We start from the raw sequence: 57,671 nt of genomic DNA on the forward strand, positions 1-57,671 counted from the left end.
TGTCGGAATTTGAGTTGCCTAACTATGTTGCCGACGTTTTACTCAGTAATAAAGCGTCGTTCTAGTAAGCTTTTCTCGTTGAAAGTGACTATACAGATAAAGCAGGGAACGTTCCCTAAAAATGATGAAAAATATAACCTAAGTCACGATCTGTGATGGGGTTTGTGAGCCACTTCAACAATCGGTGAGAGGTATAAAAAAGCGGGGTGTGATCCCCCGCGTGAATAGATTAAAAACTCTAGCAAGCAAGCAGTGTAACCGGTTGCTTATAGATGCCGTTATTGCGCGATATAAGCTTGGAGAGTGGCTTGGTCAGGCAGGGCAGTCATGGCGCCTTTTTGGGTCGTGGCGAGTGCGCCGCAACCATTCGCTTTGGTAATGGCGCGAGTCAGAGCGTCGATATCACGCCAATTTTCTTCCTGAGCCAATTGTGCAAGCAGCCCGCCGACAAACGCGTCGCCTGCGCCAGTCGTATCAACCGGCTTAATGGCTTTTCCCTGAATCAGCTGCTGTTGACCTTGCGTGATCAACAGTGCACCTTTCACACCTTGAGTGATCACTACGACCGGAATATCCAGTGTTTGCAGCGCGGCAATGCCCGACGTAAGAGAATCGGTTTGCGTAAGTAGCATCAGTTCATCGTCAGAGAACTTCACCACATCCGCGAGTGCGACTGCCTGCATCACGGTAGGGATGAGCTCTGCTGGGTTGGCCCAAACTTCTTCACGTAAGTTGGGGTCAAAGCTAATAAAGCCTTGGGCTTGTTTCATTTTATTCATGGCCATGAGTGTTGCTGAGCGGCTTGGTTCATTGGCAAGCGCGATTGAGCAAACGTGTAACCATTGGTTGGCTTCAAATGCTGGGATATCTTGCTCGCAAAAGAATTGGTCGGCACTTGGCTTAACCATAAAGGTGAAACTGCGTTCGCCATGATCGTCGAGATCAACCACAACGGTCGAGGTACGATGAACCGGGTCTAACACTAAGTGCTGACAGTTAACCTGTTCATTTTCTAGTGTTGTGCGCAGAAATTTGCCAAAAGGATCATTACCGACACGACCAAAGAAAGCACTGTCACCGGCAAGACGTGCAATGGCAACGGCCACATTCGCTGGGGCTCCGCCAGGACATTTTAGATAACGCATGTCGTCATCAGGGATAAGGTCAATCACCGCATCACCAGTAACCCAAACTCTGTTCATTATTCACTCCGATAGTTGAATCTATTGGCCGCAGTGTAAACGAACGCCAAATTGGAAAAAAAGAGCAGAACCTCAATCCGCTTAGGGGAATGTCGAAAACGTGATCCTGTTAGTCGATTTAAACTCAAAATGACAAAAAACATTGCTTTTTTGGGAACGTGCCCAAAAGCGATTTTAAAAGAGGGGCTGATTGACAAAATGGCGAAAAAGAGCACACTGCGCAGCAAGGTCAGAGGCCTTGCTCAGGTAGGGAAAATCACTGACTTAATCAAGCGTTAAGCGCTTGGCGTATCAGCTAGAAAAGAAGAGAACCTTTATGTTTGGATTGCCTCCTGCCTTAGTGACTGTAGGCTTATTGTTTATCAGTAACATCTTTATGACGTTTGCATGGTATGCCCACCTGCGCGAATTGGGGCACAAGCCTTGGATTGTGGCAGCGCTGCTGAGTTGGGGTATCGCGTTATTTGAATATCTATTTCAAGTACCTGCGAACCGTATTGGTTATTCTGTGCTCAATTTAGGGCAGTTAAAAATCATCCAAGAAGTGATTACCTTAACGGTGTTTGTTCCTTTTGCCCTTATTTATATGAAAGAACCCTTTCGTTGGGATTTCGTATGGGCTGGCTTGTGTTTATTAGGGGCGGTTTTCTTTATTTTCCGACCACAAATATTGGCCTTTATGGAACAAGTTGTCTAATTACTCATCAAGGACGAATTGATGCGTTAAGAATAATAGATGAATTATTATTTATATCGCTTTTAAATCATTGTTCTTTTAATAACCAATATTTCTATTACTAATGAGAATAAATTCGATTTAAAGTTGAGCTAATGGGCTATTAGAACAACTAATATCATGAATTTATGAGTATTTGTTCAAAGTGTGCACAGAGACTAATGGTTATTTAAACATATATCTTTGTGCACATTTGCTGAGTTTTTATGCAACATTTTACCAACCCAACTTGGTTAATTTGGTCCAAGACGGTGCAGGCGGTGACTAAATTCACAAAATTCTGACTTGTTTCTCGATTAATATCACAATTCATTAGACGTACCGCACATCAAGTGATAGATTCGGTGCGAAAAATTCGACCTGGTTTGTATAAAAAACGAACCTTAATTGAGTTTTTAGCACATTGATTTCATCGATAATTTCATTGATTTATTTTACTTATCAGTAATTTGCACCTAGGGCTGGCTGTCTATATTCAGCAAATGAATAAAGTGTAGCCAAATACGCCTCAGTTTTTATGGCAAATTACACCAATGATTGATAATGTGTGCCGAAATCTTCGCATAGGAAATTGTTGAATTTCTGTAAACTCAACTTTTTCACCTGCTAGCCGTTCTAGAAACTACGCGAAGATGTCATGGATGCAGAATTAAAACTTGGAGTTTATGCATGTATAAAAACAAAATCACTCAAGCCCTTCTTTTAGGTGCTGGCCTAGCAGTGGCTACCGCTTCTTTTTCTTCTTTAGCAGCTGACGTTCCAGCTGGTACCAAATTAGCTCCTGTTCAGGAACTGGTCCGTGGTAACGGCACTGAAGTTGCGTCTATCGACCCTCAAAAAACGGAAGGTGTTCCTGAATCCAACGTGATTCGCGACCTTTTTGAAGGTCTAGTGAACTCTGATAAAGACGGTAACGTTGTTCCTGCAGTTGCTGAAAGCTGGGAAACTAAGGATAACAAAACCTTTATCTTCCATTTGCGTCACAATGCAAAATGGTCGAACGGTGATCCTGTAACTGCACACGATTTCGTGTACAGCTTCCAACGTGTTGTTGATCCAGCTACCGCGTCTCCATACTCTTGGTATCTTGAAATGACCACGATGGCAAACGCAGCTGACATCATCGCAGGGAAAAAAGACAAATCGACTCTAGGCGTAAAAGCGCTAGACGATTACACCCTAGAAGTGAACCTAGAAACAGCGGTTCCTTACTTCGTGAAAATGATGGGTCACACTACAGTGAAACCTGTTCATAAAGCGACAGTAGAAAAATGGGGTGATGAGTGGACTAAACCTGAACACTTCGTGGGCAACGGTGCATACACTCTAGACAAATGGGTAGTTAACGAACGCATGGTAATGAAGCGTAACCCTAACTACTGGGATAACAAACACACTGTTATCAGCCAAGTGACTTATCTTCCTATCGAAAACCAACAGTCGGAAATGAACCGTTTCCTATCTGGCGAGATCGATATCACGTCTTCTGTTCCACTAGAACAGTTCCGTCGCTTGAAAAAAGAACATCCGAACGAGCTGAAAATCACTGGTTCGCTATGTACTTACTACTACGGTTTCAACACCAAACGTGCACCATTTGACGATGTACGCGTACGTAAAGCACTATCTTACGCAATCGACCGCGACATCATCACTAATGCAATCCTTGGCCAAGGTCAAAAACCTGCTTACTTCCTAACACCAGAAATCACTGCTGGCTTCAACCCAGTAATGCCTGAGTACGGTACATGGACTCAAAAACAACGCGTTGCTAAAGCAAAAGAGTTGTTGAAAGAAGCTGGTTTTGATGCAAGCCATCCTCTGAAATTCACTCTGCTGTACAACACTTCAGAAAACCACAAGAAACTAGCAACTGCTGTTCAATCTATGTGGAAAAAAGAGTTGGGCGTGGATATCAGTCTTGAAAACCAAGAATGGAAAACTTTCCTAGATACACGTCGCGAAGGTAACTACGACGTGACTCGTGCTGGCTGGTGTGGCGACTACAACGAAGCTTCAACCTTCCTAACGCTAATGCAATCTAACAACGCGTCTAACGACCAACGTTACGATAGCAAAGAGTACGACGGTATCATGGCGAAAGCGCTTGAATCGACTTCTGAGAAAGAACGCAGCGATCTCTACGTAGAAGCTGAAAAAGTTCTAGCGAAAGACATGCCAATCGCTCCGGTTTATCAATATGTAAATACTCGTCTAGTGTCTCCACAAGTTGGTGGTTACCCAATGCATAACGCAGAAGACAAGATCTACACGAAAGACCTGTACGTGATTGCTAAATAAGATTTAACGTCAGTAAAACTATTATAATTTAGACACTGCATGCCATTGAGCATGCAGGTCTTTTCCATTTAAATTGTCACAGACTGAAAGAGTGAGTTTATGCTTAAATTCATGATTAAGAGGATTTTTGAAGCAATCCCAACAATGTTGGTATTGATCACAATTTCCTTCTTCTTGATGCGCTTTGCGCCGGGTAACCCATTCTCTTCTGAGCGTCCTTTACCGCCAGAAGTTATGGCTAACATCAACGCAAAATACGGTTTAGATAAACCTGTATCTGAGCAGTATTTCACTTATCTAACAAACGTGGTTATCAAAGGCGACTTTGGTCCATCGTTTAAATACAAAGACTATTCAGTAAATGAACTGATTAGTAGTGCTTTGCCTGTATCGGCAAAAGTGGGTTTTGTTGCGTTTATTTTCACGGTTATTTTCGGTGTGGGTATCGGTACGATCGCTGCACTCAAGCAAAATAGCTGGTGGGATTATACGATAATGGCGTTAGCTATGGTCGGGGTGGTGATGCCATCGTTCGTTCTCGCGCCTGTCTTGATTTACCTTTTCGCCATTTCGCTTCATTGGGCTCCCGCTGGTGGTTGGCTTGATGGATCATTTAAGTACATGGCTCTTCCTGTGTTAGCGATGTCTTTGATGTATGTTGCTACGTTCGCTCGTATTACCCGTGGTTCTATGATCGAGACACTTAACAGTAACTTTATCCGCACTGCACGCGCTAAAGGCCTTAGCTACGGTTATATCGTTATGAAGCACGCATTGAAACCGGCGTTGCTACCCGTTGTGTCTTATATGGGCCCCGCATTCGTGGGTATCATTACTGGTTCAGTAGTGGTTGAGACCATTTTCGGTCTACCTGGTATCGGTAAGCTGTTTGTGAACGCTGCCTTTAACCGCGACTACTCATTGGTAATGGGCGTGACGATTCTTATCGGTCTGCTATTCATTCTGTTTAATGCCATCGTTGATATTCTGTTGGCTTACATCGATCCGAAGATTCGCTACTAAGAGACACGAGAGCTATGTTTACGAAAAAAGAAAATATCGAAGCGATCGAAAAATTCTCTGAAAACTTAGAAATTGAAGGTCGTAGTTTATGGCAGGACGCGCGTATTCGTTTTGTGCGCAACAAAGCAGCGATGGTGTCGTTGTTTGTCCTAGTCTTAATCACGTTGGCAGTGATTTTCCTGCCGATGTTCTCTCAATACACATATGATGATACCGACTGGTATGCAATGCATGCTGCTCCATCATGGGATCACCTGTTTGGTACGGATGCTCTGGGTCGTGACTTGTTTGTCCGTACCCTCATTGGCGGCCGTATCTCACTGATGGTGGGTATCCTTGGCGCTTCTGTTGCTGTCATCATAGGTACGCTTTACGGTGCAGCGTCTGGCTTCATCGGTGGTCGTGCTGACCGCGTTATGATGCGTACTCTTGAGATTTTGAACTCAATTCCATTTATGTTCCTAGTTATCGTATTGGTAACTTTCTTTGGCCGTGAAATCTATCTGATCTTCGTTGCCATTGGTGCTATCGCTTGGCTTGATATGGCGCGTATTGTACGTGGTCAGACCCTGAGCCTACGCAGTAAGGAATTTATTGAAGCTGCCCACGTATGTGGTGTGAGCAACTGGAAAATTATCACTCGTCATATCGTGCCAAACGTATTGGGTATCGTAGCGGTTTACTCAACCCTATTGATTCCAAGCATGATCTTGACTGAATCGTTCCTTTCATTCCTTGGTCTGGGTGTTCAAGAGCCAATGACAAGTTGGGGTGCTTTGCTGCAAGAAGGCGCAAACACAATGGAAGTGGCTATTTGGCAACTTCTGTACCCAGCAGCATTCATGGTGTTGACCCTGTTCTGCTTTAACTATGTTGGTGATGGTCTTCGTGACGCACTTGACCCTAAAGACAGATAATAACTAAAAGTCTAAAAAGATTAAGGAAGCAATGATGAGCTTGTTAGACGTAAAAGACCTGCGAGTCGAATTTACCACGCAAGATGGTATCGTCACCGCAGTAAACGATTTGAACTTCTCCCTGAATCAAGGTGAGACGCTAGGTATCGTGGGTGAATCTGGTTCAGGTAAGTCACAAACGGTATTTGCTATCATGGGTCTGCTGGCGAAAAACGGCATTATCTCAGGTAGCGCAAAATTTGAAGGTCGTGAAATTCTTAACCTGCCTGAGAAAGAGCTGAACAAAGTTCGTTCTCAGCAGATTGCGATGATCTTCCAAGACCCGATGACCTCACTTAACCCATACATGAAAGTGAGCGATCAGCTGATGGAAGTGCTGATGCTCCACAAAGGTATGAGTAAAGCTGAAGCGTTTGAAGAGTCTGTACGCATGCTTGAAGCAGTGAAAATCCCTGAAGCTCGCAAGCGTATTACTATGTATCCGCACGAGTTTTCGGGCGGTATGCGTCAACGTGTTATGATTGCCATGGCACTATTATGTCGTCCTAAGTTGTTGATTGCCGATGAGCCAACTACCGCTTTGGACGTAACCGTTCAAGCGCAGATCATGGATCTGCTTAATGAACTTAAAACGGAATTTAACACCGCTATCATCATGATTACCCACGATTTGGGTGTCGTAGCTGGTTCTTGTGACAAAGTGCTAGTGATGTATGCGGGTCGTACCATGGAATACGGTAAAGTCGACGAGATCTTCTACAATCCAAGTCACCCATACGCGGAAGGGCTGCTCAAAGCCATCCCTCGTTTGGATTCTGTTGGTGAGAAATTGCCAACGATTCCAGGCAATCCGCCAAACTTACTGCGTCTGCCTGTTGGTTGCCCTTATCAAGAGCGTTGCCACCGCGTAACAGACCGTTGTAAACGTGAAGCACCTATCCTGACACCATTTGGTGATGGCCGTCAGCGTGCCTGTTTTTCTGATTGGGAGACTTGGAACAAATGAGCGACAAAAAAGTCATTCTAGACGTTAAAGATCTTAAGGTTCACTTTAGCATCGCGGCCAAGTCAGCTTGGCCATGGTCAAAACCTTCACAGCTGAAAGCGGTGGACGGTGTTAACGTTCGTTTGTTCGAAGGTGAAACACTGGGTGTGGTTGGTGAATCAGGTTGTGGTAAGTCTACCTTCGCTCGCGCCATCATCGGCTTGGTTCAAGCTACTGAAGGCGAAGTCGTATGGTTAGGACAAGACCTCACTCGCATGAAAGACGTTCAGCGTCGTAACACTCGCAAAGAAATTCAGATGATTTTCCAAGACCCATTGGCGTCTTTGAATCCTCGTATGACTGTGGGTGATATCATCGCTGAACCATTGCAGACTTTCTATCCAGAACTGAGCAAGCAGGAAGTGAAAGATCGCGTGAAGGAGATGATGGCGAAGGTGGGTCTACTACCTAACGTTATCAACCGTTATCCTCACGAATTCTCAGGTGGTCAATGTCAACGTATCGGTATCGCTCGTGCGCTGATCTTGAATCCTAAGATGATCATCTGTGACGAACCTGTTTCTGCTCTGGACGTTTCTATTCAAGCACAGGTAGTTAACCTATTGAAAGAACTGCAATCTGAACTTGGCCTAAGCCTAGTGTTCATTGCGCACGACCTTTCTGTAGTGAAACACATCTCTGACCGTGTGTTGGTGATGTATTTGGGTAATGCAGTTGAGTTGGGCACTTCTGAAGAGTTGTTCTCTAACCCATTGCACCCATATACCAAAGCGTTGATGTCTGCGGTGCCGATTCCTGACCCACGCCTAGAACGCGCAAAAACAATCCAGATGTTGGAAGGTGACTTACCTTCACCAATTAGCCCTCCATCTGGCTGTGTGTTCCGTACCCGTTGTCCACAAGCGACTGAAGCTTGTGCGAAAACTAAGCCTCAAATTAAAGGCAGCGACGCACACAGCGTCTCTTGCTTGCAAGTTGAAGCATAATTTCAGCCTGTGACGGGCATAAGCGCGACTCCCTTTTTGGGTCGCGCTTTTTTTATGTCTGCGATTTATCGAAGCGCTTGGCTTGTCCGGTAAGGCAAAATCAAACGTGTTCAAATTTTTTGAATAACTAAGCCAACTCACATGGGTTTAGCCCACTGGTCAGTTTTCTATAATGGCTTCACTAACAACGATAACGATGAAAGTGAGGTCAATGATGGGAATGCTGGTTCAAGGTAAGTGGCACGATCAGTGGTACGACACGAAAAGCAACGGTGGTCAATTTGTTCGCGAAGACGCAGGATTTCGTGATTGGATTGAAAACCGCCCAGAGGCTCGCTTTAAGCCGGAATCTGACCGTTATCATCTCTATGTTTCTCTTGCGTGCCCATGGGCGCATCGCACGCTTATCTTTCGCCAATTAAAAGGGCTAACTGAACACATCGGTGTCACCATTGTTTGCCCTGATATGATGCATGATGGCTGGAAATTCGGTATTCCAGAACCGCTGTTTGGGCACACTAAGCTGCATCAAATCTACACTCAAGCGAAAGCCGATTACACAGGTCGTGTCACGGTGCCCGTATTATGGGACAAACAGACCAACACCATAGTCAGTAACGAGTCTTCAGAAATCATCCGTATGTTCAATAGTGCCTTTGATGAGCTGACTGGTAATCACGAAGATTTTTACCCGAAAGAGTTGCGAAACGTGATCGATGAGTGGAATGCGTTCATTTATCCTAACATCAACAATGGGGTGTATCGGTGTGGCTTTGCGACCACACAAGAAGCCTATGATGAAGCTTATGACTCGCTGTTTGCTGCCCTAGACCGTGTTGAAGCGCATTTAGCTGGCAACCGTTACCTCGCAGGCACTCGCATTACTGAAGCGGATTGGCGTCTGTTTACCACCTTAGTGCGTTTTGATGCTGTGTATGTGGGTCATTTTAAATGCAATAAAAAACGCATAGCAGATTACCCTAATCTGCAAGGGTATTTGAAAGAGCTGTATCAGTATCCAGGTGTAAAAGGCACGACCGATTTTTATCATATTAAGCGCCATTACTATTTCAGCCACACCATGATCAATCCAACTCAAGTGGTGCCAAATGGACCGGATCTGGATTTGGACTCACCGCATGATCGGGCGTTAATTGCCTAGTTTTCTCTGCTTAGCCTCTTGTGTACTCTTTGAATACTGATGATAAGTGATCAAAGAGTACACAATATTTGCGATTGCTAATGATTGTACATACACTGTGTCCAGTATATGACACCTAGTGTGGTTATCAGGCGAATCTCACCCAACTGATGGCCCGGAGAAGAGAATGTTCTTTAAGCGCCAAGCTAAACCCACTGATGCAAATCAGACATCCCATTCCGACCATGTTTATCGTTCGATCACTCGTTTTGTCCCTTGGATAGAATTTACCGCGACCGGCGAAGTGGTAGACGTCAATGACCTATTTCTTAGCGTGTTAGGCTACACCCGCAATGAGGTGGTTGGTCAACATCACCGTATGTTCTGTACGCCAGAGTATGTATCCTCCTCTCAATATCAATCTTTTTGGCAGTCGCTAGCTCGCGGTGAACCGCATGAGGGTAAATTCCATCGTGTGACTAAATCTGGTGCAGTTGTGGTTTTAGAAGCCACCTATTTTCCGATCATGGATAGCCAAGGTCGCGTTACTGGTGTGGCAAAAATTGCCTCGGACATCACTGAACTTTATGAACGGGATTTAAAAAATGAAGCGCTACTTGGAGCGCTAAATAAATCCTTAGCCGTGATTGAGTTTGATACCAAAGGTACTGTGCTGCACGCCAACAAGAATTTCCTCGATCTTTTGGGGTACTCCCTTAATGAAGTGGTAGGTAAGTCGCATAGTCTGTTTTGTTTTGATGATTTTTACCGTGAATACCCTCGTTTTTGGGAAGACCTTGGTAAAGGGCGTTTTCAAGCTGGGCAGTTTTTGCGGCGCAGTAAACGTGGCGCAAATGTGTGGATTGAAGCAACCTATAACCCTGTCTTTGATGAAAAGGGGAAAGTGGTTAAAGTGGTCAAATTTGCCTCAGACACCACCACCGAAGTTGAGCGTAACTTAGCTATTGCCAAAGCGTCGGAAGTGGCTTACAGCACATCGGTTGAGACTGCCCAAATTGCGCAAGATGGCGCTAAGCTGCTCGGTCAAGCGGTGAACGTATCGCAAAATATTTCCGATCGCGTTGGCGCAACCAAAAATAAAGTGGGCGCTTTGAATGCCAGCTCAGAGAACATTGAAGAGATGGTCTCCACCATTAAAAGTATCGCCGAGCAAACCAACTTATTGGCACTGAACGCAGCGATTGAAGCAGCGCGTGCCGGTGAATATGGCCGTGGTTTTGCGGTGGTGGCGGACGAAGTGCGCAAACTTGCGTCGCGTACTGGTGAGTCGACGTTCCAGATTGAGAGTGTGGTGAATGAAAACCGCACGCAACTGCGCGAAGTGACTGACATGATGGAGCAGGTTAGCCAAATCTCATTGGAAGGCAGCGATAAGATCGCAGAAGTGTCGCAAGTGATGGATGAGATCTATCGCGGCGCTGAAAACGTCTCGAATACCGTTGCTAATCTAAATGCGTCACACAAATAACGCTGAGTGATCAGTTTATTAAGTGGTGAGCCATAAGTGACTGGCTGGTGGCATGGAAACTGGTCGTAGTCATGGATAGTAAAAAGCCCTCGCAAGAGGGCTTTTGTATTACTGAACCAACAACTGGAGAATTAAGCTTCTTGAGTTGCTTGGATTGCAGTAAGAGCGATAGTGTAAACGATATCGTCAACCAACGCGCCGCGAGACAGGTCGTTAACTGGTTTACGCATACCTTGCAGCATTGGACCGATAGAGACTAGGTCTGCAGAACGTTGTACCGCTTTGTAAGTTGTGTTACCAGTGTTTAGGTCTGGGAATACAAATACAGTTGCTTTACCTGCTACTGGAGAGTTAGGTGCTTTAGAAGCAGCTACGTTTTCCATGATTGCAGCGTCGTACTGTAGAGGACCATCGATAACAAGATCTGGACGTTTTTCTTGTGCGATGCGAGTTGCTTCGCGAACTTTATCAACGTCTGCACCCTTACCAGAAGTACCAGTAGAGTAAGAGATCATCGCTACGCGTGGGTCGATACCGAATGCTTTAGCAGAATCAGCAGATTGAATTGCGATTTCAGCAAGTTCTTCAGCAGTTGGATCTGGGTTGATCGCACAGTCACCGTAAACCAATACTTGGTCAGGTAGCAGCATGAAGAACACAGAAGACACGATAGACGCGTTAGGTGCTGTTTTGATGATTTGGAATGGAGGTACGATAGTGTTCGCAGTAGTGTGAACCGCACCTGATACTAGACCATCCACTTCGCCAGCTTCTAACATCATTGTGCCTAGGAAAACAGAGTCTTCTAGTTTTTCACGAGCAACAACTTCAGTCATGCCTTTCTTAGCACGTAGCTCAACAAGACGAGCAACGTAGTTTTCACGAACTGCATTAGAGTCGATGATTTCAACGCCAGCACCTAGCTCAACACCTTGTTGAGCCGCAACACGTTTGATCTCTTCTGGGTTACCTAGAAGTACACAAGTTGCGATACCGCGTTCAGCACATAGTGCAGCAGCTTTAACTGTACGTGGCTCATCACCTTCAGGAAGGATGATGCGTTTGCCAGCTTTACGAGCAAGTTCAGTTAGTTGGTAACGGAATGCTGGTGGGCTTAGACGACGAATGCCTTGAGTGCCTTCAGTTAGAGAGTCAATCCAAGGACCATCGATGTGGCCAGCAACATGGTCGCTAACAAGTTCGATACGTTCTTTGTCGTCTGCTGGAACTTCTAGGCTAAAGCTTTGTAGGTTTAGCGAAGTTTGCCATGTGTTACCTTGTGCTTTGATCACTGGAAGACCAGAATCGAAAGCAGGTTTACATAGGTCAACGATTTCAGCAGGGATGTCGTAACCGCCAGTCAATAGTAGTGCGCCGATTTCCACGCCGTTCATTGCAGCTAGAGAAGCAGCAACGATGACGTCTGGACGGTCAGCAGAAGTCACTAGTAGTGAACCTGGTTTGAAGTGTTCAATCATGTTAGGGATTGAACGAGCACAGAAAGTGATGCTCTTAATACGACGAGTGTTGATTTCACCAGCGTTGATGATGTCAGCATTCAAATGTTGAGCCATATCGATCGCGCGAGTTGCGATAAGATCGATATTCCAAGGCACACAACCTAGCACACGGATTGGGCTAGTGTTGAAGATTTGCATCACTTCAACGTTAGCTTGTTGTGCTGCGTCAGAACCATCGAAGATTTCAGATAGGTCTGGACGAGTACGGCCAGCTTCATCAACAGGAGCGTTAAGTTTGTTAATGATAACGCCTTTGATGTTTTTGTTTTTAGTGCCGCCAAAGTTAGAACATGCTACTTCGATACGTTCTTTTAGTTGGCTTGGGTTGTCAGTGCCAGGACTTGCAACAAACACGATTTCTGCACCAAGAGTTGCCGCGATTTCCGCGTTCATTTGGTTAGCAAATGGGTGTTTGCGAGTTGGTACTAGACCTTCAATTAGAGTCACTTCTGCGTCGTTGATTTGGTTGTAGCGTTCAACGATAGTTTCTAGAAGTACGTCAGTTTGTTCAGCACCTAGCCAGTTTTCAGCTGCAGACATTGCAACTGGTTCAGCAGTTTTGATGTCTTTACCAATGATGGTTGTTGTCAAATCTGGTTGATCACCACCGTGACGTGGTTGTGCGATAGGTTTGAAAAAAGAAACGCTTACGCCTTTACGTTCCATAGAACGTAGAACACCCATGCTCACGCTGGTTAGACCAACACCAGAGCTGATTGGGATAAGCATAATAGTACGGGACATTCGTTAAATACCTCTAACTATTGATTTCAATCTAATCACTTAGATTGGAGAGGAAACAAAGCTTAACTGCTTATTCCTCTTTGGGGAGTGGAATAGGAGTTAAGCCCCAATGAAATACTGGCTAACGTTTCCGTTAGCCAGTAGGGCAAAAATTAGATACCCGCTAGACGCGCAGTATCTTCAGCAATCACTAGCTCTTCGTTAGTAGAGATAACCATTGCTGGGATGCGGCTAGCTTCAGATGTGATTACACCTTCGCCGCCAAAACGTGCTTTAAGGTTTGCTGCGCTATCCAATTCGATACCGAAAATGGCTAGACGGTTTAGAACCATTTCACGGATAGGAGCTGAGTTTTCACCGATACCGCCAGTAAATACGATTGCGTCTAGGCGACCGTCTAGGCTTGCAGTGTAACCAGCAACATATTTAGCCAAACGGTGGCAGAATACGTCCATTGCACGAGTTGCTTCTTCTTTTTGACCGTAGTTGTCTTCAACGAAACGGCAGTCAGAAGTCACTTCAGTTAGACCTTGTAGACCAGATTCTTTTGTCAACATTTTGTTGATGTCTGCTACAGAGTAACCAAGAGTGTCGTGTAGGTGGAAAATGATCGCAGGATCGATATCACCACAACGAGTACCCATTACCAAACCTTCAAGAGGAGTTAGACCCATTGATGTATCAACAGATTGACCGTTCTTGATTGCACAAACAGAAGCACCGTTACCTAGGTGGCAGTTGATGATGTTCAGTTCGTTAGCTGGTTTACCTAGACGCTCTGCTGCTTCACGAGCGATGAATAGGTGAGAAGTACCGTGCATGCCGTAACGACGGATTGCGTGCTCTTTGTACAGGCTGTATGGTAGAGCGTATAGGTATGCTTCTTCAGGCATAGTTTGGTGGAAAGCAGTGTCAAACACAGCAACGTTTTTCAGTGCTGGGAATGCTTTTTGTGCTGCTTTAATACCAATGATGTGTGCTGGGTTGTGAAGCGGTGCTAGAGTTGCACAGTCTTCAATACCTTGCAGTACGTCGTTGTCAATCAATGCAGATTGAGTGAATTTTTCGCCGCCGTGTACCACACGGTGACCAATTGCTTTTAGCTGCTCTGCCAATTCTGGCTTAGAAGCAAGAATAGTTTCTACGATGAAAGTCAGAGCTTCATCGTGAGCTGCGCCATCACCAAGTTGAGCTTCGTGTTTACCATCAAGTTTCCACTTGATTCGAGCTTCTGGAAGGTGTAGACATTCTGCTAGACCTGTTAGATGCTCGTCGCCGTTATTAGCATCAACGATTGCGAACTTTAGCGAAGAACTACCGCAGTTTAAAACTAAAACTAGCTTAGACATGAGTAACTACCTGTAATATCAGTTAGGGTAAAAAATTTCCCAAGAGGCGTAGCAATCCTTGGGGATACGTACTAATCTTGGTCAATAAAAAAATAAATTCCATTGTTAAAGACGTGACAGAGTCAGAAAATTCGTCTTAGCGATCCGTGCTAATTTGCTCCTTAGTTGCCATACTTAGTTTGAATGGCGACGCGGAAGCGAAAAAAGTCCGCAAAGGATAGCGACAATGGACTAATATAACAAAAAAAATTTGAAACGATATTAGCTTTAGTCAAATTTTTGCGTCATTTGTTGAATCATTCAACTATTTTTTAAGAAATGGTCGCTTAGAGAGTGAGAAAATGCTTATGAGTAATCGAGTCGGCATCATTTATTGTTTAAAAGATGGCCAGAAGTACATGGACACATGGCCGGTACGCAAGGAGCTCAACCTCATTTTTCCCGAGCAGCGAATCATTAAAGCTACTAAATTTGCTGTAAAAGTGATGCCGGCAGTCGCCGCTATCGGTGTCTTAACTCAAATGGTGTTTCACAATTTGGATGCCATGCCACAGGCGATAGTGACAGCTTTATTCGCGATGAGCCTACCGCTGCAAGGTATCTGGTGGCTTGGTAATCGTGCCAATACCCAGTTACCACCAAGCTTGGCAACGTGGTATCGTGAACTGCACCAAAAGATTGTCGAGTCAGGGTGTGCCCTTGAACCGATGAAAGCAAGACCGCGTTATAAAGAGCTTGCTACTATCTTAAACCGTGCGTTTCGTCATCTAGATGAAACGGCCTTAGAACGTTGGTTCTAAAACAACCAAAACACAGTTTCTAAGACACACAAATTTAAATTGTGACGGTGCTCAAATCAGCTTTGGTTTGAGTGCCTTTAGCATTTCTTTTGCCTATCAAAAATCCCCCTATCATTTTTGCTAATTATCTGATGTTGCTGCTTCCCTTTAGCAAAATATGCTGGTAATAATGACTTCATTGCATTTATGCATTGCAACCTCTATGTCATTGATGTCTCTGGACACAGTGTGCGCATCCAACCCAAACGTTAGATGTTCGAGTGTATGGAAATGGAACCCACACTCATGAGATAGCAAAGGACACAGTGGATTATTACAACAAACACAACATCGATTAAGTATGCTTTAAATCAAGGAGTTAAGATGAAAGCAGGCAAATTTATCGCCACAGCCGTTCTTGCTGGCGCGACATTACTCTCTTCCCCAACACTTCTCGCGAAAACCGTGACGGTTGCTGTCTCTCAAATTGTTGAACACCCCGCTTTAGACGCCACTCGTCAAGGCCTGTTAGATGGCCTCAAAGCCAAAGGTTATGTTGATGGACAAAACCTGAAATTCGAATACAAAACAGCGCAAGGTAACCCTGCGATTGCGGTGCAAATTGCCCGTGAATTTGTCGGCGAAAAACCGGATGTGTTAGTCGGTATCGCAACGCCTACTGCGCAAGCTTTAGTGGCGATGACCCGTGATATTCCAGTGGTCTTTACTGCAGTCACCGATCCTGTTGGCGCTAAACTGGTCAAAACGCTAGAACACCCAGGAAAAAACGTCACTGGTTTGTCTGACCTATCACCAGTAGAACAACACGTAGAGTTGATTAAAGAGTTGATGCCAAACGTGAAGACCATCGGGGTGGTTTATAACCCAGGTGAAGCTAACGCAGTCAGTTTGATGGATCTACTTAAAGTGGCAGCAGCGAAAAATGGCGTCAAAATTATTGAATCGACCGCGCTAAAAAGTGCAGATGTTCAATCAGCGACTCAAGCGATTGCTGAAAAATCTGACATCATTTATGCGTTAATCGATAACACCGTCGCAAGTGCGATTGAAGGGATGGTGGTTGCGGCTAACCAAGCGAAAACCCCAGTCTTTGGTGCAGCAACTTCTTATGTTGACCGCGGTGCCATTGCCAGTCTTGGCTTTGACTACTACCAAATTGGTCTACAAACAGCAGATTATGTAGTCGATATTCTGAATGGTAAAAAACCTGGTGATATCGATGTGCGTGTCGCCACCGGTTCTGACCTGGTACTAAACAAAACCGCAGCAGATAAACTGGGCTTTAAGATCCCTCAAGCGATTTTGGAGCGTGCTACTAGCATTAAATAGTGTTAACGATAAATCATCTTAATGAAAAAGAGTGCGGCGTATAAGCTGCACTTGAGGCCGGTGGAGGAGTCCACCGGCGTTAAGCAGAGAAGGGAGTTGTTATGTCTGCTTTTGCGTTTTTTGGCGCACTTGAACTGGGCCTAATTTATGGCTTGGTGGCGCTAGGTGTTTACCTTACTTTCCGTGTGTTGGATTTTCCTGACTTAAGTGTGGATGGTACGTTCCCTATGGGGGCAGCAGTCGCTGCAACGGCGATTGTGGCCGGTATTAACCCATGGATTGCCACCATACTTGCTATTATCGCCAGTGCGGCATTAGGGTGGGTGACTGCCTTTTTAACGGTACGCTGCGGTATCTTGAATCTGCTGGCGTCGATACTGACCAGTATCGCCGCTTTTTCTATCAATATTCGCATCATGGGACGCCCAAACGTTGCCCTGCTTGGACAGGATACGATTCTTACGCCATTTGAAGAGCTTGGCGATGCCATGTATATCCGCCCGCTGGTGGTGGGTGTGTTAGTGCTACTTTCCGCGTGGTTTGTGGTGCGTCTGCTTAACAGTGATTTCGGTTTAGGTATGCGTGCTACTGGCGTGAATATGCGTATGGTGGCGGCACAAGGGGCAAGTGTTGGTTTTTACACTTACTTCTGTTTGGCATTGTCGAACGGCTTTGTTGGATTTGCAGGTGCGCTGTTTGCCCAAACGAACAGCTTTGCTGATGTGACTTCTGGGGTCGGGACGATTGTGGTCGGCTTGGCTGCCGTGATCCTGGGTCAAACCTTGATTCCTGGTAAAAAGATCTGGGTGGCTATTTTGGCGGTCATTATTGGCTCGGTCTTGTATCGTTTAGCTGTCGCGTTTGCGTTAAGTTCGGGCATGTTTGGTTTACAAGCTTCCGACCTTAACTTGGTGACGGCGGTATTGGTAGCACTTGCGCTGGTGATGCCAAAAATGAAAGGCAAATTAAAAGCGAAAAAAGCCTCTGGAGGTGCAGCATGATTCGTCTAGTAGATATTCAAGTCACCTTCAACCCGGGCACCATTTTGGAAAACCGTGCGCTGCGTGGTGTCAATTTGGAAGTGCCGAAAGGGCAATTCTTGACGGTTATCGGTTCTAACGGTGCGGGTAAATCCACTTTGTTAGGGGCGGTGACCGGTGAAACACCGATGGTCGGCGGTAAAGTGTTGATCGGTGACCAAGATGTGACTCGGCTGACCGTTGACCAGCGCGCAAGTCTTTGTGCGCGCGTGTTCCAAGACCCACTCGCGGGAACCTGTGGCTCATTGACCATTGAAGAGAACATGGCATTGGCTTACATGCGCGGTAAACGTCGCGGCTGGAATCTTTCACTCTCTGGCAATCGTCGTAAGCTATTTCAAGAACGCATCAGTATTTTGGGCTTAGGCTTGGAAGATCGTTTAAGTGATAGCATCGGTTTGCTTTCTGGTGGGCAACGTCAAGCGGTGAGTCTAGTTATGGCGACTCTAGCCGACAGCCAACTGCTGCTACTGGATGAGCACACTGCTGCACTCGATCCTCGTATGGCGGCGTTTATCATCGATTTAACCAAACGTATCGTTGAAGAGTTTCAGCTGACGGTGATGATGGTGACTCACTCAATGAAAGATGCTTTGGCGTGTGGCGATCGTACAGTGATGCTGCACCAAGGTAATATTGTGCTCGATGTGGCCGGTGACCAACGAGCCAATATGGATGTGCCGGATTTGTTGGAGATGTTCTCCAAAGTCCGCGGCGAAGCGCTAACCGACGACGCGTTGTTGCTCTCTTAATATCGTAGAAGTAAGTATACGATTGAAAAGCAAAAAGCTCCGTAAAGGAGCTTTTTTTATGCTTGTTGCAGGGCATCACGATAGCGTTGAATATGTTCCACGATCGGTTCCACCGTCATATGGGTGCGAATGTCGCGAAACAGCTCAGCCGCTTCAGGATAGGCTTGGCGTAAGTAAGCAAACCACTGTTTAACTCGATTAGGGTAGTATTTGCTCTTATCACCCCGCACTTCGTATTCAGAATAACGCAGCAGCAGATCCACGACTTCTGGCCAGCTCATTGGCGTTTCGTTACGTTTGACCATATTGCCTAAGTTGGGAATATTGAACGCACCGCGACATACCATGAGCGAATCAACACCTGTGGTGGCAATACAATCTTGACCATCTTGGTAGTTCCAAATCTCGCCATTGGCGATAAGTGGAATGGAGGTCTTGCGACGAATTTCGTCGATATAGTGCCACTTAATTTCACTGGCTTTGTAACCTCCGGCTTTAGTTCGCGCGTGAACCGTGAGTTCATCAGCGCCGCCTTGCACGACAGCATCAACAATCTCAAAGCAATCATCTGGGTTTTCCCAACCAAGGCGAATTTTGGCCGACACCGAAATCGCTGGATCGACGGCTTTACGACACGCTTCAACCACCTGATAGATTTTCTCTGGGTTTTGCAGCATGGCCGCGCCGCCACAGCTGTTATTCACCATTTTGGCTGGGCAGCCAAAGTTGAGGTCGATGCCGTAAGCACCAAGGTTGGCAGCGCGTACTGCGTTTTCAGCCATCCATTCAGGGTCTTGACCAAGGAGTTGCACTTTAACGGGAACGCCCGAACGGGTGCGCGAGCCAGTGAGTAGCTCAGGGCAGAGACGGTAAAAAAGATGGTCGGGTAATGGTTGACGAACCACGCGCACAAATTCGGTGACACAGAAATCATAGTCGTTGATTTCGGTCAGCATCTCGCGCATTAAGTGGTCTAAAACGCCCTCCATAGGGCCCAAAATGACTCGCATAGTAGTGATTGCCTTAATTTTCGGAGGCGAGATTGTAGAGTGCTCTTGAACAAATGTCACGAGTTGAGCAAAGCCTAACCAAGTGGAACGCAGATCGAAAGATTAACCTGCGATCCAAGGAGCATCTTGAAGCCATTTCGGTATAATGCGCCAATTGATTTAGATTAGAGACCCCTATGACATACGTACTGATTGATTTGCAAGAGTGTGACTCTCCTGTTTCACCGCTGTTTGTGGAAGGCCTAGTGCTGGCGGCTAACTTCACCACTCAACCACTTGATCCGAATCGTTGGTTAAACGAACTGTTTGAGCAAGTGGAAGGTGAATGGGTCAATCGTGTTCAAGCTCATCTGCAATGGCAATATCAGGCACTGAAAGCCAACCAATATCCGTTATTGGAGCTGATTTCTGCGCACGCTGATTCAGTTGAACAAGGTTTACAAGAGGTTGCATCAGGCTTTATGGCGTTGTGGCCAACCATCGAAGAACATTGGGCACAAGTTCATTGTACTGATGGTGCGTTACGTATGTTACAAGCGCTACTGACCACGTTTATGTTGGCGCTGGATGAGCAAGAGACGCAAAACAGCATGCGTGAAGCGGGCATCGAAAATCCACCTCAGCTGAGTGATTTTATTGATCAGCTTGATCTCATGGTGCAAGAAGTGGCGATGGCGGCAGATGAAGCCTTGTTAGGGGCCAAAGCACAAAGTGTGAACCCATTTAAAGAAGTGGGCCGTAATGATCCTTGCCCATGTGGCAGTGGCAAAAAATTCAAGCAGTGCTGTGCTCGTTAAGGTTTGCTCTTTGGCGAATCGCTAGTGAAAACGCAATTTCGACATTACACTGACACGAACCATAAGAAAAATTTTTATAAGTTGGCTAACAAACCCTGTATTGGAGTAGAAATAGAATGAATAAATGGCTTGCCTCTCTGGCATTTTGTAGCTTTTCCGTCCTGGCCGCACCGAAAGATGTGCTCAGTGAACGTTTGGCGTTGACCGATGGTTTCAGCGCGCAATTTCAACAGAAAGTGTTAAGTCCAGACGGTGAAGTCGTCGTTGATGGTAACGGCGTAGTGAACATCGCGCGTCCAAATCTATTCCGTTGGGAAACCAAAGCACCAGATGAAAATTTGTTGGTATCTGACGGCAAGACTCTATGGTACTACAGCCCATTTGTTGAGCAGGTGACGATTTACAACCCAGAACAAGCCACCGAGCAGACGCCATTTGTGCTGTTGACTCGCAATCGTAAAAGCGATTGGGATGCTTACAACGTTGAAGAAAAAGGCGATGTATTTACCCTTACGCCAACAGCGGTAGATAGCAACCAAGGTCAATTCCAGATTGATATCACCGCGAAAGGGGTGGTAAAAGGATTTAATGTGATTGAGCAAGACGGGCAAAAGAGTTTGTTCACTTTTACACAAGTGAAATTGGGTAAACCAAGTACCGATCTCTTTACCTTCAAAATCCCTAAAGGGGTTGAAGTTGATGATCAACGTCGCTGAGCTCACCCACTTACCCAAGTAAAGGGGACAGATTAGGTGAATAACTACAGTTTAGACTTTTCAGGGGACGAAGATTTTCGTCCCCTTGCTGCTCGTATGCGCCCACAAACGGTGGAGCAATACATTGGGCAGCAACACATTTTAGGCCCAGGTAAGCCTTTGCGCCGCGCACTCGAAGCGGGGCATGTTCATTCCATGATTTTGTGGGGACCACCAGGCACAGGCAAAACCACGTTAGCTGAAGTGGCCGCGAACTACGCCAAAGCCGAAGTGGAACGTGTTTCTGCAGTGACCTCAGGCGTGAAAGAGATTCGTGCTGCGATCGATAAAGCGCGGGAGAATAAGCTCAGTGGTCGACGTACCATCTTGTTTGTTGACGAAGTCCATCGCTTTAACAAATCTCAGCAAGACGCTTTTTTGCCCCATATCGAGGATGGCACGATTACCTTTATTGGGGCGACCACGGAAAACCCATCGTTTGAACTCAATAACGCATTGCTCTCTCGGGCAAGGGTGTACAAGTTAACCTCATTAAGTGCGGAAGAAATTGGTCAAGCCTTGCAACAGGCGATCAAGGACACCGCTCGAGGTTTAGGCAATACCCCTGCGCAATTTTACGATCAGGTTCTGGAACGTCTTGCCGAGCTGGTTAACGGTGATGCGCGCATGTCGCTCAATTACCTAGAGCTACTCTATGACATGGCAGAGGAAGATGCGCAGGGAACCAAACAAATTACCTTACCGTTACTGGCTGAGGTAGCGGGTGAGAAGGTGTCACGCTTTGATAATAAAGGTGATATTTGGTACGACCTGATTTCTGCAGTGCACAAATCGATTCGTGGTTCAAATCCAGATGGGGCTTTGTATTGGGCGGCACGGATGATCAATGCCGGCTGCGATCCTCTGTATATTGCCAGACGCTTGCTGGCGATTGCCTCTGAAGATGTCGGCAATGCTGACCCGCGCGCAATGCAGGTGGCGCTTTCAGCGTGGGACTGTTTTCATCGTGTCGGCGCTTACGAAGGTACGCGCGCTATCGCACAAGCGATTGTCTATCTGGCGTGTGCCCCGAAAAGTAACGCGGTTTACACCGCGTGGAAACAGGCGCTCAATGATGCGCAAAATCTTCCTGAATATGAAGTGCCCATTCATTTGCGTAATGCTCCGACTCGCTTGATGAAAGAGATGGGGTATGGAGAAGAGTATCGTTATGCGCATGATGAACCCGGTGCTTATGCGGCTGGTGAGCGCTATTTGCCACCAGAAATGACCGGAACGCGCTATTACCACCCGACAAATCGAGGCTTGGAGACCAAGATTGGTGAAAAGTTAGATTATCTGGCGGATTTAGACGCAAAAAGCCAACAAAAGCGCTATGAAAAATAGTGGCTTTTCGTTATCTTTGACAAAGTAAATTTCGACATGCATCTTGCTGGCTAAAAAGTGTGCAAGTGCATCTTTTCGTTAATCAAAAAAGGCATAGGATTAGCAATGCTGGATTCTAAATTACTTCGTGCTGAGCTGGATGAAACAGCAGCAAAATTGGCGCGTCGCGGCTTTAAGCTCGACGTTGAAACTATTCGTACACTTGAAGAAAAACGTAAGTCCATTCAAGTCGAAGTTGAAAATTTACAATCCACGCGTAACTCCATCTCCAAACAAATTGGTCAGTTGATGTCTGCCGGCGATAAAGATGGCGCTGAAGAGATCAAAAAACAGGTCGGTACGCTAGGTGCTGATCTGGATGCGAAAAAAGCGGAATTGGTTGTGGTTCAAAAAGAACTCGACGATATCGCTTCACGCATCCCTAATATCCCTGCGGATGAAGTACCGGATGGTAAAGACGAAAACGACAACGTAGAAGTATCACGTTGGGGTACACCAAAATCGTTTGATTTCGACATTAAAGATCACGTTGACCTAGGCGAAATGGGCGACGGTATCGACTTTGCGAGTGCAACTAAATTAACAGGTGCTCGTTTTGTAGTAATGAAAGGCCAATTTGCACGTCTACACCGTGCGATTGCACAGTTCATGTTGGATCTTCACACTGAACAACATGGTTACACTGAGCTATATGTTCCTTACTTAGTGAACGCAGATAGCTTGTACGGTACGGGTCAGCTACCAAAATTTGGTGCGGATCTTTACCACACTGAACCACTGACTGAAAAAGTCGATGACGAAGAGCTACGTCGCTTGTCATTGATCCCAACAGCAGAAGTTCCAGTAACTAACCTGGTTCGTGACGAGATTCTTGAAGAAGACCAACTGCCACTAAAAATGACGGCGCACACACCATGTTTCCGCTCTGAAGCGGGTTCTTACGGTCGTGATACTCGTGGTTTGATTCGTATGCACCAATTCGACAAAGTTGAACTTGTGCAAATCACCAAACCAGAAGACTCAATGAACGCCCTTGAAGAGCTTACTGGTCACGCTGAGAAAGTTCTGCAACTGCTAGGTCTTCCTTACCGTAAAGTGGTGCTATGTACTGGTGATATGGGCTTTGGCTCTTGCAAAACGTACGACTTGGAAGTGTGGGTACCAGCGCAAAACACTTACCGTGAAATCTCTTCATGTTCAAACATGTGGGATTTCCAAGCACGTCGTATGCAAGCTCGTTTCCGTCGTAAAGGCGGTAAACCTGAACTGCTTCATACATTGAACGGTTCTGGTCTAGCGGTCGGTCGTACCATGGTAGCGATTTTGGAAAACTACCAACAAGCGGATGGCCGTATCGAAGTCCCAGCTGTGCTACAAAAATACATGAACGGCATGACTCACATCGGTTAATCCGTTTCGAGTTACTGTTATAAGCCGACCTTTGGGTCGGCTTTTCTTTTGGCTGCAATATTATGTTTAACCCTTTTTAATTATGTGATGCAGCTTCCAATTTAAACTGATCCGACATCTCTGAATATTTACCTCCATTGAGGTATTTCTCTCTCTTCGCTTCCCAATCATATTTAAACCGCTCTGCATGCAGGTGGTTCTATCATCTTATACCTATACTCAATCCATCGAACTTTTTGCTGATGAGCGTTTGTTGTCTATCCATTGATTAAGCAGACCATCTCAGGGAGCTTTATTACTTCTGTTATGCCGAAAAATACGACGAAAACGACTTGCCCCTATTGTGGAGTTGGGTGCGGAATTGAAGTCAGACCCTCTGAAATAGTGGGGGACGAAAAGCATCCTGCGAATCGGGGAATGTTATGCAGCAAAGGCGCCGCTTTGTCTGAGAGCATGAAAATGCCTCAACGTCTACTCGTGCCTTCGATACAAGGTATGGAGGTCACTTGGGATCAAGTGACCGATGAGATTGCTGAACGCATTTTTTCCGCCATCGCCCAATATGGTCCTGATTCGGTGGCGATGTATTTGTCTGGGCAGCTGCTCACCGAAGATTATTATGTGGCCAATAAACTGATGAAAGGGTTTATTGGCACCTCCAATATTGAGACCAATACGCGGCTTTGCATGATGTCAGCGGTCTCTGCGCATATTCGCGCTTTCGGCGAAGACGTCGTACCCATGAGTTACGCCGATATTGAACAGACCGAATTGATTGTATTGGTGGGCGCAAACAGTGCGTGGACTCATCCGGTACTGTTTCGACGCATTGAACAAGCGCGAGAAAACAACCCTAATCTCAAGCTGGTGGTGATTGACCCAAGAACCACCGTCACGTCCAAATTGGCAGATCTTCACCTGCAGATTGAAAATGAAGGTGATACGCTGCTGTTTCACGGGCTACTGCGTTATTTGATTGATAACCGCGCGGTGGATATGAAATTCATCAAAGAGTCGACGGAAGGCTTTGGTGATGTTTGGAATTATCTGCAAGAAGTGAAATATCAACTGCATGCGATAGGTGAGCGCCTAAATGTAGATTGGCAGGATTTACGCAAGTTTTATGACTGGTTTATGACCAGTCTGTCCGCCATTACCATGTTTGGTCAAGGGGTGAACCAATCTGCTTATGGAGTTGACAAAGGAAATGCGATCATCAATTGCCATTTGGCTTCGGGCAAAATTGGTAAGCCGGGTAGCGGTCCCTTCTCGCTGACGGGCCAACCCAACGCCATGGGGGGGCGTGAAGTAGGAGCACTTTCATCGCAACTGGCGATTCACCGTGGGTTTGATCCACAGTCTACGCGCATGGTGCAAGATTATTGGCAGTCACCCGTTATCACCAATCGTCCTGGCTTAAAAGCGGTCGATATTTTTCGTGCTATTGATGCTGGGCAGATCAAAGTGCTATGGATAGTCGGAACCAACCCGATTATCTCGATGCCTGATAGCGATAAAATTCGACAGACGCTCGACCATTGTTCTTGCGTGATTGTCTCCGATATCAGTGCGCAAAGTGATGTTATTGACTATGCGGACATTATTTTGCCTGCTGCAGGATGGGGGGAAAAACGAGGTATGGTGACCAACGCAGAGCGTGTCATTTCACGACAGCGTGCGTTTGCCAATGCCCCCGGTCAAGCCAAGCCCGATTGGTGGATTCTAAGTCAAGTGGGTGAGCGTTTGTGTAATTTACTCTCTATCCCCAATGGTTTTGAATTTAAAAATGAAGCGGCAATTTTCCGTGAATACGTTGGCATGACGGCACTCAATGACAATAGTCCTTATCTCTTTTCGCTATCCAAATTAGCGGGTATTACCGATTCTCAATACTCCAATTGGCAGCCTAGACAGTGGCCATTTGATGGAAGAAGACCGTTTGCCAATGGCTATTTTTCCACGCCCGATGGGCGCGCCAATTTTGTTTGGGGCGAACCTATGGATGCCAATGCCGACCATTGGTGGATGAACTCAGGACGCATTCGTGATCAGTGGCACAGCATGACCCGCACGGGTCATATTCATCGGTTATCGGGTTATGAGGTCGAGCCAACCGTCTATATGAACAGCATTAGTTTGGCCAAGTTGTTTTTATCACCGGGACGTCTTGCAGCCATTCGGCGCGATAAATACTCCAAACCGGTCTACGCTAAGGTGGCTGTTGATGATGGGTTGCCCGGCAAACAGCTCTTTATGTCGATACATTGGTCGAAACTGTATGGTGGCGCGTCAAATGTTAACCGGATTATTGGTGCTCAGGTAGATGAGCTCTCGGGGCAACCCGCCTTTAAATCTTGGCCGGTTGAGATAGAGGCGGTCGAGATGAACACGTATGGCTTGTACATCGGTCCACGCAGGCCGCTTCCTGCGACCGATTATCGTGCTTATCAGCAAGATAAAGAGGTCGGTATTTGGCGTTTTGCTGCCTTGAGCAGTCTTACTCGTGATGACTTCCCTTTGGTCAAAGGCGAAAAGATTTTACGCTGGGAGCTGGAAGAGGGCTGGATGATGGTAATCGTTGATCGCGATTCACCGCAGAGTTTACTGCGTGTAGTGGGCTTTCTAGCGGTCGGTAATACCCCTATTGAGATTGATTATTTGCAAGTTCTCGCACTAATGGACGAACCGTTAGAGCTTGAACCGCTGCTCGCGGTCGCCAGTTCAAAGGCGCGTAGTCAACTGATTTGCAGTTGCCATCAGGTAACGGATCAGCACATTTATGATGCGATGAATGATGATGAGTCAGTCTCTTTAAACGAGTTGCAAGCCAAATTGAAATGTGGCACTCATTGTGGCTCTTGCGTGATGGACATAAAAAGCTTGCTGATGTCGGCAAGTGAAGATGAATTCTTGCTCGATCCGACGCCAAGTGCCGCTCCTCATAAAGGACCATCGCTGCACAAATAGAGGGCAGTGATGAATCACGGTGCGGCCATGAACGCTTAACATCAGCTGTTTTGTTAATGGAGCGGAGGGTTTTGTGTCGCTCTCTTATTCTGGCATATGATTTGCTTCGTCATAAGTGATTAAAGATAACTTGTTATTAAAAGGCGTCTGATTCTTTTGAGTCAGGCGCCTTTTTATTGCTCAATTCACCTATGTTTAAATCAAGAATGAGTAAAAAAGAGCGCGAAATTACCTGCCAGTGCAGAAAAACACCTCAATTAGGGCTTAATCGTGTGATTAGCGATTGATTCACGTTCAATTAGTGGTAAAACAATGGCATAGATAGGAACATCCGTGCGTTGTGTGCGGGTAATCAGTTGAGGAAGTCATGAGTATCATATTGGAGTGTATTCGCACGGTGGGGCGAGGCGAGCGCGGCAGAGCACCACTAAGCTACGAGCAAGCGTTTCGAGTAATGACCGAATATCTAAATGGCGAAGTGGGTGACGACCAAATGGCCATGTTATTGATGTTGATTCGAGTCCAAAATGAAACTCAGCAAGAGATCGCTGGATTTGTACGAGCTTTCCAAGCATTGATTCCGCAACTGAGTTGCGACATGGATTGGCCACTATATGCAGGTAAGCGCGCCTCGGCAGGCAAACCATGGCATTTGCTGGCCGCCCGCTTATTAGCGGATCACGGTCTGTCCGTGTTGCTGCATGGCTATCACGATCCTGAGGCGGGTCGCGAGCACGCAGAAGATTACCTAGCTGCGTTTGATATTCCAATCGTGGACTCGTTAGAGAAAGCCCACACAGCGTTATCTGCCGGTAAGATTGCTTATTTGCCGTTGCACGCTTTTGCTCCTCAAGCACAAAAAATGTTGGCGTGGAAAAATCGCTATGGGTTACGTACGCCAATCAATACGGTGGTGCGAGCCTTAAATCCCGGTGGTGGTCGATTTGGGGTACGAGGCAGTTTCCATCCGGGTTTCCAAAAACTGCATGCGGAAATTGAGTATGAAGTAGGTAAAACTGCCCATGCGGTGATTTCGTTCAAAGGTCAATCTGGGGAATCAGAATATAACCCTAAAGTGAGCCAAACCGTGTGGCTAAGCACACCAGATGGGGTGCAGGAACATTATTGGTCATCTTGTTACCAAGAAGAGGTGGTGACACTAGACACTTGTCCGATGGGAACGCCAGACACAGATAAAGTGATGATGGCCAACAGCGTGATTGCAACGATGGCTGCAGTGCTGTTCACACGTGAGCAAGATTGGGCCAAAGCGCTAGCAACGGCGAATGGCTATTGGCAAGAGTACGTCCAAAAAGCCCATCGCGCATAATCGCACGAGGTGAGGCCAGTTTACCCCAATGAGAAAAGGAGATCGTCAACCGATCTCCTTTTGCATTGTTTTCTTTTGCATTGTTTTCGTTTGCGCGACGTTTGCTTTTAGCGCGACTCAAGAAAACAGTCGGGCGTATTAAGTGCCAGCTCGATAGCGTTTAACAGTGTATACAAGTGTTCCTCTTCACTAATGAACGGTGGCATTAGGTAAATCAAACAACCAAAGGGCCTTATCCACACACCCTGTTGGACAAATAAGGCTTGGATTTTCTCCATATCTACGGGCACTTTGGTTTCTACCACACCAATGGCGCCAATCCACCGAACCTCTTTCACCAGCGGATGGGGTGCAAAGCGCGGCAACTCTTGGGCAAACACCGCTTCGATGCGGGCGACATCTGTTTGCCAGTCGCCCTCGCTGATCATGGTTAAACTTTCAGCGGCGACAGCACACGCTAAAGGATTGGCCATAAAGGTGGGACCGTGCATAAAGCAACCGGATGGGCCTTGAGACACCGTATCAGCAATCGCTTTGGTGGTGATAACGGCCGACAACGTCATAAACCCGCCAGTCAGCGCTTTACCTACACACATGATATCGGGAATGATATCCGCGTGCTCGAAAGCAAAACATTTCCCAGTACGACCAAAGCCCGTTGCGATTTCATCGAGTATCAACAACACGCCGTATTGGTCGCAAAGGCGACGCACCTCTCGTAAGAAATGAGGGTGATAGATGCGCATGCCGATCGCCCCTTGAACGATGGGCTCCATAATCACCGCGGCGATATTGCGGTGATGTTTCGCTAGTTGAGTAGCAAAATCCTCGATTTCACTGCTATCCCAATCCTGTCCAAAATGATTACTCGGCTCTTGGGCAAAAAGATGTTGCGGTAAAAAGCCGCGATACATGGAGTGCATTGAATTATTGGGATCGGTTACCGACATAGCTGCGAAGGTATCGCCATGATAACCCCGACGAATGGTCAAAAACTGGCTACGATTTTCACCGCGACTGTTCCAGTATTGCAGCGCCATTTTCAAACTCACTTCCACGGCAACTGAGCCTGAATCCGCAAGAAAGACTTTCTCGAGCGGTTCTGGTGTTAGCTCCAACAATTTGCGGCATACATCAATCGCGGGTTGATGGGTAAGCCCGCCAAACATCACATGACTCATCTTATCTATTTGCTCGTACGCTGCTTTGACCAGGCGCGGGTGGTTGTACCCATGAATGGCACACCACCACGAAGACATGCCATCAATCAGTTTGCGGCCATCTTCAAGATAGAGGTACATCCCTTCGGCTTTAGACACGGGATAACAGGTCAGAGGTGAGACAGTTGACGTATAGGGATGCCAGATATGCTGGCGATCAAAGCTTAAATCCATAGCAGCACTCGAATACTAAATGGTTAAAAAATAATCCAATGTAAACCATTAAAAATAATTAGTGTTGACAGTGTATCCTTTAGGGCTAGACTAGCCAAGCATAAAACTTAGAAAAATCATTAAGGAATTACACGTGGAAGTTCGTCATAACTGGACTGTGGCTGAAGTGAAAACGCTACTCGATACCCCTTTTATGGACCTGTTGTTTCAGGCCCAAACTGTTCATCGTCACTATCAAGAGCATAATCATGTACAGGTGAGCACCTTGCTTTCCATCAAGACAGGGGCTTGCCCAGAAGATTGTAAATACTGCCCACAAAGCGCCCGCTACAATACCAGTGTGGAGCAAGAGCGTTTGATGGAAGTGGAGCGAGTATTGGATGCGGCTCATAAAGCCAAGGCTGCTGGTTCGACCCGTTTTTGTATGGGAGCTGCATGGAAAAACCCGAAAGAGCGCGACATGCCTATGCTCAAAGAGATGATTTCTGGCGTGAAATCAATGGGGTTAGAAACCTGTATGACGCTAGGAATGTTGACCTCCAATCAAGCGCAAGAACTCGCGCAAGCGGGCTTGGATTATTACAACCATAACCTTGATACGTCGCCGGAGTTTTACGGCAAAATCATCACAACTCGTACGTATCAAGACCGCCTTGATACCCTTGCCCATGTGCGTGAGGCGGGAATGAAAATCTGTTCCGGTGGCATTATCGGTATGGGCGAAAGCAGTCAGGATCGAGCCGGTCTTTTGGTTGAATTAGCCAATTTGCCAGTTCATCCCGAAAGTGTGCCAATTAACATGTTGGTTAAGGTCAAAGGCACACCACTAGAAAACGCTCAGGATGTTGAGCCGTTTGATTTTATTCGCCTTATTGCCGCTGCCCGTATCATGATGCCTCACTCTGCAGTGCGTCTTTCTGCTGGGCGCGAAAAAATGAACGAGCAGATGCAGGCGCTTTGCTTTATGGCGGGAGCCAACTCTATTTTCTATGGCTGCAAATTACTGACGACACCGAATCCTGCAGAAGATAGCGACATGCAATTGTTCGCTAAACTTGGCATAAACCGCCACGAAGTGATGCAAAAGCCAGATGACATCGCCGCAGATGAGTTACTGGAACGCGTGGCTGAGAGGGTTGCAGCGCGTCCGTCTAAGGATGACCTTTTCTATGATGCCAGCCTTTAGTCACCGAATTTCTCAAGCTTTGACGCAGCGTGATGAGCAAGGATTAACGCGCAAATTGCTTGCGCATCAAGGCGTTCACCAAGGAAAGTTGCTTCATCATGGGCAAGCTTATGTTCACTTTTCAGGGAACGATTATCTTGGCTTGGCAAGCTCAGCCGAGTTAGTGCAAGCGTGGCAGCAAGGATTAACGCTTTGGGGGGCGGGAAGCGGCGCATCGCCGATGGTGACCGGATTTAGTTCGATACATCAAGAGCTGATTCGCGAACTCTGCGACTGGCTGGGCTACGAAGATGGGGTGCTGTTTAACTCGGGATTTAGCGCCAATCAAGCTACGCTCTTTGCCTTGTTAGAAGCCACCGATACCTTGGTGCAAGATAAGCTTAATCATGCGTCGCTGATGGAGGCGGGCATGTTAAGTCAAGCAACCATGAAACGCTTCAAACACAACGATGTTGCACATCTTGACCGCCTATTGAGTGACAATCTTTGTAACCCGTTAGTGGTCACCGAAGGGGTGTTTAGTATGGATGGTGATAAGGCTCCATTACAAAGCATTGCCACGGTGTGCCAAAACAAAGCGTGGTGGATGGTAGATGATGCGCATGGCATTGGTGTGCATGGAGACATGGGGGCTGGGAGTTGTGCGCTAGCCGGGGTTAAGCCAGACATTCTGGTGGTGACGTTTGGTAAGGCATTTGGGCTCTCTGGAGCGGCGGTGCTTACCCGTCGTGATGTGGCTGACTATTTAGCGCAGTTTGCTCGGCATCATGTTTACTCCACGGCAATGCCTCCTGCGCAGGCTCACGCCTTGCTGCATGCAACGCACATGATACAAACTCAGCAATGGCGTCGGGATCGGTTGGCGACGTTGCAGCAGGTATACCACGATACCTTTCATCGCTTGCCTGGCTATGTAGCGACCGACACTCCGATTAAACCGTTTCTTATTGGTGAGAGTGAGTGTGCACTGCGTTTAGCGACTCGTTTACGCGAGCGTGGTTACTGGTTAACGGCGATTCGACCACCGACCGTGCCACAGGGGATGGCTCGTCTGCGCATTACATTGACGGCGGATCACTCGCCTCAAGATATCGTTGGTTTAGGTCGTGCGCTGGAACAATTACTTGAGGAGGGCGTATGAACGAGAATGTTTCATCGTTACTCGTTTCTTCGTTACGTGTTTCATCGTTACGTAAGACCAATGATAAAAAATGGGCCGTTAGCCAAGCGTTCTCGAAGGCGGCGCATCAGTACGACCGACATGCTGCTTTTCAGCGCTCAGTGGGCGACCGGCTAATGGATAAGCTCCCTTTGGATCTCAATGGATTGCGGGTGTTGGATGTGGGTTGTGGCACAGGGCATTTTTCTCAGTTGATAAGGGCGAGAGGCGCAGATGTGGTGTGTCTTGATTTATCTACATCAATGTTGCAACACGCTCAAGCTCGTTGTGGCTGCGACCAAATGACCTACTATCAGGGGGATGCGGAAGCGCTACCTTTCCCTGATGCGAGTTTTGATTATGTCTTTTCAAGCCTCGCTCTGCAGTGGTGTGATGACCTGCACGTCCCGCTAAAAGAAATACGTAGGGTATTAAAAAACCAAGGGAAAGGGCTGTTTACGACCTTAGTCGATGGCTCTCTCTATGAATTGGCTCAGGCATGGTCAAGTGTTGATGCATATCAACACATCAACCAATTCGTCTCAGTAAATGCGGTAAAAATTGCGTTAGCGCAAGCCGATATCGCCGAGGTTACTCTAGAATTTGACCCAATTACAGTGTGGTACGTTACTGCGATGGACCTAATGAAGGACCTCAAAGGTATCGGTGCCAATCATGTTCCTGGTCGTGCGACGCGCATGATCAGTAAGCAGGTGTTGTCTCAAGTCGAAGAGTCATATCAGAGTTTTAGGGGCCCTAACGGTCTTTTGCCTGCTACGTATCAAGTTTGTTTGGGGGTTATTCTTCGATGAGTCATGTATTTTTTATTGCAGGTACGGATACCGATGTTGGTAAAACCATCACTACGAAAGCGGTTTTACAAGCATTTTCAGCGCAAGGATTGACCACGATCGGCTATAAACCGATCTCTGCTGGATGTGAGAGAACCGAGCAAGGGCTACGTAACGATGACGCGCTGCAGTTAATGCAAGCAGCGACCGTTGAGGTGCCTTACGAAGACGTCAATCCTTACGCCTTAGAGATGCCAGCGTCACCCCATATTGCAGCACTGCATGAAAATGTTGTGATTGATTACAGCATTCTTAATGACAAGTTAGCGCAACACCAAACCCATGCTGATGTGGTCTTGGTTGAAGGTGCTGGTGGTTGGCGTGTGCCTATTTCAGATACGGCTTGTCTCTCGGATTGGGTGAAACAAGCTCAGTTGCCCGTTATTTTGGTGGTGGGGATTAAACTGGGTTGTTTAAGTCATGCTCTACTGACGGCAGAAGCGATCAAGGCGGATGGTTTGAATATCGCAGGCTGGGTTGCTAACCGTATTAACCCAGGTACGGAACACTATGCCGAGTTGATCGAAGTGTTAGAAAAACGCCTTGGCGCACCAAAGCTTGGCGAAATCCCGTATGTTCCCGGTGCAAAACGTCGTGATTTGGGTAAATACATTAAAGTAGATGCTTTGCTAGGGACTCACGAGCGAGTGAAAGAAATCGCTTAGATTCTCGTTTATCTCAAAAAAGCGCGGCTCTCTCAGCCGCGTTTTTTTATACCCATCATCAAGATGTTGTTCACACGCAGGAGTGGAAAGGGCAGAGCTTTGCGAATTGACTTTGGGAGCAATGCCTAATATTTGTGATTTTGTAAAGTTATGTAAACTCTGTTCTGATAATTAGGTTATTTGCTTTTGCTACAAAATAAACAACGGAAAAATAATGTTTTTTTATTTTAATAATTCAATATAGAGAATGTTGTATTTATTAATATTTGTTGTTTTGGATAAAAGTCTAGGTTGAATATTATTCTTCTTATGATAAGTATAAATAGTGCTCAAAAAAAGAAGCACTCATTATTAATCAGTGGAAGGAACCTACAGATGAAAATATCTGCGATTGCCTATGCAATAATCGCTTCATCCTTTATATCAGGTACGGCATTATCAGCAACAATTGAAAATATCAAACCAAATAGCAGTGAATCAAAAGCAATTACACCGACCAGTAATCCCGCTAACAGTTTAGGTTTAAGTTCTCAAACGTTTAAAGCGCAAAATACCATTGCCGTGGGAAATAAAACCAAAGCACGCATCAAACAGTATTATCAAGGCGTCCCTGTTTATGGCCATTCAATGGTAGCGGATGTGACAGGGCAAGGGTTGTACTCGAACCTAAGTGGTAAGTATGTCAAAGGGATAGATAGTGATTTAGGTTCAGTAACCCCTAAGCTAAATGATAAGCAAGCGATCAACACTGTGCTCGAACAATTGGGTATAGAGAGTGCAGACCGCAGCAGCGCAAGCTTATATATTTGGCTGGATGGAAGTAATACCGCGCATCTCACCTATTTAGTGGATATATTTGTTTCAGATCCTGAACCTAGTCGTCCGTTTACCATTATTGATGCAAATGATGGGACGATATTAAAACAGTGGCAGCAATTGGCACACGATCAAAATGCAACAGGACCTGGCGGGAATATAAAAACGGGGGAGTATTATTACGGCACTGATTATGGGTATTTAATAGTTAATGATAGTTGTCAAATGAATAATGACAACGTCAAAACAATTAATATGAACAACGGGACGTCTGGCGGGAGTGTCGTGGAATTTACATGTCCGGAAAGCTCAGAAAATTATGTTAATGGAGCCTATTCTGCAGAAAATGATGCCCACTATTTTGGTGGTGTTATATTTGATATGTACAACGACTGGTTTAATACTTCTCCTTTAACGTTTCAACTCGAAATGCGTGTGCACTATGGTAGCTCCTACGAAAATGCGTTTTGGGATGGGACCGGCATGACCTTTGGTGACGGCGGTTCAACCTTTTACCCTCTTGTGAGCCTCGATGTCTCAGCTCACGAAGTGTCTCATGGTTTTACTGAGCAAAACTCTAATCTTGATTACGATGGTGAGAGTGGCGGTATCAATGAAGCCTTCTCTGATATGGCTGGGGAAGCTGCTGAATACTATATGAAAGGCGAGAACGACTGGAAAGTGGGGGCTGAGATCTATAAGGCCTCTGGTGCGTTACGCTATATGGACCAACCTAGTAAAGATGGCGCGTCTATCGATTCGGCAGACGATTACTACAGTGGCTTAGATGTCCATTACAGTTCAGGTGTTTTCAACCGCGCTTTCTACCTGTTAGCCACCACTGATGGATGGGATACGAAAAAGGCGTTTGAGGTGTTTGTAAAGGCTAACCAGCTGTATTGGAACTCCACCTCAGGTTTTGATGAGGCAGCTTGTGGAGTGGCTCAGGCAACTGACTATCTCGGTTATGACAGTAGCGATGTCACCGCAGCGTTTACCCAAGTAGGTGTTGATGCCTCTTGTTCCAATAGCGACAGCAATGATAGCTCAACAGCCACACTCTCTAATGGCACTCCAGTAACTGGGTTATCCGGTAGCCGCGGTTCGGCGCAATATTGGACTCTGGCTGTTCCTTCTGGTGCTAGCCAACTAGTGATTAAAACGTCGGGTGGTACTGGCGATTCTGATCTCTACGTTAAATTTGGCAGCAACCCTACTACCAGCAGTTACGATTGCCGACCTTACCGTACTGGTACGAATGAAACTTGTCGTTTTAATTCCCCTAGCACCGGAACTTATTACATCATGCTCAGCGGTTATGCAGCCTATTCTGGTGTTACCCTAACGGCCTCTTACAATGAGTAGGTTTAACGCTAAGCCCAACCTGCCTAACGTTTCAAAACGTTAAATGCGCTGTGATCACAAGTGACAAATAATAAAAAGCCCGAACAATTTCGGGCTTTAATCCGACCGCTAAGGTTTAACACATGGAGCGTGTAACGTAGAGAAGGTACCTCTCTCTTTGCACCGACTTACGCATTGGGGGTGGATTCTATTCTTGCATCAATTTGGCGAGTTGAACGGCTTGTTCCAGTTCTGGCTTTTTTGCGGGCTCAACTTTGTCGATACCAAGTTGGTGTTTCGCTTCGTCTTCAGTTAACCCAAGATGACAGCACAGAAGATCAATTGCCATTTTATAACTATTTAATTCAGCCATGACGATTTCCTTTTTAAACAGTGTGTTCCTAAACGTTGTAAATCCAATACCCCTTAACTCTAGACACAAAAATTCACATCCTCAATTCGACTAAAGTAGTACGTGATGCATATATACTGAGTGCGTAATGGCATGCGGTAATCAATTGTTGCAATTTAGTACTTAACCTTGTTTTTTAAATTGACGACTATATATAGCAATGCAAGAAACAAAAAAGTAGCAAGGTCCTTGCGGCGTCCGCAGCGATCTAAGCTGACAATAATCCGTTTCTAGTCTGGAGAAAGTAAATGAAGCGAGTCTTATTGTTCTTAGCAACCAACCTAGCTGTCGTGCTGGTATTGAGTGTTGTTCTGAATATTGTTTACGCGGTCACAGGTATTCGTTCTGGTAGCCTGTCGGGGCTGCTGGTATTAGCCGCCGTATTTGGTTTTGGTGGTTCTTTTATCTCGTTACTGATGTCAAAACGTATTGCGTTGATGTCGGTTGGCGCCATGGTCATTGAAAGCCCACGTAATGAGATGGAACATTGGTTAGTTCAAACCGTCTCTCGTCAAGCAAAGCAAGCTGGCATCGGTATGCCAACAGTGGCAATTTATGATGCACCGGATATGAACGCTTTTGCGACGGGCGCAAAACGCAATGATGCGTTGGTGGCGGTTTCCACCGGTCTGCTGCATGGTATGACGCGTGACGAAGCTGAAGCAGTACTTGCTCATGAAATCAGCCATATTGCCAACGGTGACATGGTAACCATGACTTTAATGCAAGGTGTAGTGAATACCTTCGTTATTTTCTTGTCACGTATGATTGCAAACCTCATTGCGAACCGAGATAACGAAGAAGGGGAAGGCAGCAACACCATGGCTTACTTTGCTATTTCGATGGTATTGGAGTTGGTGTTTGGCTTCCTAGCCAGCTTTATTACCATGTGGTACAGCCGCCATCGTGAATTCTACGCGGATGCGGGTTCGGCACAGTTAGTCGGTAAGCAGAAGATGATTGCTGCTCTGGAGCGTTTGAAGCAGAGCCAAGAATCTCATCTTGAAGGTTCAATGATGGCATTTGGTATCAACGGCAAACGTAGTATCACTGAACTGCTAATGAGCCATCCTCCATTGGATAAACGTATTGACGCCTTGCGCCGTCTGTAATCGTTAATTTCATTCCATTAAAAACCAGCCCTCAGCGGCTGGTTTTTTTATGATCTTTTTTTCTCAATTGCCGTATCACCTTAGGTCGGACTCCTTTGCACTGTGCATGCTTTCCTATAGCTGGTCAAAACTAGCTATGTTTGAGGCAGCTTTGTATCACAAGTTATTGAATTTACTTTGTGCATCAGGTAACTGTGGACTATGTTTATTTAGATATAAACAGGCTTTGACAAGCAATTTGGCTAATCAGGTTTGGGGCAAAAAATGGATGTGCATGAGGTCGCGGCCTTTTATCAACGGCTCGATAAAACAACACTCAGTGAACTTAAGCAAATATATCATCCGAATATTGAATTTCAGGATGCAGCGCATCGCCTTGTTGGACTGGATGCTCTGCAGCACTATTTCGAAGAATTGTATCGGAATGTGAACCAATGCCGCTTTCATATTATGGAAGTCTTCACGCACCCCGAAGGCGGCATGATCACCTGGGAAATGGAGCTGTCACACCCAAAGCTAAACCGTGGTCACAGTGTCACGGTCTGTGGCGTATCTCATCTCAAATTTGCCGAGGGTAAGGTGATTTATCACCGTGATTACTTTGATATGGGCGAAATGGTTTATGAGCACATTCCTTTATTGGGGCACCTTGTTCGTGCCACCAAACAGAGATTAGGTCAGTCATGAACATACTGATTACCGGAGCCACTTCCGGTATTGGCCAGCAGCTGGCGTTAGATTATGTGGCGCAAGGCGACCAAGTGATTGTGTGTGGTCGCAATCAACAGGTTCTTGATGAGCTTCAAGCGCGCTCGCCGTTACTACACAGTCTTGCATTAGATGTGACCAACTTAAAACAGTGCATCAAGGCATTCGGCCAATTGCCATTTGTGCCTGACGTTTGGATTTTTAATGCCGGTGTATGCGAATACATCGATGACGGCGAGCTCGACAGCGGTTTGATTAAGCGCGTTATGGACGTCAATTTTTTCGGCGTTGTGCACTGCTTGGAAGCGATGATTCCTTACCAAGCTCAAGGCCAACAAGTCGTGGTGGTGAGTTCGATTGCTGGGGAGTTGGCACTGCCTAGAGCGGAAGCCTACGGTGCATCTAAAGCGGCGATCAGCTATTTGACACAAGCGTTGGCTCTGGATTGGGAGCGGCGTGGTATTGCACTGAGCTTGGTTATGCCCGGATTTGTTGCAACGCCTTTAACGCAGAAGAATACCTTCTCAATGCCGATGATGATCTCGGTGAACGAGGCATCGCAGCAGATTCGTCAGCAGCTTAGGGAAGGAAAGCGTTTTATCTATTTACCCAAGCGTTTTACTACGTTGCTGCGTTTGGTCGCGATGTTGCCGTATCGTTGGCAGCAAAAGTTGGTCCAGCGTTGGATTTTAAGCTAGGGAGTGTGCATGAAAATCGCCATTATTGGTTCAGGTATTTCAGGATTAACGGCTGCTTACTATTTGCATCCAGACCACGATATTACTCTGTTTGAAGCCAATGATTATATTGGCGGACACACGGCCACCGTTAACGTCACGTTAGCGGGCAAAGAGTATGCTGTCGATACTGGGTTTATTGTCTACAACGACAGAACTTATCCGAATTTTATCCGTTTAATGGATGAGCTCGGCGTTAAGCGTCGCCCTACAGAAATGAGTTTCAGTGTACGTAATGATGGCAATGGTCTTGAGTATAACGGTCACTCACTGCGCACCTTATTTGCTCAAAAACGCAATTTATTCCGCCCAGCCTTTTACCGTTTCATTGGCGAGATCATGCGTTTTAATCAACTGGCTAAAGAAGCTGCAAAAAGTCACAGCCGCTATTCAACTCTTGGCGAGTTTTTGCAAAAACATCGGTTTAGTGCAGATTTTTGTGAGAACTACATTTTGCCGATGGGAGCGGCGATCTGGTCTTCGACCATGGCGGATATGCGCCAGTTTCCTCTGGATTTCTTCCTGCGTTTTTTCCTCAATCATGGCCTACTGGATGTATTAAATCGACCTCAGTGGTATGTGATTGACGGAGGATCAAGCAATTATATTCCGGCATTAACCGAAAAGTTTGCCGATAAGATACGCCTTAACAGTGAAGTGACGCGTGTGATTCGTGGTCAACTTGGGGTTGAAGTGGTTTCTAAAGGCGTGAAAGAGCGGTTTGACGATGTGATTTTTGCTTGTCACAGCAATCAAGCATTAGCGATGCTCAGTGATGCAACTGACGAGGAGCGTAGCCTCTTGAGTGCAATTCGCTATCAGCCAAACGATGTGGTGTTGCATACCGATGTGGATCTGTTACCGCGGCATAAGAGTGCTTGGGCTGCATGGAATTACTGGTTAAATGGCAGTCCTGAAGAGGCGAGTGCGTTACCTGCCGTGACCTACAATATGAACATTTTGCAGCATATTCGCGCACCGCATACGTTTTGCGTGACACTCAATAACAGTGAGCGTATCGACCCTAGCAAAATATTACGGCGATTTGTGTATGATCACCCGGTATTTAGTGTGGAGGCGATTGCGGCTCAGAGTAAACGCGATGTCATCAATGGCCGCCATCACACTTGGTTTTGCGGTGCTTATTGGTATAACGGCTTTCATGAGGATGGGGTGCGTAGTGCGTTGGATGTGGTGGCCCTTATCGAAGAGAAGTATGCCGATAATATCAATCGAGGAGCGGCATAATGCTATGCAGTAAGCTCTACGTTGGTCAGGTTAGACACCGCCGTTTTACCCCCACTGCTCACGCGTTGAATTACTCACTGTTCATGCCGTGCATCGATTTGGACGAATGGCCAATGTTGATGGGAAGCACTTGCTTACTTGGTGAACGCTGGTGGAACTGGGCTCGGTTTAAGCGCCAAGACTATGTTGGTCAAGGAGACCTAAAAGCGGCAGTGCAACAGAAGGTCGCTGAGTTAACCGGAGAGCGGCTCACCGGACGCGTCATGGCGCTGATTCATCTGCGCTATTTTGGCCTCTATTTTAGTCCAGTGAACTTCTACTATCTTTATGACGACCAAGATGTTTGGCGTTATCTGTTGGCGGAAGTCAGCAACACACCATGGAATGAACGCCATTACTATGCGGTTCCCGCTGGCGATGACAGCACTGCTCAATGGCAACACCCCAAAGCGTTTCATGTCTCACCCTTTAATCCCATCGACCAAACTTACCGCTGGAATTTGAAAGAACCGCAACAGCGCTTAATGGTGCACCTTGAGTGTTGGCGAACAGAGAAGGAATTTGACGCCACGTTACAGATGCAAGCTCAGCCCTTTACCGCAAAAAAATTAACTTGGCTTTTGGTCAAAACACCCATCATGAGCGTGAAAGTGATGTTTGGCATTTATTGGGAAGCCATAAAATTATGGATAAAAGGAGTTCCTGTGTATGACCACCCTGATAAGGAACCCCCACACAATAAGGAGAATCCACCATGTTAAGTAGCACTTCTGTCGCATTAAGTAAGCCACTTTCCAGTTGGCAAAAGGGGGCAAGACGCGCCATTTTGCGCGGTTTAAGTCGTCTAGAATATGGGCAGCTAACGCTTGTGGAACGTTTTTCTGAATCTGACCCTGCCGACCAGATGACTTTTGGCGCTGGTGACGGTATTCGTGCCGAAATTGTGGTCTCTAATCCGAATTTTTATTGGCGAATTCTGCGTGGTGGCAGTATCGGTGGAGCTGAGTCGTATATTGAAAATGAGTGGGATAGTTCCGATCTTACCGCCGTTATCGAGCTTGTTGCAGCTAACCAAAGTTGGCTTGATCGTATAGAAGCGCAAACCGGTTTGGTGAAGCGGCTGGCAACCAAAATTGGCCACTGGCTTAATCGCAATACTGTTAAGCAAGCTAAGCAAAATATTTTGGCTCATTATGATCTGGGTAATGACCTTTACCAAACTTTTTTGGATAAAGAGATGCTCTATTCCAGTGGCTGTTATGACTCCCCAACCGATACGCTAGAACAGGCACAAATAAATAAAATGGAGCGGCTTTGTCAACAATTGCAACTGAGTTCAAGTGATCATGTGGTTGAGATTGGCACTGGATGGGGTGGAATGGCTATTTACATGGCACGTCATTATGGCTGCAAAGTAACTACGACGACTATTTCTGATGCACAGTACGACTACGCTTGTCAGCGTGTGACAGAGCAAGGCTTAGGCCATTTAATTACTGTATTGAAAGAGGATTATCGACGCCTAACGGGCCAGTTTGATAAATTGGTGTCCATCGAGATGATTGAAGCGGTGGGACAACGTTATTTGCCCAGTTACTTACGTCATTGCCAAGCGCTTCTCAAACCGGGCGGTATCATGGCGCTACAAGCCATCACCATCGCCGACCAGCGGGTCGATTACTATGCGCACAATGTCGATTTTATCCAAAAGTATATTTTCCCCGGCGGCTTTTTACCGTCAGTCACTTATCTTGCACAAAGCCTCACCAAACAGACGGATTTCGTAATTCGCCAATTACACGATTTTGGTTTGGATTATGCAGCGACGTTAAAGGCGTGGCGCGCCCGCTTTGAGCATGCTTTACCGCAAATCACGGCATTGGGCTATCCACCAGAATTTATTCGTCTGTGGCGCTTTTACTTTTGTTACTGCGAGGGTGGATTTATGGCGCGTTCGATTTCAGTGGTGCATCTTACCATGACTCGTCCAGTGTAAAGGGCAGTCATGGGCAAGCGACTAGAACGCCACTTAGCCTTAGTCTCCCCCAAAGCTCAATTTCTGGTGAGTTCACTGTGGTTTGATGTGATATGGGTCTTGGCGGTAGTGGGGCAGGAGCGTTGGCAATGGGGCAGTTGGCTATTGGTCGCTGTAACATGGAGTTATACGCTTTGGCACCATCGTGGGCGACGTGTTGCGGTGCTGCTATCGATGAGCGTGACTGCTGCTATGGGAATTGGCTTAGATTGGTTCAATATTCAATTCGGTGTTTTTGTCTTCACTGTGTCGGGATTCCCAAGTTGGTTAATGGCGCTGTGGTGTGGTTTTAGCTGGTATCTGTTGTGGTTATTACCAGTTGGAGCAAAGTGGCCACTGGTTTTTTGGATCGTGTTTGGGGCGCTTGGTGGCGTGTTGAGTTATTGGAGTGGTGCTCGTTTAGGTGCAGTTTCTTTGCCATTAGGCTTGAAAGAGAGTGCCTTGATATTGGCTGTGGAATGGGCATGTTTATTCGGCGTGATGAGACTATGGTGGCGACGTTGGGAAAAGGACATTATTCACTCTTAGCGTTACTCATCGGGTTGCTGCTTTTCTCATTTTCATGGCGCTTGGCAGCGGCAGAGCAAGATTGGCAGCAATGGCCGACTGTTGGTAAAGCGCAATTTACTTGGTTATGGTTTGATGTTTATCAATCCTCACTGCACACGCCTGACGGTCACTACCATGGTTTATCGAGCGATCTTGTTTTAGATATTCAATATCAACGGCGCATCAGTGCTAAGCAATTACTGGATGCAACTGAGCAACAATGGGTGGCGATGGGGTATCCGAATGAGTCGATTCGCCAGTGGTTGTTAGCCTTATCCCAACTTTTCCCCTCAGTAAATGCGCAAGACCGTCTATACTTTGTAGCACAGCAAGAGCGTGGCCAGCTCTATTTTTCAGAGCAAGGCCGCATGCCAATACGGCTAGGTGATACTAACGATATTGAACTGAGCCGCGCCTTTCTCTCAATTTGGTTGGGGCCGCAGACGCAATATCCTGATTTACGTAAAGCACTGATCGGAGAAACACCATGATGAAACAATGCAAACTCATCTCGCGTTGGTTTGCGACCGTGTTTGTTGTCGCCCTAGCGATTTTTCTCACCAGTTGCAGCGCGGATATCGATGAGTATCAAGGGACTGAGCCTAAATTTGACCTGTTTGGGTACTTTGCTGGTCAAAGCCAAGCGTGGGGGATGGTACAAGATTATCGGACGATGCAGACGCGGCGTTTTCATGTCACCTTGCATGGGGTGGTGCAGCACAATCAACTGATCTTAGACGAGCAGTTTGTTTATGATGACGGTAAGACGGAAAGCCGGGTATGGACCATCACTCGTGAAGGCGAAGGCCGTTATATCGGGCGGGCGAACGGTGTTATCGGGGAAGCCGTAGGGCAAGAGATGGGCAATGCATTGCGGTGGCAATATCGCTTTCATCTCAAAACAGAAGAACACGATCTGGAAGTGGAGTTCGATGATTGGCTTTATCGTCAAGATGAGTTGCATCTCTTTAACACCACCACAATTTCAAAATGGGGAGCAACTTTAGGCAGAGTCACGCTGTTTTTCGCCAAACCGGCGGCGGTTTCTCCAGCCAATTCTTCAGCGCAGTAGTGTAGTTTGATACCGCTAAAATAACAAAAGGGAGCAAATACTCCCTTTTTAACACTCTTAGAATTCGAGGCTTATAGCTTGTCAGTTAGCTCAATTGCGTAACCGATGTAGCTGCCAGGAGTCATCGCTTTTAGACGTGTTTTTTCGTCTTCAGGAAGCTCTAAACCATCGATGAAATTGCGCATGATTTCGCCGTTAACGCGTTTGCCACGAGTCAACTCTTTCAATTTCTCATACGGTTTTTCGATGCCGTAACGACGCATTACAGTTTGGATAGGCTCTGCAAGCACTTCCCAGTTGTGATCCAACTCATCAGCGAGTTCTGCTGCGTTGATTTCCAGTTTGCTGATGCCTTTTAGCGTAGAAGTATACGCGATAAGCGCATAACCCACACCCACACCTAGGTTACGTAGAACCGTAGAGTCAGTTAGGTCACGTTGCCAGCGAGAAATAGGCAGTTTTTGTGCTAGGTGAGAGAAGATAGCGTTCGCAAGACCCAAGTTACCTTCTGAGTTTTCGAAGTCGATTGGGTTCACTTTATGCGGCATGGTTGAAGAACCAATTTCGCCAGCGATGGTTTTTTGTTTGAAATGACCTAGTGCAACGTAACCCCAGATATCACGGTCGAAGTCGATCAGGATAGTATTGAAACGTGCAATCGCATCGAACAATTCAGCGATGTAATCGTGTGGTTCGATTTGAGTGGTGTATGGGTTCCAATCAACGCCTAGAGATTCAGTGATGAACTCTTCGCTGAATTTATGCCAATCAAGAGTAGGGTACGCTGATAGGTGAGCGTTGTAGTTACCTACTGCACCATTGATTTTCGCTAGGATTTCAGTGTTAGCAATTTGCTTGTACTGACGTTCCATACGATAAGCAACGTTAGCCATCTCTTTACCCATAGTAGATGGAGAAGCTGGCTGACCGTGGGTACGAGATAGTAGAGGAATATCGCGGTACTCAACGGCTAATGCTTTAATCGCGTCGATGATGTTACGAATTTCTGGAAGAATCACATGATCACGAGCTTCTTTAAGCATTAGCGCGTGAGAGGTGTTGTTGATGTCTTCTGAAGTACAGGCAAAGTGAATGAATTCATTGATTGCGTGTAGTTCTGGGATCGCTGCTACTTTTTCCTTAAGGAAATATTCAACGGCTTTAACGTCATGGTTCGTTGTACGTTCAATTTCTTTGATACGTGCAGCATCAGCTTCGCTGAAGTTTGCTGCGACTTCATCAAGGAATTGACTCGCCTGTGCGCTGAGTGCAGGAACTTCTGCAATCTCGGCAGTGGCTGCAAGCTTCTGTAACCAACGGATTTCAACGATAGTGCGGTACTTTAGGAGACCATACTCACTGAAGATACTGCGCAACGCAATCGTTTTACTTCCGTAACGGCCGTCTACCGGTGAAACAGCAGTCAATGCTGACAGTTCCATGTTCTTCTCCTGAATATTAAGTTAAGAGTGAGAGTGAAAAAGGATACGCGCCGACATCAATTAGATTCTCTTCAGAATTAATTGCGCCTGTTCAACCATTTTTTTACGGCCGAAAATCAGGTGGCGACGTTTACCACCAACCTGACGCCAAAGTACGGCACAACGGATGCCAGCAAGCAGCAGGGCGCGCACTTTGTTTTGGTTAGTGGTTTGTTGTAATACAGAAGGTGTACCAGTGACTTGAATACGCGGACCAATAGGACTGATCACATCAAGGTAAACACTGGCGAGGTTACTGATCATCTGATCTTCTAGCAGATCAAAATGCGCAGTTTGACGCTCGAGCATATCTAGACGATCGCTCAATTGAGATAGGGCGTCAGGACGACGTGTGAGCTTACGTTCAAGAGCCATCAGGCTGATGATATAGCGGGTAATTTCGCTACCCGATGGCGTGCTGTCTATGCCTTTAACCATACAGTTGAGGCCAACTTGCAAGTTGGCCTCATTGCCAAAGACACTGAGGGTGTCTTTAGGATTCATGCATAGCACTGAACGGAGTGAAACTTCAAACGCGTCTGAATCACATTGACCATTTCTTGCTACTTGCTGTACCAAAGCGACAGCTTGGCACATTCCCGCAAAAGCAATAGTACGATCGAAAGGTGTATTAGCCACGTATTAACTCCTAAGTTAACTAAAAGAGGCGCTTTTCAATCACACCACCACCCAAACAGACTTCGCCTAAGTAGAATACGGCAGACTGTCCCGGTGTTACTGCGACTTGCGGCTCATTGAATATCACTTTTACAGTAGTGTCATCGATAGGAGAGACAGTGCATTCAATGTCAGCCTGACGATAACGAGTTTTCACTGTACAAGTGAGCGTCTCGGTTAACGGCTCGTTGCTAATCCAGTTCATTTGAGAAGCAATCAAACCATCTGATTTTAGTAGTGGATGATCACCACCTTGTACAGCGATCAACACATTACGTTTTAAATCTTTTTCAGCGACGTACCATGGCTCTTCACTTGCGTCTTTTAGACCACCAATATGCAGACCTTTACGTTGACCTAACGTATGGTACATCAAACCTTGGTGTTCACCGATGACTTTCCCTTCTGGGGTTTCGATTTTACCTGGTTGTGCTGGTAAGTAACGACCAAGGAACTCAGTAAACTTACGCTCACCGATAAAACAGATACCCGTGGAGTCTTTTTTCTTCGCAGTGATGAGATCTTGCTCTTCTGCAATACGACGAACTTCAGGTTTTTCTAATTCACCGACTGGGAACAGACTGCGTGCTACTTGCTCATGAGATAGAGCATGTAAGAAGTAACTCTGGTCCTTATTGCCGTCCAAACCACGTAGTAATTGCGGTTTTTCACCATTTTGAGGGAAAGTACGGCGTACATAATGTCCCATAGCAATATAGTCGGCATCCAACACTTGATCGGCAAATTCTAAGAAGGCTTTGAACTTGATTTCTTTGTTGCACAGAATATCTGGGTTTGGAGTACGACCTGCTTTGTATTCCGCAAGGAAGTATTCAAATACGTTGTCCCAATATTCAGCAGCAAAGTTAATTGTGTGTAAATGGATACCAAGTTTGTCGCAAACAGCTTGAGCGTCAGCAAGATCCTGAGCCGCAGTGCAGTAATCTTCACCGTCATCCTCTTCCCAGTTCTTCATGAACAGACCTTCAACTTGATAGCCTTGCTGTTGCAGAAGATAGGCCGAAACTGACGAATCTACACCACCCGACATGCCGACAATCACTTTCTTTTGACTGTTTGCGTTTAGGTTTTCTGACATAACTTAATACCACTAAATTAACTCGGACGCCGATTCTAACAGAAAGATTTTTTTGAGGACAGTTCATTCCTTGCAGTATTGAGCTTTTCCCGCCTGAGTGCTGCGCTTTGCACCACTTTTGCGCATGGATTTATGCGACTTGAATAGCAAGTGTTGTTGTCATGCTAGCTTGATATATTCACAGCTGTGTCACTGTGGAATCGTTTTCCCTCTTGATTAACGGAAAGGGCAATGAAGATAAATTATGTTACATAAAAGCAATATTAGCGATTGATGAATCATCTTGCTATTTCATGATGTTCTAAATAATCCATTGATTGCTTTTTTTAGGTATTTGTTTATCCACATTAACCCCATCTTAACCAGGGCTATTTTAAATATAAGCGCGTTTTCATAATTTAAACCATGGTTTCTTTTTTACTAATCTCACCCTAAGCGAAATAAAAGGAGCGGGTAGTGGCAAGATAGGGCATTTGAAGGGTTGTAAGATAAATAGTTGATCAAATTTGTTGAGTAAACGTTTGCTATACTCCATCAAGTTGTGGAACCGTGGTGTGCGATGTAGAATCGCCGCCCCTATCTCGATTGAACTTGTTGTTGGGTACTATGAAATTTCCGGGACGCCGTAAGTCAAAACATTATTTCCCTGTCCATGCTCGTGATCCTTTAGTGGTTCAGGCGCAAGAAACAGAAACACTTATCACGACACACATTATTGGTATTGACCAAACCTTGGTTGATATAGAAGCGAATGTAACGTCAGAATTAATTGAACGTTATGGCTTGAGTAAAGGTCATTCACTGGTGCTCGATGACGAGCAAGCTGAAGCGCTTTATAACGAATTAAAGACGCAGATGTTGATCACTAATGAATATGCTGGTGGCACTATTGGTAACACTCTGCACAACTACTCAGTACTCGCTGATGACCGCTCTACCTTATTGGGTGTGATGAGTAATGATATTAAAATTGGCAGTTACGGGTACCGTTATTTATGCAATACCTCTAGCCGAGTTGATCTGAACTATTTGCAGGGAGTAGATGGTCCTATCGGTCGCTGTTTTGCTTTGATCACAGAAGATGGTGAACGTACTTTCGCAATTAGTGAAGGTAAAATGAATCAGCTGGAACCGACCAATATTCCCGAAGCGATTTTTGAAAATGCCTCAGCATTAGTTCTTACTGCTTATTTAGTGCGTTGTAAACCGGGTGATCCAATGCCTGCTGCAACGATGAAAGCAGTGGAATACGCGAAAAAATACAATGTGCCAGTGGTTTTAACCCTAGGAACTAAATTTGTTATCCAAGATGATCCGCTATTCTGGCAGCAATTTTTAAAAGACCATGTTTCTGTTGTGGCGATGAATGAAGATGAAGCGGCTGCATTAACAGGCGAAAAAGATCCTTTATTAGCTTCCGATAAAGCGCTCGATTGGGTTGACCTAGTATTGTGTACTGCGGGTCCAGTTGGTTTATTTATGGCCGGTTATACAGAGGATGAGACGAAACGTGAAACAACTCTGCCACTTTTACCTGGTGCTATCGCGGAGTTCAATCGCTATGAGTTTAGCCGCCCAGCGAAAAAAATAACCTGTGCAAACCCTTTAAAAGTTTACTCTCATATTGCGCCTTATATGGGTGGGCCATTAAAAATTAAAAACACCAATGGTGCGGGAGATGCGGCATTATCCGCGCTACTGCACGATATGGCGGCCAATAAATACCACAAAGAGATCGTGCCTAATTCTAGTAAACATCAGTACCAATTTTTGACTTATTCTTCATTTTCTCAAGTCTGCAAATATTCTAATCGTGCTAGTTACGAAGTGTTAGCTCAGCACTCTCCACGTTTGTCGAAAGGTTTACCAGAACGTGAAGACAGCTTAGAAGAATCTTATTGGGAACGTTAACATTATTATGGATATCAATAATAATGCAGTAATATGCTTATTGATATCCATTATCATATGACAGTTTTGAAGATATAAAAAAGGCTCCTTATTAGGAGCCTTTTTATTATCCAACATACTAATTTAGAAATTAAATCTCGAATTGTTCTAGAGATTTACCTTCGTCTAGTGCTTTTTGGATTACAGATGGAGTACGGCCTTGGCCAGTCCAAGTTTTTTCTTCGCCGTTAGTGTCTACATATTTGTATTTTGCTGGACGAGGTGCGCGTTTGCCTTTAGCTTTGCCACCTTTAGTTTCACCAGCTAATGCTGAAATAAGAGCATCAACATCAATACCATCAGCAGCAATTTGTTCAGCAATTGCAGAAAGTTTTGCTTCTTGTTCTGCTAATGCTGCACGTTCTTCTTCTTCAGATTCGCGACGTTCTGTAACAACAGTAGATAATTTATCCAGAGCTTCTTCAAGTTGCTCAAGAGTCAAATCACGAGCGTAGGCACGTAGGCTACGAATATTCAATAGAGTTTTAGTTACTTCCGACATTACTGTTTCCCATTAAATAAAATTTAATAACAAGGTAATTCTAAACCGAGCTATTTATTCTGACAACATAGAAAATCAAATTAAATTAAGATTTACCACAAAATATATCTGCTCAGACTCAATATCAATAAAAAAGTTCAGCGAATTGTAAAATAGAACTCAATTATTTTAGTAACAAATGTCAATAAGTGTAAATTTGTGTCTGATTTTAAGAAGCTCATTGCATAAGATTCATTAATTATAGCCAATTAAGAAAATTTCGTGTGAGCTTGGACAAAGTTTAGTCAATTTTTTTTTAATAATAACTAGAGTTGCATTGAGAGCGTGGATAAGTACAATACGCCTACCTAAAGCGAAGTAGAACGTTATTGTCTAGAAATACAAATAAAGACAAGTTCGAGCTTCGACGTAGAGGTGCGGTATTGAAAAGTACCTATGGTTGGAGTGATGTCGATGAACCATAGCGAAAGGCACTATCGCCGAAGTCAGTATGCATATCAACGCTGCTGGCTGGGGTTGCATTAAATAGGTGCAACACTGCCATAGTCTATTATGTTGTTAAACTATGGAGCGCTACTGTAGGGTTGGGTGGAGTGTTCGCTTCCCTTTCGCTTGCTTCAACATATATTGCGTTATTGCGTAATTGTCTGCAGTAGATCTCTAACCATTTGGTTTATGAAGATCATGAATTTAATCGATTTTTCTGCTTCAGCACTGTCAATACTACCTCCTGTAGTTGCGTTAAGTCTGGCTATTCTTACCCGTCGCGTCCTGCTGTCTCTAGGCGTGGGTATTTTACTTGGTGCATTTCTTCTTGGTGATTTCCAAATCGGTCAATCACTCCTTTATGTATTCAACAAAGTCAAAGATGTGTTTATCGCTGATGGCGGTATCAATACTTGGAACATGAGCATTGTTTGCTTCCTGCTTTTACTGGGGATGATGACAGCGTTGCTGACACTGTCTGGCGGTACTCATGCGTTTGCTGAGTGGGCGCAAGTGCGTGTAAAGAGCAAGCGTGGTTCAAAACTGCTGGCGGGTTTCCTTGGCGTGTTCATCTTTGTTGATGACTACTTCAACAGCTTAGCGGTAGGCTCTATTGCCCGTCCTGTTACTGACCGTTTTAAAGTGTCTCGCGCTAAACTGGCTTATATCCTTGATTCCACTGCCGCACCTATGTGTGTTGTGATGCCAGCATCAAGCTGGGGCGCATACATCATGACGATCGTTAGCGGTATTTTGGTGTCACACGGTATTACTGAGTATTCGCCGCTAGGTGCATACATGCGTTTAGTACCGATGAACTACTACGCGATTTTCGCCCTCATCATGGTATTTGTCGTGGCTTGGTTCCAAATGGATATCGGCCCAATGCGTCAACATGAAATCAATGCAGAGCAGGGCGTTGGTTTTGACAGCGACAGTAATATCAAAGATCTGAGCGAAGACTTAGATATTGAAGAGAGCGATCACGGTAAAGTCTCTGACCTTATCATGCCGATTGTGATGCTGATTATCGCGACCATCTCTGCGATGATTTACACCGGTAAGGTTGCGATGATCGCCGATGGTAAACCGTTCACTGTGCTGGGTGCATTTGAAAACACCGATGTGGGTACCTCTTTAGTCTTCGGTGGTCTAATTGGTTTAGTCGTTGCGCTATACACAGTGCTAAAACAACGCTTAGCAACTAAAGCGATTAGCCACACTCTTTGGGTGGGTGCTAAATCGATGTTTGGTGCCATTGTCATTCTTGTGTTTGCTTGGACTATTGGCTCTGTTATCAGCGACATGAAAACGGGCGCGTACATGTCTTCTTTAGTACAAGGCAATATCGACCCGCATTGGCTACCTGCAATCCTATTTGTGCTTTCTGGCATTATGGCGTTCTCTACCGGCACCTCTTGGGGTACGTTCGGCATCATGCTACCTATCGCAGGCGACATGGCTGGAACCGCAGATGTGGCACTAATGCTGCCTATGTTAGCTTCAGTATTGGCAGGTTCGGTTTTTGGTGACCACTGTTCACCGATTTCAGATACAACCATTTTGTCTTCGACAGGTGCCCGTTGTAACCATATCGACCACGTGTCGACTCAGCTGCCTTACGCGTTAGTGACAGCGATGGTTTCATTGGTTGGTTACATCGTACTGGGTTTAACGGATTCAAGCTTGATTGCGTTTGCCGCAACCACTGTGACCTTTGTAGCAGCATGTTTCGTTATGATCACCATTTCAAAAAGCAAAATGGCCGCTCAAACTGCTGTCGCTAGATAAAAATCCAGATAAAATCATCTGTTGCTGGTTTGTTAATAAAAGGAGGCTCAAGCCTCCTTTTTTTATTCATTTAAAAAATGTCGATAAAAACGCATTTTATGCTTGAAAAAAGGCCTGAGCTTAGTTAGTGTGGTTTCAGTCCAACGAAATAGTAGATCATAAGTATGCGTAATTGTGCAATGAACATTCATCATCACCATCATCATCCCTAACCAGTCTTTCGGGAGATGAACGCATACCCGGGAGGCAGGAAGCTCCCGGTGGTCAAATCAAAGTATTGCAAGATTTCAAACCCTCGGGAGCCATAAACCCCGAGGGTTTTTTATTTGGCTTGACAAGAAATGTTTGAAATTCAACATATTGCAAAGGAATAATGTAATGCAATCACAACGTCTTCGTATCGCAATTCAAAAGAAAGGTCGCTTAGCGAAAGAGTGCCAGGAACTACTAAAACAATGTGGCGTTCGTTTTAATATCATGGGTGAGCGTTTAGTCGTTCACGCGGTAAATATGCCGATTGATCTTCTACTGGTTCGCGATGACGATATCCCTGGTTTGATCATGGATGGTGTCGTCGATTTAGGGTTTATCGGTGAAAACGAGTTAGAAGAAGTGCGTCTTGATCGTTTGGCACTCAACGAACCTAACGAATTTGTAACATTACGCCGCATGGATTTTGGTGGCTGCCGCCTCTCAATCGCTATCGACTCTGATGAAGTTTACAACGGTCCTCAAGACTTAAAAGGTAAACGTATCGCAACCAGTTACCCACAACTGCTTAAAGCCTACATGGATCGTCAAGGCATCAATTTCAGCACTTGTATGTTAACTGGCTCTGTTGAGGTCGCTCCTCGTTCTGGCCTAGCAGATGCCATCGCTGACTTAGTCTCTACTGGCGCAACTCTTGAAGCAAACGGCCTAAAAGAAGTGGAAGTGATTTTCGAATCTAAAGCCACACTGATTCAACGTGCTGGTGAATTTGCCCCTGATAAAGCTCAACTTATCGACCGCCTTCTGACCCGTATGCACGGGGTGCAACAAGCAAAAGAGTCTAAATACATTATGCTCCACGCTCCAGTTGACAAACTGCCACAAATCACTGCGTTACTGCCTGGTGCAGAAGATCCAACAGTATTGCCTCTTTCTGCAGATAAAACCCGTGTAGCGGTACACCTAGTGAGTGCCGAAAACTTGTTCTGGGAAACAATGGAGCGCTTAAAAGCTCTGGGTGCCAGCTCTATTCTGGTTTTGCCAATTGAGAAAATGATGGAGTAATGACGATGAGAACAGTAGTTTGGCAATCCCTAAGTGAAGAACAACAAGAAAGTATTCTAGAACGCCCAGCCATTACAGAAGGGGCGAATATCACAGCTGCCGTAGCAGATGTGATTGGTCAGGTTCGTCGTGACGGCGACGCAGCGCTTTGGGCACTGACGGAAAAATTTGATCGCGTCAAACCCAAATCTCTGCGAGTGTCAGAAGAAGAAATTGAAGCGGCATCGGCACGTCTGACTGAAGAGATGAAGCAAGCGCTGGAAACAGCTTACACCAACATCAGCAAATTCCACAAAGCGCAGCGCCCACAGCCAGTGAAAGTAGAAACCATGCCGGGTGTGATGTGTGAGCAAGTCACTCGCCCGATTAATAAAGTGGGTCTCTATATTCCTGGTGGTAGCGCGCCACTGCCATCAACGGTATTGATGCTGGGTGTTCCAGCGCAAATTGCGGGTTGTCGTAAGGTGATTCTTTGTTCACCACCACCGATCGCCGATGAAATTTTGTATGTTGCTAAGCTGTGCCAAATTGATGAGGTGTATAACCTTGGTGGTGGTCAGGCGATCGCTGCAATGGCCTACGGTACAGAATCTGTGACTAAAGTGGATAAAATCTTTGGCCCAGGCAACGCTTACGTGACGGAAGCAAAACGTCAAGTGAGTAACGATTTCCGTGGCGCAGCGATTGATATGCCAGCGGGACCATCTGAAGTGTTGGTGATTGCTGATGAGTCAGCCGATGCGAACTTCATCGCGGCGGATCTTCTTAGCCAAGCAGAACACGGTCCAGATTCACAAGTGGTACTTGTGACACCGTCACCAGTTATCGCTGATCAGGTGACTGACGCGGTACAAAAGCAGCTTAAAGAACTCACTCGCGCCTCAATTGCACAAAAAGCGTTAGCATCGAGTTTGATTATTATTGCCGAGTCTCTGACCCAAGCCGTTTCTATCTCAAACTTCTACGGGCCAGAACACCTTATCGTACAAACCAAAAATCCACGTGAATTAGTGCCGTTATTTGATAACGCAGGTTCGATTTTCCTTGGTGAATGGTCGCCTGAATCGGTAGGCGATTATGCGTCTGGTACCAACCACGTATTGCCAACGTATGGCTACACACGCACTTACTCAAGTTTAGGATTGGCAGACTTTAGTAAACGCATGACAGTGCAAGAGCTTTCAGCATCAGGTCTACAAAGTTTAGCACCAACCGTTGTTGCAATGGCGAATGCAGAAGGGTTAGACGCACACCGTCGTGCTGTCACCATCCGTGTTGAAAAACTGACAAAGGCGAATTCATAATGGAAAAATTAGCTCGTAAACAAGTTCAAGCGTTAACGCCATACCTGTCGGCTCGCCGTATCGGTGGTAGTGGTGATGTGTGGCTTAATGCAAACGAATCGCCTTTTGCTAACGAATACACTCTTAATCTGAATTCACTTAATCGCTACAGTGATTGCCAACCAAAAGAGCTGATTGATGCTTATGCGGCGTATGCCGGTGTAAAACCATCACAAGTGTTGACCTCGCGTGGCTCTGATGAAGGGATTGAACTGCTGATTCGTGCCTTCTGCGAAGTGGGTGAAGACGCTATTCTGTACTGCCCACCAACTTATGGTATGTATGCAATCAGTGCGGAAACCTTTGGCGTTGAACGTAAGAAAGTGCCTCTTACTGCTGATTGGCAGCTCAATTTGCCAGAGATCGAACGCCAACTAGACAACGTAAAAATTGTCTTTGTATGTAGTCCCAATAACCCAACGGGTAACTTAGTTAACCGCGCCGATATTTTGCGTTTGCTCGAAATGACCAAAGACCGTGCGATCGTGGTGATGGACGAAGCGTATATCGACTTTTGCCCAGAAGCATCAACCATCGATCTGTTAGCAGAATATGAACACCTTGCTGTGCTACGTACGTTATCGAAAGCTTTTGGTTTGGCAGGGTTACGCTGTGGCTTTACTCTCGCAAACGAAGAGCTTATTCAAGTTCTACTTAAAGTGATTGCCCCATATCCAGTGCCAATTCCGGTCGCGGAAATTGCAGTACAAGCGCTGTCGCCAGCTGGGCTTGCACGCACCAAATTCCAAGTACTCGATATCATTGCAAACCGTGCTTATTTACAAGCGGGTTTGAGTGTTATTCCAGGTGTGACCGTCTTTGATGGTTGGGGTAACTATATATTGATCGAGTTTCCTGACGGCGATGCACTGTTTAAAGCTGCTTGGGATGCGGGCATTATTTTGCGCAATTCACCGATTGCTAACTGCGTGCGTATTAGTGCTGGAAGTCGTGCTGATTGTGAAAAAACATTGGCATTTATCCGCAGCTATTATCAATCTGTAACTGCTAACAATAACTGAGGCGAAGGGAGGCTAAGCCTTCTCCGAAAAAGGAACTTTCTGTGAGTCAACAACAAAAAATTCTCTTTATAGACCGTGATGGCACTCTGATTGTTGAGCCGCCAATTGATTTTCAAGTCGATCGTCTCGACAAGCTTAAATTGGAACCGTTAGTGATTCCAAGTTTGCTTAAGTTGCAAGACGCGGGCTTTCGCTTAGTGATGGTGACCAACCAAGATGGTTTAGGTACCGACAGCTACCCACAAGCGGATTTCGATGCGCCCCACAATATGATGATGGAGATCTTCACTTCACAAGGCGTGAAATTCGATGATGTGTTGATTTGTCCGCACTTTGAAAAAGACAATTGTTCTTGCCGTAAACCGAAATTGGGTTTGGTGAAAGAGTATCTGCAAAGCGGTCGTATCGATTTTACGCAGTCAGCGGTGATTGGTGACCGCGCGACGGATATGCAGCTTGCGGCAAACATGGCGCTACAAGGTTTTCAATACCATCCCGAAACCCTTAACTGGCCTGAGATTGTGAAACGTTTGACCACCAAACCACGTGTCGCGCAAGTGATTCGTCAAACCAAAGAGACCGATATCAAAGTGGCAGTGAATCTGGATGAAACCGGTGGTAATCAAATTAGTACCGGTCTTGGTTTCTTTGATCACATGTTAGATCAAATAGCCACCCATGGCGGTTTCCGTATGGTGTGTGAAGTCAAAGGCGACCTACACATTGATGATCACCACTCGGTGGAAGATACCGCTCTAGCATTAGGGCAAGCGTTGAAAGAAGCATTAGGTGATAAACGCGGAATTGGTCGTTTTGGCTTTACCTTGCCGATGGATGAGTGTTTAGCGCAATGTGCGTTGGATTTGTCTGGTCGTCCTTATTTGAAATTCGATGCAGAGTTTAGCCGTGAGCAAGTGGGGGATTTTTCTACCGAAATGGTGTACCACTTCTTCCGTTCTTTGACGGATACATTGGCGTGCACTTTGCACCTATCGTCAACTGGACAAAACGATCACCACATTATTGAAAGCTTATTTAAAGCCTTTGGCCGTACATTGCGCCAAGCGATTCGTGTTGAAGGAAACGAGCTACCAAGTAGCAAAGGAGTGTTGTAATGACGCAAAACGTGGTCATCATCGATACTGGCTGTGCCAATATTTCTTCATTGAAATTTGCCATTGAGCGCTTAGGTTTTCCCGCAGTGATCTCTAAAGATCCCCAAGTGGTTTTGGCGGCCGACAAAGTGTTTCTCCCTGGTGTGGGTACAGCTACTGAAGCGATGCACAACTTGAAAGAGCGTGGGCTAGTCGAGCTGGTTAAAAAGGTGGAAAAACCCCTACTGGGTATCTGCCTTGGTATGCAACTTTTAGGTTTGCGTTCAGAAGAAAAACGCAGCGATGCCACGGAGAAAGTGGACTGTTTAGGGCTTTGCCCTGGTGAAGTTAAACAGATGGATACCGCTGGCCTGCCATTGCCTCATATGGGGTGGAACAATGTCACGGCGCAAGCTGGTCACCCACTGTTTAAAGGCATTGAAGCCAGCGAGTATTTCTATTTTGTGCACAGCTTTGCCATGCCAGTCGGTGATTACACCATTGCTCAGTGTGACTATGGTCACCCATTTAGTGCAGCGATTCAAAGTGGCAATTATTACGGGGTGCAGTTTCACCCAGAGCGCTCTTCTAAAGCCGGCGCTAAATTGATTGCTAACTTTCTTAACCTATAACACGGACTATAAACAGCGATTGGCAGAGTAACGCTGTGCCAATACAAGGAAGACGAGATGATAATTCCCGCATTAGATTTGATTGAAGGCCAGGTAGTTCGTCTCTACCAAGGCGATTATGGTCAAGTTACTGAATATAAAGTGGACCCGGTAGAGCAGTTTGCCGTGTATCACCAAGCCGGTGCCAATTGGTTGCACTTAGTGGATTTAACTGGCGCAAAAAATACAGAAGCGCGCCAGCTCGACTTAATTGCTAAGTTGATTGCTAGTACCCCAGCGAATGTACAAATTGGTGGTGGTGTACGCACCGAAGACGATGTGAAAGGTTTACTTGACGCTGGCGCTGAGCGCGTCGTGGTCGGTTCAACCGCGGTGAAAAATCCAACGTTGGTGAAAGGTTGGATGGAAAAATATGGCGCTGAGCACATTGTGCTCGCACTCGATATCAATATCGATAGCCAAGGTGTTCGTCGCGTTGCGATTTCCGGTTGGCAAGAAGATTCAGGCGTCACTATCGAAGAGCTGATTGAAGATTATCAAACTGTCGGTTTGCAACATGTTCTGTGTACCGATATTTCTCGTGATGGCACATTAGCGGGTTCTAACGTTGAGCTTTATGTTGATTTATGTAAAGCGTATCCCGAGGTGCAATTTCAATCGTCTGGTGGCATTGGCAGCCTAGCGGACATTGCCGCGCTTAAAGATACCGGTGTGGCGGGCGTGATTGTTGGCCGTGCACTACTGGATGGTAAATTCACGGCAGAGGAGGCATTCGCATGTTGGCAAAACGCATAATTCCATGTTTGGACGTTCGTGATGGTCAAGTGGTCAAAGGCGTTCAATTTCGTAACCACGAAATCATCGGTGACATTGTACCGCTTGCAAAACGCTACGCAGAAGAAGGCGCTGATGAGTTGGTGTTCTACGATATCACCGCATCAAGTGATGGCCGTGTGGTCGATAAAAGCTGGGTACAACGCGTAGCGGAAGTGATTGATATTCCATTTTGTGTTGCTGGTGGTATTCGCAGCGCCGAAGACTGTGCGCGCATATTGGAATTTGGGGCGGATAAAGTCTCT

51 protein-coding genes, 1 riboswitch and 1 other annotated feature (1 of these 53 cut by a window edge) are annotated in these 57,671 nt (G+C 45.9%); of the genes, 41 read left to right on the forward strand and 10 right to left on the reverse strand.

All coding sequences use genetic code 11. The features are described from left to right. Positions 1-278: 278 nt before the first annotated feature. A complete protein-coding gene (locus OCV11_RS06155) occupies positions 279-1,202 on the reverse strand; it encodes an aminoimidazole riboside kinase (RefSeq protein WP_261895697.1) in 924 nt (307 codons plus the stop codon). A gap of 325 nt (positions 1,203-1,527) precedes the next feature. Between OCV11_RS06155 and OCV11_RS06160 the strand changes: the two genes are divergently transcribed. The 8 genes from OCV11_RS06160 to OCV11_RS24975 all read left to right on the forward strand — a co-directional run bounded on the left by OCV11_RS06160 (position 1,528) and on the right by OCV11_RS24975 (position 10,801). Beyond that, positions 1,528-1,899: a DMT family protein gene (locus tag OCV11_RS06160; RefSeq protein WP_261896235.1), complete on the forward strand. Its 372-nt coding sequence runs from the start codon at positions 1,528-1,530 to the stop codon at positions 1,897-1,899. A gap of 708 nt (positions 1,900-2,607) precedes the next feature. Then, a complete protein-coding gene (locus OCV11_RS06165; RefSeq protein ID WP_261895698.1) occupies positions 2,608-4,239 on the forward strand; it encodes an ABC transporter substrate-binding protein in 1,632 nt (543 codons plus the stop codon). A 99-nt stretch (positions 4,240-4,338) separates the two neighbouring features. Beyond that, a complete protein-coding gene (gene oppB / locus OCV11_RS06170) occupies positions 4,339-5,262 on the forward strand; it encodes an oligopeptide ABC transporter permease OppB (RefSeq protein WP_261895699.1) in 924 nt (307 codons plus the stop codon). A 14-nt stretch (positions 5,263-5,276) separates the two neighbouring features. Next, on the forward strand, positions 5,277-6,179 hold the full coding sequence (gene oppC / locus OCV11_RS06175) for an oligopeptide ABC transporter permease OppC (protein WP_261895700.1): 903 nt from the start codon (positions 5,277-5,279) through the stop codon (positions 6,177-6,179). Between the two features lie 34 nt (positions 6,180-6,213). Beyond that, positions 6,214-7,185, forward strand: a complete 972-nt coding sequence (oppD, locus tag OCV11_RS06180) for an ABC transporter ATP-binding protein (RefSeq protein WP_261896236.1) — start codon at positions 6,214-6,216, stop codon at positions 7,183-7,185. Further along, positions 7,182-8,171, forward strand: a complete 990-nt coding sequence (gene oppF / locus OCV11_RS06185; protein WP_315972744.1) for a murein tripeptide/oligopeptide ABC transporter ATP binding protein OppF — start codon at positions 7,182-7,184, stop codon at positions 8,169-8,171. The genes oppD and oppF overlap by 4 nt, the downstream gene beginning before the upstream one ends. Positions 8,172-8,385: 214 nt before the next feature. Then, positions 8,386-9,333 carry a glutathione S-transferase family protein gene (locus OCV11_RS06190; RefSeq protein WP_261896237.1) on the forward strand — a complete coding sequence of 316 codons (948 nt, stop codon included), beginning with the start codon at positions 8,386-8,388 and terminating at the stop codon, positions 9,331-9,333. 166 nt (positions 9,334-9,499) lie between these two features. Then, a complete protein-coding gene (locus OCV11_RS24975; RefSeq protein ID WP_315972745.1) occupies positions 9,500-10,801 on the forward strand; it encodes a methyl-accepting chemotaxis protein in 1,302 nt (433 codons plus the stop codon). Positions 10,802-10,932: 131 nt separating this feature from the next. On the opposite strand, the gene pta is transcribed toward OCV11_RS24975, so the two are convergent. Together pta and OCV11_RS06210 are read right to left on the reverse strand one after the other, a co-directional pair. Continuing rightward, the gene (gene pta, locus OCV11_RS06205; RefSeq protein ID WP_261895702.1) at positions 10,933-13,065 is read right to left on the reverse strand and encodes a phosphate acetyltransferase; all 2,133 of its coding nucleotides are present in this window, start codon (positions 13,063-13,065) and stop codon (positions 10,933-10,935) included. A gap of 152 nt (positions 13,066-13,217) precedes the next feature. Further along, entirely contained in the window at positions 13,218-14,414 is a 1,197-nt protein-coding gene (locus OCV11_RS06210) for an acetate kinase (RefSeq protein WP_261895703.1), read from the reverse strand. 347 nt (positions 14,415-14,761) lie between these two features. Between OCV11_RS06210 and yfbV the strand changes: the two genes are divergently transcribed. The 4 genes from yfbV to OCV11_RS06230 all read left to right on the forward strand — a co-directional run bounded on the left by yfbV (position 14,762) and on the right by OCV11_RS06230 (position 18,335). Continuing rightward, complete coding sequence (yfbV, locus tag OCV11_RS06215) at positions 14,762-15,214, forward strand: terminus macrodomain insulation protein YfbV (protein ID WP_261895704.1); 453 nt, start codon at positions 14,762-14,764, stop codon at positions 15,212-15,214. A 363-nt stretch (positions 15,215-15,577) separates the two neighbouring features. Next, positions 15,578-16,543, forward strand: coding sequence for an ABC transporter substrate-binding protein (locus tag OCV11_RS06220; RefSeq protein WP_261895705.1), 966 nt, complete (start codon positions 15,578-15,580; stop codon positions 16,541-16,543). Positions 16,544-16,644: 101 nt separating this feature from the next. Continuing rightward, on the forward strand, positions 16,645-17,544 hold the full coding sequence (locus OCV11_RS06225; RefSeq protein WP_261895706.1) for an ABC transporter permease: 900 nt from the start codon (positions 16,645-16,647) through the stop codon (positions 17,542-17,544). Continuing rightward, positions 17,541-18,335, forward strand: coding sequence for an ABC transporter ATP-binding protein (locus OCV11_RS06230; RefSeq protein ID WP_261895707.1), 795 nt, complete (start codon positions 17,541-17,543; stop codon positions 18,333-18,335). Before OCV11_RS06225 ends, OCV11_RS06230 begins: the two co-directional genes overlap by 4 nt. A 56-nt stretch (positions 18,336-18,391) precedes the next feature. Here the strand turns inward: OCV11_RS06230 and dusC are convergent, their stop codons facing one another. After that, entirely contained in the window at positions 18,392-19,345 is a 954-nt protein-coding gene (dusC, locus tag OCV11_RS06235) for a tRNA dihydrouridine(16) synthase DusC (protein WP_261895708.1), read from the reverse strand. A gap of 176 nt (positions 19,346-19,521) precedes the next feature. Here dusC and OCV11_RS06240 point away from each other — a divergent pair, with 176 nt between their 5' ends. The 6 genes from OCV11_RS06240 (at position 19,522) to OCV11_RS06265 (ending at position 27,951) form a co-directional block, all read left to right on the forward strand. After that, positions 19,522-20,142 (forward strand): YecA family protein, encoded by a 621-nt coding sequence (locus OCV11_RS06240; protein WP_261895709.1) that lies wholly within the window; start codon positions 19,522-19,524, stop codon positions 20,140-20,142. 116 nt (positions 20,143-20,258) lie between these two features. Continuing rightward, complete coding sequence (lolA, locus tag OCV11_RS06245; protein ID WP_261895710.1) at positions 20,259-20,858, forward strand: outer membrane lipoprotein chaperone LolA; 600 nt, start codon at positions 20,259-20,261, stop codon at positions 20,856-20,858. A gap of 36 nt (positions 20,859-20,894) precedes the next feature. Beyond that, positions 20,895-22,244, forward strand: a complete 1,350-nt coding sequence (locus OCV11_RS06250) for a replication-associated recombination protein A (RefSeq protein WP_261895711.1) — start codon at positions 20,895-20,897, stop codon at positions 22,242-22,244. Positions 22,245-22,349: 105 nt separating this feature from the next. Further along, positions 22,350-23,654 (forward strand): serine--tRNA ligase, encoded by a 1,305-nt coding sequence (serS, locus tag OCV11_RS06255; RefSeq protein ID WP_261895712.1) that lies wholly within the window; start codon positions 22,350-22,352, stop codon positions 23,652-23,654. Between the two features lie 306 nt (positions 23,655-23,960). After that, a complete protein-coding gene (locus OCV11_RS06260) occupies positions 23,961-26,621 on the forward strand; it encodes a molybdopterin-dependent oxidoreductase (protein ID WP_261895713.1) in 2,661 nt (886 codons plus the stop codon). A gap of 367 nt (positions 26,622-26,988) precedes the next feature. After that, positions 26,989-27,951 carry a glycosyl transferase family protein gene (locus tag OCV11_RS06265; RefSeq protein ID WP_261895714.1) on the forward strand — a complete coding sequence of 321 codons (963 nt, stop codon included), beginning with the start codon at positions 26,989-26,991 and terminating at the stop codon, positions 27,949-27,951. Positions 27,952-28,058: 107 nt separating this feature from the next. Here the strand turns inward: OCV11_RS06265 and bioA are convergent, their stop codons facing one another. After that, on the reverse strand, positions 28,059-29,345 hold the full coding sequence (gene bioA, locus OCV11_RS06270; protein ID WP_261895715.1) for an adenosylmethionine--8-amino-7-oxononanoate transaminase: 1,287 nt from the start codon (positions 29,343-29,345) through the stop codon (positions 28,059-28,061). Positions 29,346-29,478: 133 nt separating this feature from the next. Here bioA and bioB point away from each other — a divergent pair, with 133 nt between their 5' ends. From bioB to OCV11_RS06295, 5 genes are all read left to right on the forward strand, one after another. Beyond that, a complete protein-coding gene (gene bioB / locus OCV11_RS06275) occupies positions 29,479-30,531 on the forward strand; it encodes a biotin synthase BioB (RefSeq protein ID WP_261895716.1) in 1,053 nt (350 codons plus the stop codon). Further along, entirely contained in the window at positions 30,518-31,672 is a 1,155-nt protein-coding gene (locus OCV11_RS06280; RefSeq protein ID WP_261896239.1) for an 8-amino-7-oxononanoate synthase, read from the forward strand. Before bioB ends, OCV11_RS06280 begins: the two co-directional genes overlap by 14 nt. Beyond that, the gene (gene bioC, locus OCV11_RS06285; RefSeq protein ID WP_261895717.1) at positions 31,669-32,502 is read left to right on the forward strand and encodes a malonyl-ACP O-methyltransferase BioC; all 834 of its coding nucleotides are present in this window, start codon (positions 31,669-31,671) and stop codon (positions 32,500-32,502) included. Before OCV11_RS06280 ends, bioC begins: the two co-directional genes overlap by 4 nt. Then, a complete protein-coding gene (gene bioD / locus OCV11_RS06290; RefSeq protein WP_261895718.1) occupies positions 32,499-33,206 on the forward strand; it encodes a dethiobiotin synthase in 708 nt (235 codons plus the stop codon). The genes bioC and bioD overlap by 4 nt, the downstream gene beginning before the upstream one ends. A gap of 375 nt (positions 33,207-33,581) precedes the next feature. Next, positions 33,582-35,387: a M4 family metallopeptidase gene (locus OCV11_RS06295; RefSeq protein WP_261895719.1), complete on the forward strand. Its 1,806-nt coding sequence runs from the start codon at positions 33,582-33,584 to the stop codon at positions 35,385-35,387. 187 nt (positions 35,388-35,574) lie between these two features. Here the strand turns inward: OCV11_RS06295 and OCV11_RS06300 are convergent, their stop codons facing one another. Then, positions 35,575-35,739, reverse strand: a complete 165-nt coding sequence (locus tag OCV11_RS06300; protein ID WP_261895720.1) for a hypothetical protein — start codon at positions 35,737-35,739, stop codon at positions 35,575-35,577. A 287-nt stretch (positions 35,740-36,026) separates the two neighbouring features. Here OCV11_RS06300 and htpX point away from each other — a divergent pair, with 287 nt between their 5' ends. The 9 genes from htpX to OCV11_RS06345 all read left to right on the forward strand — a co-directional run bounded on the left by htpX (position 36,027) and on the right by OCV11_RS06345 (position 43,239). Next, positions 36,027-36,890, forward strand: coding sequence for a protease HtpX (gene htpX / locus OCV11_RS06305; protein WP_261895721.1), 864 nt, complete (start codon positions 36,027-36,029; stop codon positions 36,888-36,890). A gap of 264 nt (positions 36,891-37,154) precedes the next feature. Then, positions 37,155-37,577 carry a nuclear transport factor 2 family protein gene (locus OCV11_RS06310; protein WP_261895722.1) on the forward strand — a complete coding sequence of 141 codons (423 nt, stop codon included), beginning with the start codon at positions 37,155-37,157 and terminating at the stop codon, positions 37,575-37,577. Then, positions 37,574-38,296, forward strand: coding sequence for an SDR family NAD(P)-dependent oxidoreductase (locus OCV11_RS06315; RefSeq protein ID WP_261895724.1), 723 nt, complete (start codon positions 37,574-37,576; stop codon positions 38,294-38,296). The genes OCV11_RS06310 and OCV11_RS06315 overlap by 4 nt, the downstream gene beginning before the upstream one ends. A 9-nt stretch (positions 38,297-38,305) precedes the next feature. Continuing rightward, on the forward strand, positions 38,306-39,583 hold the full coding sequence (locus OCV11_RS06320; RefSeq protein WP_261895725.1) for an NAD(P)/FAD-dependent oxidoreductase: 1,278 nt from the start codon (positions 38,306-38,308) through the stop codon (positions 39,581-39,583). Further along, positions 39,583-40,344, forward strand: coding sequence for a DUF1365 domain-containing protein (locus OCV11_RS06325; protein ID WP_261895726.1), 762 nt, complete (start codon positions 39,583-39,585; stop codon positions 40,342-40,344). The genes OCV11_RS06320 and OCV11_RS06325 overlap by 1 nt, the downstream gene beginning before the upstream one ends. Beyond that, on the forward strand, positions 40,338-41,579 hold the full coding sequence (locus tag OCV11_RS06330) for an SAM-dependent methyltransferase (RefSeq protein ID WP_261895727.1): 1,242 nt from the start codon (positions 40,338-40,340) through the stop codon (positions 41,577-41,579). The genes OCV11_RS06325 and OCV11_RS06330 overlap by 7 nt, the downstream gene beginning before the upstream one ends. A gap of 9 nt (positions 41,580-41,588) precedes the next feature. Further along, on the forward strand, positions 41,589-42,146 hold the full coding sequence (locus tag OCV11_RS06335; protein ID WP_261895728.1) for a DUF2878 domain-containing protein: 558 nt from the start codon (positions 41,589-41,591) through the stop codon (positions 42,144-42,146). After that, on the forward strand, positions 42,083-42,658 hold the full coding sequence (locus OCV11_RS06340) for a chalcone isomerase family protein (RefSeq protein ID WP_261895730.1): 576 nt from the start codon (positions 42,083-42,085) through the stop codon (positions 42,656-42,658). The genes OCV11_RS06335 and OCV11_RS06340 overlap by 64 nt, the downstream gene beginning before the upstream one ends. Beyond that, entirely contained in the window at positions 42,655-43,239 is a 585-nt protein-coding gene (locus OCV11_RS06345; protein ID WP_261895731.1) for a DUF3833 domain-containing protein, read from the forward strand. The genes OCV11_RS06340 and OCV11_RS06345 overlap by 4 nt, the downstream gene beginning before the upstream one ends. Positions 43,240-43,310: 71 nt before the next feature. Here OCV11_RS06345 and purB read toward each other — a convergent pair whose 3' ends face one another. Genes purB through mnmA form a run of 3 tightly spaced genes read right to left on the reverse strand, consistent with a single transcriptional unit; the run spans position 43,311 to position 46,497 of the window. Beyond that, a complete protein-coding gene (gene purB, locus OCV11_RS06350) occupies positions 43,311-44,681 on the reverse strand; it encodes an adenylosuccinate lyase (protein WP_261895732.1) in 1,371 nt (456 codons plus the stop codon). A gap of 60 nt (positions 44,682-44,741) precedes the next feature. After that, positions 44,742-45,359, reverse strand: a complete 618-nt coding sequence (gene hflD, locus OCV11_RS06355) for a high frequency lysogenization protein HflD (RefSeq protein ID WP_261895733.1) — start codon at positions 45,357-45,359, stop codon at positions 44,742-44,744. A gap of 19 nt (positions 45,360-45,378) precedes the next feature. Further along, complete coding sequence (mnmA, locus tag OCV11_RS06360; RefSeq protein WP_261895734.1) at positions 45,379-46,497, reverse strand: tRNA 2-thiouridine(34) synthase MnmA; 1,119 nt, start codon at positions 46,495-46,497, stop codon at positions 45,379-45,381. A gap of 606 nt (positions 46,498-47,103) precedes the next feature. Between mnmA and OCV11_RS06365 the strand changes: the two genes are divergently transcribed. Further along, a complete protein-coding gene (locus OCV11_RS06365; RefSeq protein WP_261895735.1) occupies positions 47,104-48,408 on the forward strand; it encodes an inosine/guanosine kinase in 1,305 nt (434 codons plus the stop codon). 130 nt (positions 48,409-48,538) lie between these two features. Here the strand turns inward: OCV11_RS06365 and OCV11_RS06370 are convergent, their stop codons facing one another. After that, entirely contained in the window at positions 48,539-48,949 is a 411-nt protein-coding gene (locus OCV11_RS06370) for an H-NS family histone-like protein (protein ID WP_261895736.1), read from the reverse strand. 401 nt (positions 48,950-49,350) lie between these two features. Then, a riboswitch (Lysine riboswitch) is annotated at positions 49,351-49,533 on the forward strand. A gap of 100 nt (positions 49,534-49,633) precedes the next feature. Here OCV11_RS06370 and OCV11_RS06375 point away from each other — a divergent pair. From OCV11_RS06375 to hisF, 8 genes are all read left to right on the forward strand, one after another. Beyond that, a complete protein-coding gene (locus OCV11_RS06375; protein WP_261895737.1) occupies positions 49,634-51,226 on the forward strand; it encodes a Na+/H+ antiporter NhaC family protein in 1,593 nt (530 codons plus the stop codon). A gap of 190 nt (positions 51,227-51,416) precedes the next feature. Next, positions 51,417-51,553 (forward strand) — a sequence feature (His leader region). A gap of 51 nt (positions 51,554-51,604) precedes the next feature. Further along, positions 51,605-52,501: an ATP phosphoribosyltransferase gene (hisG, locus tag OCV11_RS06380; RefSeq protein WP_261895739.1), complete on the forward strand. Its 897-nt coding sequence runs from the start codon at positions 51,605-51,607 to the stop codon at positions 52,499-52,501. A gap of 5 nt (positions 52,502-52,506) precedes the next feature. Further along, positions 52,507-53,805 carry a histidinol dehydrogenase gene (gene hisD / locus OCV11_RS06385; protein WP_261895740.1) on the forward strand — a complete coding sequence of 433 codons (1,299 nt, stop codon included), beginning with the start codon at positions 52,507-52,509 and terminating at the stop codon, positions 53,803-53,805. Next, positions 53,805-54,866 carry a histidinol-phosphate transaminase gene (gene hisC / locus OCV11_RS06390; protein ID WP_261895741.1) on the forward strand — a complete coding sequence of 354 codons (1,062 nt, stop codon included), beginning with the start codon at positions 53,805-53,807 and terminating at the stop codon, positions 54,864-54,866. Before hisD ends, hisC begins: the two co-directional genes overlap by 1 nt. Positions 54,867-54,907: 41 nt before the next feature. Next, positions 54,908-55,981, forward strand: coding sequence for a bifunctional histidinol-phosphatase/imidazoleglycerol-phosphate dehydratase HisB (hisB, locus tag OCV11_RS06395; protein WP_261895742.1), 1,074 nt, complete (start codon positions 54,908-54,910; stop codon positions 55,979-55,981). Further along, a complete protein-coding gene (hisH, locus tag OCV11_RS06400) occupies positions 55,981-56,592 on the forward strand; it encodes an imidazole glycerol phosphate synthase subunit HisH (protein WP_261895744.1) in 612 nt (203 codons plus the stop codon). Before hisB ends, hisH begins: the two co-directional genes overlap by 1 nt. Positions 56,593-56,649: 57 nt before the next feature. Further along, positions 56,650-57,387: a 1-(5-phosphoribosyl)-5-[(5-phosphoribosylamino)methylideneamino]imidazole-4-carboxamide isomerase gene (hisA, locus tag OCV11_RS06405; protein WP_261895745.1), complete on the forward strand. Its 738-nt coding sequence runs from the start codon at positions 56,650-56,652 to the stop codon at positions 57,385-57,387. Then, positions 57,369-57,671, forward strand: partial view of an imidazole glycerol phosphate synthase subunit HisF gene (gene hisF, locus OCV11_RS06410; RefSeq protein ID WP_261895747.1) — the beginning only. It continues 471 nt past the right edge of the window; the window shows 303 of its 774 coding nt (coding positions 1-303); its start codon is at positions 57,369-57,371; the stop codon falls past the right edge of the window. The genes hisA and hisF overlap by 19 nt, the downstream gene beginning before the upstream one ends.

Origin of the sequence: Vibrio porteresiae DSM 19223 (genome assembly GCF_024347055.1) — a bacterium.
Classification (GTDB): Bacteria; Pseudomonadota; Gammaproteobacteria; order Enterobacterales; family Vibrionaceae; genus Vibrio; species Vibrio porteresiae.

Excerpts from the sequence above, each read along its gene's own strand:
- OCV11_RS06155 (WP_261895697.1), bottom strand. The coding sequence starts at position 1,202 with ATGAACAGAGTTTGGGTTACTGGTGATGCGGTGATTGACCTTATCCCT.
- OCV11_RS06165 (WP_261895698.1), top strand. The coding sequence starts at position 2,608 with ATGTATAAAAACAAAATCACTCAAGCCCTTCTTTTAGGTGCTGGCCTA.
- oppB (WP_261895699.1), top strand. The coding sequence starts at position 4,339 with ATGCTTAAATTCATGATTAAGAGGATTTTTGAAGCAATCCCAACAATG.
- oppC (WP_261895700.1), top strand. The coding sequence starts at position 5,277 with ATGTTTACGAAAAAAGAAAATATCGAAGCGATCGAAAAATTCTCTGAA.
- oppD (WP_261896236.1), top strand. The coding sequence starts at position 6,214 with ATGAGCTTGTTAGACGTAAAAGACCTGCGAGTCGAATTTACCACGCAA.
- oppF (WP_315972744.1), top strand. The coding sequence starts at position 7,182 with ATGAGCGACAAAAAAGTCATTCTAGACGTTAAAGATCTTAAGGTTCAC.
- OCV11_RS06190 (WP_261896237.1), top strand. The coding sequence starts at position 8,386 with ATGGGAATGCTGGTTCAAGGTAAGTGGCACGATCAGTGGTACGACACG.
- OCV11_RS24975 (WP_315972745.1), top strand. The coding sequence starts at position 9,500 with ATGTTCTTTAAGCGCCAAGCTAAACCCACTGATGCAAATCAGACATCC.
- pta (WP_261895702.1), bottom strand. The coding sequence starts at position 13,065 with ATGTCCCGTACTATTATGCTTATCCCAATCAGCTCTGGTGTTGGTCTA.
- OCV11_RS06210 (WP_261895703.1), bottom strand. The coding sequence starts at position 14,414 with ATGTCTAAGCTAGTTTTAGTTTTAAACTGCGGTAGTTCTTCGCTAAAG.
- yfbV (WP_261895704.1), top strand. The coding sequence starts at position 14,762 with ATGAGTAATCGAGTCGGCATCATTTATTGTTTAAAAGATGGCCAGAAG.
- OCV11_RS06220 (WP_261895705.1), top strand. The coding sequence starts at position 15,578 with ATGAAAGCAGGCAAATTTATCGCCACAGCCGTTCTTGCTGGCGCGACA.
- OCV11_RS06225 (WP_261895706.1), top strand. The coding sequence starts at position 16,645 with ATGTCTGCTTTTGCGTTTTTTGGCGCACTTGAACTGGGCCTAATTTAT.
- OCV11_RS06230 (WP_261895707.1), top strand. The coding sequence starts at position 17,541 with ATGATTCGTCTAGTAGATATTCAAGTCACCTTCAACCCGGGCACCATT.
- dusC (WP_261895708.1), bottom strand. The coding sequence starts at position 19,345 with ATGCGAGTCATTTTGGGCCCTATGGAGGGCGTTTTAGACCACTTAATG.
- OCV11_RS06240 (WP_261895709.1), top strand. The coding sequence starts at position 19,522 with ATGACATACGTACTGATTGATTTGCAAGAGTGTGACTCTCCTGTTTCA.
- lolA (WP_261895710.1), top strand. The coding sequence starts at position 20,259 with ATGAATAAATGGCTTGCCTCTCTGGCATTTTGTAGCTTTTCCGTCCTG.
- serS (WP_261895712.1), top strand. The coding sequence starts at position 22,350 with ATGCTGGATTCTAAATTACTTCGTGCTGAGCTGGATGAAACAGCAGCA.
- OCV11_RS06260 (WP_261895713.1), top strand. The coding sequence starts at position 23,961 with ATGCCGAAAAATACGACGAAAACGACTTGCCCCTATTGTGGAGTTGGG.
- OCV11_RS06265 (WP_261895714.1), top strand. The coding sequence starts at position 26,989 with ATGAGTATCATATTGGAGTGTATTCGCACGGTGGGGCGAGGCGAGCGC.
- bioA (WP_261895715.1), bottom strand. The coding sequence starts at position 29,345 with ATGGATTTAAGCTTTGATCGCCAGCATATCTGGCATCCCTATACGTCA.
- OCV11_RS06280 (WP_261896239.1), top strand. The coding sequence starts at position 30,518 with ATGCCAGCCTTTAGTCACCGAATTTCTCAAGCTTTGACGCAGCGTGAT.
- bioC (WP_261895717.1), top strand. The coding sequence starts at position 31,669 with ATGAACGAGAATGTTTCATCGTTACTCGTTTCTTCGTTACGTGTTTCA.
- bioD (WP_261895718.1), top strand. The coding sequence starts at position 32,499 with ATGAGTCATGTATTTTTTATTGCAGGTACGGATACCGATGTTGGTAAA.
- OCV11_RS06295 (WP_261895719.1), top strand. The coding sequence starts at position 33,582 with ATGAAAATATCTGCGATTGCCTATGCAATAATCGCTTCATCCTTTATA.
- OCV11_RS06300 (WP_261895720.1), bottom strand. The coding sequence starts at position 35,739 with ATGGCTGAATTAAATAGTTATAAAATGGCAATTGATCTTCTGTGCTGT.
- htpX (WP_261895721.1), top strand. The coding sequence starts at position 36,027 with ATGAAGCGAGTCTTATTGTTCTTAGCAACCAACCTAGCTGTCGTGCTG.
- OCV11_RS06310 (WP_261895722.1), top strand. The coding sequence starts at position 37,155 with ATGGATGTGCATGAGGTCGCGGCCTTTTATCAACGGCTCGATAAAACA.
- OCV11_RS06315 (WP_261895724.1), top strand. The coding sequence starts at position 37,574 with ATGAACATACTGATTACCGGAGCCACTTCCGGTATTGGCCAGCAGCTG.
- OCV11_RS06320 (WP_261895725.1), top strand. The coding sequence starts at position 38,306 with ATGAAAATCGCCATTATTGGTTCAGGTATTTCAGGATTAACGGCTGCT.
- OCV11_RS06325 (WP_261895726.1), top strand. The coding sequence starts at position 39,583 with ATGCTATGCAGTAAGCTCTACGTTGGTCAGGTTAGACACCGCCGTTTT.
- OCV11_RS06330 (WP_261895727.1), top strand. The coding sequence starts at position 40,338 with ATGTTAAGTAGCACTTCTGTCGCATTAAGTAAGCCACTTTCCAGTTGG.
- OCV11_RS06335 (WP_261895728.1), top strand. The coding sequence starts at position 41,589 with ATGGGCAAGCGACTAGAACGCCACTTAGCCTTAGTCTCCCCCAAAGCT.
- OCV11_RS06340 (WP_261895730.1), top strand. The coding sequence starts at position 42,083 with ATGTTTATTCGGCGTGATGAGACTATGGTGGCGACGTTGGGAAAAGGA.
- OCV11_RS06345 (WP_261895731.1), top strand. The coding sequence starts at position 42,655 with ATGATGAAACAATGCAAACTCATCTCGCGTTGGTTTGCGACCGTGTTT.
- purB (WP_261895732.1), bottom strand. The coding sequence starts at position 44,681 with ATGGAACTGTCAGCATTGACTGCTGTTTCACCGGTAGACGGCCGTTAC.
- mnmA (WP_261895734.1), bottom strand. The coding sequence starts at position 46,497 with ATGTCAGAAAACCTAAACGCAAACAGTCAAAAGAAAGTGATTGTCGGC.
- OCV11_RS06365 (WP_261895735.1), top strand. The coding sequence starts at position 47,104 with ATGAAATTTCCGGGACGCCGTAAGTCAAAACATTATTTCCCTGTCCAT.
- OCV11_RS06370 (WP_261895736.1), bottom strand. The coding sequence starts at position 48,949 with ATGTCGGAAGTAACTAAAACTCTATTGAATATTCGTAGCCTACGTGCC.
- OCV11_RS06375 (WP_261895737.1), top strand. The coding sequence starts at position 49,634 with ATGAATTTAATCGATTTTTCTGCTTCAGCACTGTCAATACTACCTCCT.
- hisG (WP_261895739.1), top strand. The coding sequence starts at position 51,605 with ATGCAATCACAACGTCTTCGTATCGCAATTCAAAAGAAAGGTCGCTTA.
- hisD (WP_261895740.1), top strand. The coding sequence starts at position 52,507 with ATGAGAACAGTAGTTTGGCAATCCCTAAGTGAAGAACAACAAGAAAGT.
- hisC (WP_261895741.1), top strand. The coding sequence starts at position 53,805 with ATGGAAAAATTAGCTCGTAAACAAGTTCAAGCGTTAACGCCATACCTG.
- hisH (WP_261895744.1), top strand. The coding sequence starts at position 55,981 with ATGACGCAAAACGTGGTCATCATCGATACTGGCTGTGCCAATATTTCT.
- hisA (WP_261895745.1), top strand. The coding sequence starts at position 56,650 with ATGATAATTCCCGCATTAGATTTGATTGAAGGCCAGGTAGTTCGTCTC.